The sequence below is a fragment of the Paenibacillus arenilitoris genome (assembly GCF_014705655.1).
Classification (GTDB): Bacteria; Bacillota; Bacilli; order Paenibacillales; family Paenibacillaceae; genus Pristimantibacillus; species Pristimantibacillus arenilitoris.
In genome coordinates, this window is the sequence record NZ_JACXIY010000010.1 from 115,343 (window position 1) to 173,013 (window position 57,671).

Genomic DNA, 57,671 nt, shown 5'->3' on the forward strand with positions numbered 1-57,671 from the left:
GCGGGCTATAATCCGACGCTGGATCGACTGCTGCGCGCGCTGCTTCAGCGTCCTGCCGCGCAACCGGACGACAGCGCGGCCGCAGCATTGGTCAATGGCGGCAGCGAGGAGTTGAACCGGATTGTTTAGCAAATGGGAAAACCAGCCGATTTCGGGTTTTGACGCGAAAAGCATGCTGCCGCGCTGGACGTACGAAAGGGCCATGCAAGCCTCTATCGAAGGGGAGCGGGAACGAGACGCCATCAAGAGCATCGCCGATCTGGAACGGCGTCAAAGGGCGATCCGCGAAGGAATCGAGCGATGCATCGGCGGCATGCCGGGCAGCGATACGCCGCTTAACCCGCGCACGGCCGGAACGGTCCGCGGCAACGGCTTCCGCGTCGAGAAGGTGATCTTCGAATCGAGGCCGTCCGTCTACGTGACGGCAAATGTCTACATCCCGGACGGAATCCGGGAGCCTCGGGGCGCGGTGCTGCTGCTCTGCGGCCACCGCGAGAAGGCGAAGCATTGCGACGAATACCAGACCGCCTGTCATTACCTCGTCCATTCGGGACTTGTCGTCCTGTCGGTCGATCCGACGGGACAAGGGGAGCGGTTCAACCGCTATGACCCCGCATCGAAGCAGGCCGGCATGACAAGCGTGCGGGATCATGAGAACGCCGGCCGCCAATGTCTCCCGCTCGGGGACAGCCTGGCGCGTTATATGCTTCATGACGCCGTAAGGGCGATCGATTATTTATGCACCCGGCCGGAGGTCGATCCGAACCGGATCGGGGTAACCGGACATTCCGGGGGAGGCATGCAGACGTCGCTTGTGATGATGTACGACCGCCGCATTGCCGCGGCCGCCCCCGGCGGCTTCATCATGAACCGGCCCTGGTTTCTGCTTACCGGCAAAACGCAGGACGCCGAGCAGAAGTGGCCCGGCTTCTCGGCGCTCGGCTTCGACCATGAGGATATTTTGCTCGCCATGGCGCCCAGACCGGTGCTCGTCCTTGCCACGACGTACGATTCCGTTCCGATCGAGGGACCCCGGCATACGGTTGCCGTTAACCGGAGGTTCTGGGAATTGTCCGGACACGGCGAGAGGATCGGGCTCGCCGAGGATGCGAACGCGCACCGGTTCACCGTGCCTCTGATCCGGGCGGCCGCGAGCTTTTTCTCCGCCCATCTGCTGGGCGCTTCCGCCGTTCCGCCGGATGACCGGATCGAGCTGCTCCCGGCCGAGCGGCTGCTCTGTACCCGCAGCGGTCAAGTCATCGGGGAGCTGGAGCAGGCGAAGTCGATCTACGATGAGAATGCGCAGCGGCTGTCGCAGCTTGAGGCGGCGAGACATGCTATGCCGGAAGGTGAACGAAGAAGCCGGTCGATCGACTGGCTGAGAGCCGCCGTACAGGCGGGCCGGCAGCCGGCCGATCCGAATCCGCGGTATGCGGGAGGCGGCGAGGCGGAAGGCTTGCAGGTCAGCCGCATCGTCTGGTGGAGTCAGCGGGGGCTGCTTAATCATGCCCTGCTGTTCGCCGGCGGACGGCAGGCAGACTGCAAACGGCCCGTCACGATCGCGATTTGGGACCGGGGGACGAACAGCCTCGAGCCGCATGCCTCTTGGATTAGAGAGGTATGCGAATCGGGCAGAACGGCGATGGTTCTCAATCCGACCGGCGTCGGGCCGCTGCTGCCGCATCTGGACGCGCCGGACGACGACCCGTACAAGATGTTCGGGGCGCTCGACAAGCATACGGATGAATTAATGTGGCTTGGCGACAGCATGGCGGCGGTGCGCGTCCATGATATGCTTCGCGCGGCGGAAGTCGCGCGCGGCTCGGCTCTCCTGGACGGAGAGAACATCGAGCTGTACGGCTTCGGGCGATATGCCGTATACGCCGGATTGGCCGCGCTGCTCGATCCCCGGATCCGGGGCGTCCGGATGGAACGCCCTTTCCGCAGCCTGGCGGAGTGGGTTCGTAATCCGGATTATGATCCGGAGGACTCGCTCAGCTTTATCGTACCCGGCATGCTGCGGTTGTTCGATCTTCCGGACATGGACAGGTGGCTTGCCGAAGAGGGGCGTTTGATCGGCGGGCCGGCGATTAGAGGTCGAAACCCGCATAGCTGACGGCTCAACGAAATGAAACGAAAGGAGAGGATGACGTGACACTGCTTCAAGGCGTTATCCCCGTACTCATGACCCCGTTTACGGAACGGGAGGAATTGAACGAACGGGTGCTTCGCCAATATATCCGCCGCTATTTGAGCGCCGGCGTTCACGGTCTCTTTTGCCTCGGGACGAACGGGGAGTTTTTCTCGCTTACGGAGGAGGAAAAGATCCGGATCGTGGAAATCGCCGTGGAGGAGGCGAAGGGCAAGGTTCCGATTTATGCGGGCACGGGCGGCATCAGCACGAAAGAAGTCGTACGGCTGTCGGAGAAAATGGAGGAGCTCGGCGCGGACGCGCTGTCGGTCATTACGCCGTACTTTCTCCCGCTCACCCAAGACGAGCTGCTCGGCCATTACCGGAGCGTCGCCGCCTCGGTGTCGCTGCCGATCGTGCTGTACAATTTTCCCGCCCGTACGGGCCTCGCCATCGAGTCGGAGACGGTCGCGGAGCTGGCGAAAATACCGAATATCGTCGCGATCAAGGACAGCAGCGGCAGCTTTGAATTAATCGAGCAATATATAGCGGCGGCGGGACCGGATTTTGCCGTGCTGGCGGGCTCGGACGCCCTGCTTCTGAAGACGCTGCAGGCAGGCGGCAAAGGCGGCGTCAGCGGCTCCGCCAACGTGCTGCCGGAGCTGATGGTATCGATTTACGAGCACTGGCGGAGCGGCAATATCGAAGCGGCCGGGGCGGCGCAGGCGCTGCTTCAGCCATTGTCGCAGGCCTACCGGATGTCGACGCTGCCTTCCGTATTCAAGGAGGCGATGAATCGGATGGGACTGGAAGCGGGGCCGTGCCGGTCGCCGATCGGCCCGCTGCCCGCGGAAGCCTCGGAGGAGCTTGACCGCGTGCTCCGCCATTACCGGGAGCTTGGCCATATTCACGGGGAGCCGAACGATCGGTTCGCCGGAAGGAGGCGTTCATGATGAAGGAGCCGGGAGAGTCCGCAACGATGACGGCGCCGGGCAGCGATTCGGATATGCTGCGGACGACGGGCGACAGCGGCTGGTTTACGCAGGACCGGTTCGGTTTGTTTATTCACTGGGGGCTCTATTCCATGGGCGCAAGACATGAATGGATGCAGGCCCGCGAACGGCTGAGCCCGGAGAAATACGGCAAATATTTCAATCGATTCGATCCCGATCTGTACGACCCGAACCTGTGGGCGGAGCTCGCCTCGGAAGCCGGCATGAAATATATGGTCGCGACGACCAAGCATCACGAGGGCTTCTGCCTGTGGGACAGCGCCCATACCGCATATAAGGCGACGAATACGCCAGTCGGGCGCGATCTGCTCTCGCCGATGATCGAAGCGTTCCGCGAGCGGGGCATGCGCATCGGATTGTACCATTCGCTGATCGATTGGCATCATCCGCACTATACCGTCGATCCGAAGCATCCGCTGCGCTTTGATCCGTTGTTTATCGAAGCGAGCAAGCGGCGGGATTTCGCGCAGTACCGGGCCTATCTGCATGCGCAGACGAAGGAGCTGCTGACCGGGTTCGGCAAGATCGACCTGCTGTTTTACGATTTCTCGTTTCCCGAGGAAGGCGGACTGCCCGGCAAGGGCAAGGAGGATTGGGGCAGCGAGGAGCTCGTTCGGATGATCCGGACGCTGCAGCCGCAAATTTTGCTCAACGACCGGCTCCAGACCGGCGGGGACATCACGACGCCCGAGCAATATATGCCGAGGGAATGGGTGAAGGTGGACGGCAAGCGGGTCGTATGGGAGACGTGCCATACGTTCAGCGGCTCGTGGGGCTATTACCGCGACGAGGAATCGTGGAAAAGCGTGGACACGCTCGTCAAGATGCTGATCGACGCCGTCAGCAAGGGCGGCAACTTGCTGCTGAACATCGGACCGAACGCGCGCGGGGAAATCGACGAGCGCGCGGTCGACCGCCTGAAGGGCATCGGGAAATGGATGAAGCGCCACGGCCGTTCCATTTACGGCTGCACCGCGGCCCCCGAAACTTTCGAGTGCCCGCAGGACTGCCGTCTGACCTACAATCCTTCGACGAACCGGATGTACGTGCACGTCTACAGCTGGCCGTACAAAAGCATCCACTTGAAGGGATTTGCCGGCAAGGTGGAATACGCTCAGCTGCTTAATGACGCTTCGGAAATCAGGTTCAAGGAAGGCGTCGTAGCAAGCAGCATGGTCAACGGGGCGTACCGCGAGGGCAGAGACGAATCGACGCTCTCGCTGTCGATTCCGGTCAAGAAGCCGAATGTGACCGTACCGGTCATTGAATTGTTCTTGAAGCCATAGCCATCAGACTGTCTAGGGAAGGAGATGAACGAATGGCGAGGATTGTCGTGGATTGGCGCGGGAGCGGGGATTTCCGAACCGTGCAGGAGGCGGTCATGGCGGCTCCGGAGCATTCGGAGGAGCGAACCGTCATTGAAATCCGCAAAGGGCTCTACGAAGAGAAAATCATCGTTCCGGACAGCCGGAAGTCGATCAGCTTCATCGGCGAAAGCCGGGAGGGCACCGTGCTCGTTTCTTCCGATTATGCCAATATGCCGGGACCGGACGGTCAGAAGCTGGGCAACGAGAGGTCCGCAAGCACGTTCGTATACGCCGACGATTTCTATGCGGAGCGGCTGACGTTCTCCAACCAGGCGGGCTTGTACAAAGGGCAAGCGGTCGCGCTTGCCGTCTCCGGCGACAGAGCCGTCTTCCGCGACGTGTGCATTCGCGGAAATCAGGACACGTTGTATACGCCGGGGCAAGGACGGCAGTATTACGAGAACTGCTTCATCGAGGGAACCGTCGATTTCATCTTCGGTTCGGCGACGGCCGTGTTCGAGGGTTGCGAGCTGCACAGTATCCGAAGACATAACGGCTACGTAACGGCGGCTGCCACAACGGAGGAGCAGCCTTACGGCTACGTGTTTATTAACTGCAAGCTGACCGGCGCCGCGCCCGAGCATACCGTTTCGCTCGGAAGGCCGTGGAAGCCTTATGCCAAGGTGGTGTTCATCGATTCGTGGATGGATCGCCATATCCGGCCCGAGGGATGGGACAATTGGCGGGACACGGAACGGGAGAGAACGGCCACGTTCGCGGAGTATGGCAGCAAAGGGCCCGGCGCGCGGCCGGCGGAGCGGGCTTCGTGGGCCAAAAAGCTCGGAAGGCCGGAAGCCGGGGGCATAAAGGCTGCCGCGCTGCGGGGAAGCGACGGCTGGGATCCGGCGATGACGGTTACTTCAAACGCATAACGAATACGATGCGGGGCGAAGGAGGAGGAGCGCATGTCGATAGCAAGCGGGCGCGCGGGAGAACTGCTGAAGGCGGCGGTCAATCATGCGGATTATGTGCTGGAGCGCGCGGCAGACCGTACCGGCAAGACGCCGTTGTTCGTCAATGCGTTGGATGCGGATAACGGGGAGCCTGCGTGCCACGATTATGACCATGTGGACCGGACAGCGATGCTGTCCAGTCCGGCCAGCCAGCAAAATTGGCTTCGGACGCTTGCCGCTTTGTCCGCCTTAACCGGACAATCCGCGTACAGGGAGGCGGCCGAAGACGTCTTCCGGTATATGCTGAAGGAGCAGACGGATCGGAACGGTCTTATTTACTGGGGCGGCCATACCTCGTACGATTTGGAAGAGCGGCGTGTGGCGTTCGCCTCCGATAAAGCCCGTGTGCACGAGCTCAAATGCCATTACCCGGATTACAACCTGATGTGGAACGCCGACCGTTCCGGCACGAAACGCTACATCGAAGCGGTATGGAACGCCCATATTATCGACTGGAGCAATCTGGACTTCAACCGCCACGGTCCCTACGACGCGCCGCCCGGAGCGCTGTGGGCGAACGGTTACGAGGATGGGGACGTTTTTTTCTGGGGCGGCGGCCTTACGTTCGTCAATGCGGGCAGCGACCTGTATTACGGCGCGGCGATGCTGGCGAAATTGACGGGCGAAGACGCTCCGCTCGAGTGGGCGATGCGGCTGGCGGAACGATATGCGCAGACTCGCCGGAGCGGCGTCGGAATCAGCGGCTACCAATTCAGCCAGTCGGCTTCGGCATGGTGCGACGGCCCGGCGATACGCGGCGATCGGGCGCAGTATCAGCTGGCGCCGTTGATTCCGGAAGGCCGCCCGGTATACGAGAGCACCTTGTTTAAGCCGCGTCCCGCCGTTCAGCGGTGCCAGCTAGCGATCGGGGAAGCGCTGGGCGATCGGGGAAGACCGTTTCTGGATTGGTCTTGCGGGGAGATGGCCGCCTGGGGACGGACGGCTTACCGCGGCGAAGACAACAGCTTCGTTCCGATGCTGACCGACGGATGGAGCCTGGAGGGACTGACGCTGGACAGGAACGGCTATTTCGGCCGGAAAGGAACGGTGTTCAAGGCCATTCCGGCAGGTCCGGAGTTTTTCTGGATGTACGCGATGGGGTACCGGCTGTCGGGAGATCCGTTTCTTTGGACAATGGTCCGGAATATCGCGGCCGGACTCGGCTTCGGAGATATCGGCGAGCCGGACGGGGGAAGGCGCGGAGCGAAGCTGCCGGGTCCGGCGACCGGCGATCACCGCATCCTGTTCGGCATGCTTGAGCTGCACAAAGCAACGGGCCGGGATTGCTTTCTCAGCATGGCGAACCAGACGGCGAACCAATTGCTGGGCGCCCGTTATCGCAAGGGACGGTTCGTAACGGGGGGCAAAGTGCTGATCAACGATCCGGCGCCGCTCGCCCTCCTTCATCTGGTGTCCGCCGAAACGAATGCCGGCGACGGCCTTCCCAGCGTATTCCAAACCTAGGTCGATGGAAGGCGACCGTCCCCAAAGGCCGTGAATCGACATGAGAGACAGCCCTGTTTGGCTTCGACGGCCATGAGACGGCCATGAGACGACCATGAGACGGCCATGCTAATTTCAAAAAATGAAACTAAATTGCTCTTACCTTCACGTACTCCTAATTTAGTTTCAGTATTTGAAATTAAACGGTTCATTACGCGTTACACCTTTCGATATAAGCCGATTTAGTTGCAAAATTTGAAACTAAACGACCGCGAGGCCTCCTTCTTTCGTATTTTCTTTCAATTTTTGAAATTAAAAAGTAAACCTGGAGAGGTTGGATGCCTTTCGCTCGCCCACAATTTTGCGAAGGGAAAAGGCGGCAATCGGCCAATCACCAGTAATGGCGGTGCAGGAATGACTTCCCTGGCACCGCCATTTCTTTAATTCCGCCGATTTTTTCGTCAAGCGAGCTGTCTCATCTAGCCGCTTGTGCGCCAGCCGTGCAGAATATCCCTATAGATACGGCGGATTCCGCCTAAAAACCGCTTTTTTCCCCACGTTATAATGAATAGCAAGCAGGAGAAGCATGTTAATCTCCTGCAAGGAAGCGAAGTCAGAGGGTGGAATCCGGCCGGCGACCCAAAAAGCCGGTTAAAGGAGCGGACGCTATGATCGCGTATGGCGAAGTAACGAAGGAATACCTTTTTGAAGAAGATCGGCCTTTCCGCAGCTGTCACGCCTCCACGCTCGTCGCGCTGCCGGACGGGACGGTCGTTGCGGCCTGGTTCGGCGGCTCCCGCGAAGGCGCGGGAGACGTCGCGATCTGGGCATCCCGGCGGGCGGACGGCGTCTGGACGGAGCCGCGGAAGCTGGCGGACAAGGAAGGAATGCCGCATTGGAATCCCGTCCTGTTCCGCAGAGACGACGGAACAATTCTGTTATTTTATAAAATCGGCGAACGCATTTCCTCATGGACGACGATGGTCATGACGTCCCCGGACGGCGGATTAACGTGGACGGAACCGAAGCCGCTTGTCGAGGGGGATACCGGGGGAAGAGGCCCGGTGAAGAACAAGCCGATCGTCCTGGCGGACGGCACGATCGCGGCGCCGGCGTCCTTGGAGCCCGACTGGGACGCCTTCGTCGATCTGTCCATAGACGGGGGAGATACGTGGACCCGCAGCGCAACGGTCCCGCTTGACCACGGCGCGCTGCTCGGGAAAGGGATCATTCAGCCCGCCCTGTGGGAATCGGCTCCGGGCACCGTCCATATGCTGACCCGAAGCACGGAAGGTGCCGTCTACCGGAGCGACTCCGAAGACGGAGGGAAAACGTGGCGTCCGGCTTACGCGACGGACCTTCCGAACAATAACAGCGGGCTCGATCTCGTCAAGACCGACGGCGGCTTGCTGGCACTCGTATACAATCCCGTACGTCCGGAGGCGGGCAGCACCAAGGGGCCGCGTACGCCGCTCGTCTTGCGGCTGTCCGGCGACAACGGACAGACCTGGCAGCACGAGCTGCTGCTCGATCAGGGCGAGAAACAATATTCCTATCCGGCCGTCGTAGCGATGGGGAATGTTCTGTATGTGACTTATACATGGAAAAGGGAGCGGATTGCTTTCTACCGGATCGAGCTGCTTCTTGGGAAGGGGGAACCGCATTGAACCGAGCGAGTGCAACCGGGACCGGCCCGCAGACGCATCGGCAGCCGGAGATGCCGACATTTCCGGAGAAGCGGTATTCGATTCTAGAATTCGGCGCAGTCGGCGACGGCGCAACGATGAATACCGAAGCGGTTAACCGGGCGATCGAAACCTGCTCCTCCGAGGGCGGAGGAACGGTCGTTATTCCTCCGGGCATTTGGCTTACCGGACCGATTCGGCTGCAAAGCGGCGTCAACCTGCATGCGCAGCAGGGAGCGCTTGTGCTGTTCAGCCGCAATTTCGACGATTATCCGCTTATTCCCACCAGCTACGAAGGCATTCGAACGGTACGCTGCATGTCGAACCTCTATGGGGAGAACCTGACCGATGTCGCCATTACGGGCGAAGGGATCTTCGACGGCTCCGGCGATGCTTGGCGGCCGGTCAAACGAATGAAGATGACGGAGCACCAGTGGAAGGCGTTAACGTCCTCCGGCGGCGTAACCGATCCGACGGGCCGGATGTGGTGGCCGACGGAGAAGGCTATGCAAGGGGCCTCGACCGCCAAGCGCTTGCTTGCCGAAGGAGAGCGGCGGACGGAAGCCTTCGAGGAGGCGCGCGACTTTTTGCGGCCGGCGCTGCTGCAGCTGGACCGGTGCACGCGCGTGCTGCTGGACGGACCGACCTTTCAAAACTCGCCAAGCTGGTGCCTGCATCCATGGCTTTGCGAGCATGTGACCGTTCGGAACGTGCATGTGAAAAATCCATGGTACTCGCAAAACGGAGACGGGCTCGATCTGGATTCCTGCCGCTATGTCGACGTATCGGATTCGCGGTTCGACGTGGGCGACGACGCCATCTGCATCAAATCGGGCAAGGATGCGGACGGGCGGGAGCTTGGCGTGCCGTGCCAGGATATCGTCATCCGCGGCTGCGTCGTTTATCACGGTCACGGCGGCTTCGTCATCGGCAGCGAAATGTCCGGCGGCGTACGGAATGTCAGCATCTCGGACTGCTTGTTCATTGGAACCGATTCGGGCCTCCGCTTCAAAAGCGCAAGAGGACGAGGGGGCGTCGTGGAGAAAATCCGGATCCGCAACATCCGGATGACCGGCATTCCGAAGGCCGCGATCACGTTCAGCATGTTCTACGGCCACGGAGGCGCAGATCGGCCGGCCGCGGAGGAGGTATCTGCCAAGACGCCCGCCTTCCGCGATTTTCAGATCGAGCATATAAGGTGTATCGGCGCCCATCGAGCGATCGAGCTGAAAGGGCTTCCGGAGATGCCCGTCGAGAACATCCGTTTCGAGCATATCGACATCAAGGCCACGAAAGGCATCTCGCTGGAAAATGCGCGGGACGTTCGCTTCGCGGACGTATCCGTCACCCCGATGGAGGGGCCGCTGTTCTCCTTGCAGGCATGCTCGGACATCCGGATCGAGCGGACGAAACGCCCCGCTGCCGGCCAATTGTATATGGAGGCCGGCGGAGCGGAGACGTCCGGCATCGAGATTCGCGGTATCGCGGGGGAGGCGTACGAAGTAAATGGCGCGCGGGAAACGGACGCCTCGCAAATTCGAATATACCCGGAAGAGGCTCGGGAAAGCCATGACGATTAAGATCGGCAGCTTGTTGACGGAATATGCGGATGCTCCGCTCGGGATCGATACGCGCCGTCCCCGGCTGAGCTGGAAGCTCGAGTATGAGGAACGCGGACAGCTTCAAACCGCCTACAGGGTGCTTGTCGCCGCAAACCCGCGCGAGCTGGAACAGGATAAGGGAGACATGTGGGACAGCGGGCGAATCGAGTCCGGCCAATCCGTACATGTTCATTATGAAGGAAGCCCGCTTGCATCCGGTGCGCACTATTATTGGAAAGTACGCGTGTGGGATAAGCAGAATGTTCCCTCCGAATGGAGCCGGGCGTCCTCGTGGTCCATGGGGCCGCTCGATCAAGCCGATTGGTTGGCGAAGTGGATCGGCTTGGAGGTGCCGCATTCCGACGAATACCGTCCCGTCGCCTATTTGCGTAAACCATTGGATATCGGCAAGCCCGTCAAGCGGGCCATCGTACATGCCACGGCCCTGGGCTTATACAGGCTGTTTATCGGCGGCCGCTGCAGGTCCGCATTCCGGTCAATACGACCGCTTCCGTTCGTCTCCCGGGGGCTGAGGGCCCGGTGGAAATCGGCGCCGGGGCTTACGAATTCAAGACCATGTTATAGAGGAATGATTCGCCGAATATCGGCGTTGATGACATAAAGGAGAGTGGGATTTGGTGGAACGTTTTAACGGAACAATTGCCGCATCGGAGAATGATCCGGAAGTAACGGAAGGTTTTATTCCGATTAAATACGAGCAGGACAGCCATTCGGCCAATTTGGTTGCGCTGGACAACGGGGATTTGCTATGCGTCTGGTTCAACGGGAGCGGCGAAGGAAATCCGGATACGAACGTCGTGATGTCGAGACTGCCGGCAGGATCGGAGCAATGGTCCGAACCGGTCCTGCTTGCCGACGATCCGGAGCGCTCCGAGCAAAATCCCGTCCTGTTTCAGGAGCCGGGCGGCGGGAAGCTATGGCTGCTTCACACGTCCAACGAGCCGCATAATCAACAAACGTCCCGGGTGGTGCGCCGCATTTCGGAGGATCGGGGACATACGTGGGGGGCTCCGGAGGTTCTATTCGATGGCCCCGGCATTTTTCTCCGTCATCCGATTGTCGTGGCGCAGAACGGGGATTGGCTGCTTCCGGTATACTACTGCAAGCCGGGCGGGCATTACAGCGCCGTCCAGATCAGCACGGATAACGGACGCACATGGGAAGAGCATGAAGTGCCGGAAAGCTTGCACCGCGTTCAAATGAATATCGTCAAGCGGAGCGACGGAACGCTCCTGGCCATGTACCGCAGCCGCCAGGCCGACCGAATCTATACGAGCGAATCCTCGGATAACGGCCGGAGCTGGACGGTTCCCGAGAAGAGCGCATTGCCGAACAACAATTCGTCCACGCAGGCGACGGAGCTCGGGAACGGCCGTCTGGCGCTTATTTTCAATAACGCTACCATTGAAAGGGACCAGTTCCGTTGGGTGAAGAAGGGAGACGGCTTCCGCCGCAAAACGCTTCGAACGCCGCTTACGCTCGCGATTTCGGAGGATGAAGGGAAGACGTGGCCGATTATTCGCAACGTCCAAACCGCGGATTTGGAGTATAAGGAACGCGAGGTCGGCTACTCTTATCCGTCGATCATTGCAACCGGCGACGGGAAGCTTCATATCGCGTTCTCCTATTTGCGCAAGGCGATCAAATACGTCCGCGTCGACGCGGAATGGGCGGAGAAGCACAGCTTCGTCGGCCTGTAATTCGTCGCAAGTTGCAAAAAGGCTGCCGGACCTCGAAGTCCGGCAGCCTTTTTGCTCCGCGGGTCTCGGTGCTTAAGGTGTAACGGAGCGTCTCTCGTGTCCGTTACACAATCGCGTCATCGGCCGTTTACGCTTGATGCCGCTGCGATTTTACACCGGATAAGCGGTAAATTCGTCCGACTGATGCGATTTGCGGTATTGCTGCGGCGTCATGCCGGTTTTTTTCAGAAACAGCGTGTAGAAGAACTTCATATCTTTGTAGCCGATCCGGTTGGCGATGTGATTGACGCATTGGTCGGATGTTTTCAAGAGCGCGCAGCATCGATCGATCCGCATATTTTGCAAATATTGGGTAAACGTGAGGCCGGTCTGCCTTTTGAAGGAGCGGTGAAAATGGCTTTCGCTCATAAACGCATGGGCCGCAAGCTGCTTCACCGTAATGTTCTCCGCATAATGCTCCTGAATGAAGCGCAAAGCTTCGCCGAGCCTATCGGACGGCTTGCCTCTCCCGCCGTTCGCGCCGGCCGATTCCGGCTCGTTCCGGAGGCGGTTGACGATCAAGAGCACCTGGATGAGGATCGCCGACAGAACCGTTTCGTAGCCTTCGTATTTTTGGCGGAATTCCCGATGCATCGTCGTGATCAAGGGCTGCAGCCTCTCATGCCTGTCGAAGACGTGGAGGTACGGAACGTCCGGATTCAGCTGGTTGAAAACGACGAGATCGATGTCGGTACCGGCCATGAACAGATGCTTCCAATTCTCGAACGACGCGTGTCGGAACAGACAGTTGTAGACGATAAGCTTGGCGCTTTGGTTCGGCGACGACGGCCTGAAGACATGGGAGGTTCCGACGGGAATAATGAACAGATCGCCGGTTTTAACCGGGATGGTCCGATCGGCGATATAATGGTAACCGTTTCCTTCCGCCACGTAGTTCACTTCGATAAAATCATGGCTGTGCTCGCAAATTGTAAACGCTTCCGTAACGCGGTTTACATAAATGCCCGCCCCTCCTTTGAAGAACCGATCCCCCTTATAATGACGGGTCCGCGCAATCATATCCCTCACCCTCTTCCGATCGATGGCCGAGTAGAGCTGGCGTTTTTTCATTGTAGGTCGCATTTATAGGTAATTCAAGTCCTGAAATTGGAAAAAAGGACCGAAACATGCGGTTTGAGGCGCATTTCACCTATAGAATCAACCTAGAACGCCTATAGAAGGCAACTATCCGCAACGTATAATGAGTGTAATCATGGCTTAGATCCATCGAACAAAGTTGCCGTAAGACAAGGAGGACGCCAATGACGCTCCACACGATCCAAAGCCCGAATGGGAGTAAAATGGCCGATTGCACCGAAACGCCGGAAGGCATCCGGCTTATGCTGCGGGAGAGGGGGAATGCTTCGCCGTACTTTTCCGGATCGCTCGACCGGATGCTGATCGCCTCGCTCGGAAAGCCGTGGAACGACGAGCCGGTGCGGCTGCTGAAGCCCCGGGTCGACTCCGATGCCTCGGCGATTCGCCTTAGCGGCATTATTTCGCAGTTCGCCGTCGCGATCGAGCTCGCTTTCGATCAGCATCATCTGCTGCATCTCAAAGCGGACTGGACCAATTCCAGCGGGGAGCCGCTGGCCGACGCTTCCGTCGGTCTCGTATTCGAGCTGGGGGCCAGGAGCGGGGAGAAGCTGACGATCCCCCATATGCTCTATAACAACAATCCGTCCTCCGATCCCGAGAGGGTCGTCCCGAAGCTCGGCGCTAACGAAGGCTTCGTCTGCGAAGAGCACCGGCTGCCGATCCCGTGCGTCAACGCGGAGTGGACGGACGGGGAAGGGGCCGGCTTCCTATCGTTATTTTCCGTTCCGGCCTTCACGGAGACGGAGGACGGGTCCGTCCATTACGGGGCGCTCGGCGTGCTTCGGAGGAACGGCGGCTCAACGCTCGCCGCCACCAGCGGCACCGTGGTCTTCAACGGACAGAAGGATATTTATTACGTAGGCAAGAGCAAAACCGCGCCTTATTCCGGCGGATATTTGAACTTCGATGCGGGCCGCACGCTCTCCAAACGTTACGCGCTCGATTGGGGGAGGCTCGCAAGACCCGGTTGGGGGTTTCGCGAGATCGTCCGCAAGGGCTGGCGGCTGTTCGAGCCGGCGGGAGCGAAGCCTTGGACGATGGACGATATCGTCCGGTTGAAAACGAACGCGATGGACGACCGTTGGCGCGGCTCGGACGGCGCGGCCGGGTATGTCAAATTTAACGATTCGAACGCGTTCGGCAAATTAAACCGTTTGCCGTTCCATTTTCTGTACGGCTGGACGGGGCAGTGCTTGAAGCTGGCCTGGTGCGATGCGCGGATCGGGTTCGATTCGCGGGACGAGGAACGCATTTCCCGGTGCGAGCGGGCCGTCGGCTTTTATTTGAATGGAAGCGCTACCGGCGTTCCCGGACTGCGCAGCTGTTCCTATGAGCTGGAAAGCCGCACTTGGGGATATTTTACGATGAATGGAGAGCCGGCGGTTTCCAGCCGCGCCTACGGGGAGACGGTTTCGGATTTGGCCGATATTATCGGGCTGTTTCGGGAGGAGGGCCGGGCGGTTCCGGAGGAATGGCCGAATGCGCTTCGCGAAGCCGCCGATTTCTTTATGGACGCGACGCTTCCCTCCGGCATTTATCCGATGGGCTGGCGGAAGGACGGTTCGCCGAGCGACGAGATGGCGACCGCCGCCGGCATCCCGTGCGTCATCGCGGCAGCCAAAGCCTATAAGGCGACCGGCGAGAGGAAGTATCTGGCGCACGCCGAGGCGGTGCTGGAGCGTTATTACGAGCTGCACGCCCGCAATTTCGAACGGCCCTTCGCCCGTTCGACGCTGGATGCCCGGTGCGAGGACAAAGAGGCCGGCATGTATTACTTTCTGGCCGCCTACGAGCTGTTCGTCCAGACCGGCGACGGCAAATACGGAGAATGGGCGGAGGTTGCGGCGGATTGGCTGCTCACGTACGTGTTCGTATGGAATCCCGAGTACGACAGGGACGCTCCGCTCCGCCGCCGCCATTTCAACGCCGTCGGCTGGCCGGGCGTCAGCGTCCAGAACCATCATTTGGACGTGTTCTTCCCCTGCTACGAATTTTGGCGGTTCGGTCAATTGACCGGAAAAACGGAGTATGCGGCGATCGGCAGGCTCATGGCCGAAGCGATGGGGCAAGGCATATGCGGGGGTCCCGGGGAATGGGGATTTACCGTCGTCGGGGAACAAGGGGAAGGATTTTACCAGACGCACTATCACGAACGGGGGAACAGCAACGTATGGAATCCTTCCTGGGTTATCGCGCTCGTCCTGTCGAACGCGCTGCGTTTGAGGGGCGGGAATGAAACGAACGAACGGGGAGGAGATTGAACCTGTGAAGGCCGTATCGGTAAAACCGGCATACGAGATCCCATGGACGCTTGAAACGGGCTATTGTCACGACGGCATGCCGCTGTCGAACGGCGTGTTCGGCGCTCTGGTCTGGTTTCAGGCGCAGACGGTCATGCTCACGATCAACAGAGCGGATTACTGGGATCACCGGGGAGGCACGCAGTGGCGCGAAGACTGCACCTACGATCATCTGAAGTCTCTGCTGCAAAGCGGCGATTTCGAAGGCGCCCGCCGTCTGTATCCGACGATGATCATGAACGGCAAAGAAAAACGGCCGACCCGGCTGGCGATGGGCCGCTTCGATATCAAGCTGAAGCCGGGCGCGACGATCGAAGCCGCTTCGCTCCGTCTCGACGAAGGGGAAGCCGTCATCCGCTGCCGAATGGACGGGGAAGAGAGGACGATCCGCGTCAGCGTGGCGATGGATGGCCCGGTGCTGCTCGTTTCCGCGGACCGGGAGCTGATGGAAGGGATAGAGGCGAAGCCTGCCTACTCCTTCGAGAAGGCGAAAGCCTACTTTGACGATTTCGGCATAGCCGCTCCTAGGTCGGTTAGGCTGCCGGGCGGGGAGGGCTGGGTCCAGGAGCTTCCGGAGGATCCGGCGTGCGCCGTGCTGTATGCGGTGCCGGAAAGCGGAGTCGCCATTGCGGCGGAATACGGCGAAACGGCGGAGCGCGCGGTTCGGGCGGCGCTTGAACTTCTGGGCGAGGCGGAGACGCTCGGATACGACGGAGCGCTGCATGAAACGAAGAAGCGCTGGCGCGCCTTATGGGAGCAGGCGGCGGACATTTCGCTTCCGGACCGCGAGATCGAGACCATGTACTATTTGGGAATCTACCGGATGCTGGGCAGCTCGATGCCGGGTCGAATCGCACCGACGCTCCAGGGGCCATGGGCCGAAGAATACCGCAATCCTCCCTGGAGCGGCGATTACCATTTTAACATTAACGTCCAGGAATGCTTGTGGCCCGCGTACGGCGCCAATTTGCTGGACTGCCTGAAGCCGCTCTTCGCGATGATCGACGGCTGGAAGCCGACGCTTGCGCGCAATGCGAAGCGGTTCGTCGGCATCGACGACGGTTATATGCTCGGACATTCCGTCGATGAACGCGGACGCCCCGTAGGGGGCATGTGGACGGGGACGATCGACCAGGCGAACACCTCGTGGGTCGCCCAGATGATGTGGCAGTACGCCCGTTACGCGGGCGATTCGGACTACCTCGTGAGCGAAGTGTATCCGTTCATGAGGAAAGCGCTAAACGTCTTCTATGCGATGATGGATAAAGAAGGGGACGAATACGCGCTTCCGGTGTCGGTCTCTCCGGAATACGGCGGCTCTTCCCCGGACGGACTCGGCCGCAATTCAACCTTTTTCCTCGTCAACGTTCATTTTCTGTGCGAGAAGCTGCTCGAGGTGGAAGCGGAATACGGCCTGGACGCGGACTACGCGGCGTTCGTCGCCGATGTTCGGACGAAGCTGCCTCCCTATACGGCCGGACCGAGGCAATACCAGGAGTTCGGCGCAAAGCCGGGCCTCGAGCTGTATTTGTGGGAAGGCCAGCCGTTGTCCGAATCGCACCGCCATCATTCGCACCTCGCCGGCATTTACCCGTTCGATACGATGGACTTGTCGGATCCCGGGCAGCGCGAGATCGTATCCAATACGTACAAGTCCTGGGTCGACAAAGGGATGGGACGATGGGCCGGCTGGTCGATGCCTTGGGCCTCCATCCTGCATAACCGGCTGGGCCGGGGGGATATGGCGCTGCTGTCGCTCCGCCTGCTGAAGGATGTCTTCATGATGCCGAGCTATGCGACGCGGCATAACGCGGGCTACGGCGGCTTCTGCCAATTTAACGGCGGCGACACGATGCAGGCGGAAGCTTCGATCGCTGCGGCCGCAGCCGTGCTGGAAATGTACGTGCAGTGCGTCCGGGGCTCGATTCGCGTATTCGCGGGACTCGCGGCGCGCTTCAAGGATGCTTCGTTCTCGGGCATCCGCGCGGAAGGCGCGTTTCTCCTGTCGGGGCTGAAGCGGGACGGCAAAGTCCGATCGGTCACCGTATTCAGCGAACGGGACGAGACGCTGCGCATGGGGAATCCGTTCGGAGGGAAGACGCGCATCTCCCGGGGCAACGGGATGATCGAGACGTCGGACAGGTTGATCGTGCTTGAGCTTCGCGCCGGCGAAACGGTCGTCTTCGAGCATGCCGGCGAATAGGAAGGAGGATGACGAATATGGAACACACGATACGAATAACCGCATGCAAAACCGAATACGCCGTTAACCCGGTCGGCATCGATTCGCTGCGCCCCCGCCTGTTCTGGCGGCTCGAGTCGGATGAGCGCGGCGTACGGCAGACGGCCTACCAAGTTGTCGTCGCTTCCTCCCGCGAGAAGCTGGATCGGGGCGATGCCGATATGTGGGACAGCGGCAAGACCGTATCCGGCGAGTCGATCCAGATCGTCTATGCGGGATCGGCGCTTCGATCGGAAGGCGAATATTTCTGGAAGGTCCGCGTCTGGGATAGCCGGGACGAAGTATCGCCGTGGAGCGAGACCGCCTATTGGACGATGGGCATTTTATCGCGCGGGGAGTGGCAGGCGAAATGGATCGGCAGAAGGCCGAATCCGGGACTGGCCATGCAGCCTTCTCCCTACATGCGCAAATCGTTTGCCGTCAAGCCGAACGTTCGCCGCGCCGTCGTCTACGCGACCGCGCTTGGGCTGTTCAAGCTGCGCGTAAACGGCTCAGCGGTCGGCCATCTGTTCGCTCCGGGGTGGACCGACTATGACAAGCGCGTTCAAGTGCACGCATACGACGTGACGGACCAAATAAAGCAGGGCGAGAACGCCATCGCCGTTATTCTCGGCGACGGCTGGTATGCGGGGACGGTCGGATTTCTCGGCAAGCGCGTATACGGAGAGCGTCCGTTCTTCCTCATGCAGGCAAGCATCGAATACGAGGACGGCAGCCGGGAGCTCGTTGTTTCGGACGGTTCGTGGCGCGCCGCCGAAGGGCCGATCCGTTATTCCGACATGATCGAAGGCGAAACGTACGATGCGCGGCTAGAGCTGACGGGCTGGGACCAACCGGGCTACGACGATTCCGGCTGGGAATCGCCGGATGTCCGGTCAGGCTACAACGGCCTGCTCGTTGCGGCGGCGGAGCCGCCGATTCGCATCACCGAGACGGTGAAGCCGGTTGCCGTCCGAAAGACCGAGGCCGGGACGTACATTTTCGATATGGGACAGAACATGGTCGGCTGGACGGAGGTGACGGTGCGGGGTGAAGCCGGAACGCGGATCACCTTGAGCCATGCCGAGATGCTGAATCCGGACGGCTCGCTCTATCTGGACAATTTGAGGGCAGCGGTGCAGCAGGATCATTACGTGCTGAAGGGGGGCGGCGAGGAGCGGTACGAGCCCCACTTTACGTTCCACGGCTTTCGCTACGTCGAACTGATCGGGTACCCGGGGGAGGCCGATCTGACGACGATTGCCGGAAAAGTGATTCATTCCGATACGCCGGCGGCGGGCCGTCTGGAGACGAACGATCCGATGGTCAACCAGCTGTATTCGAATATCGTATGGGGGCAGCGCGGCAACTTCCTGTCCGTTCCTACCGATTGCCCGCAGCGCGACGAGAGGCTCGGCTGGACCGGGGACGCGCAAATCTTCGCCCGAACGGCCTCTTACAATAGGGACGTATCGCGATTTTTCACCAAATATATGAGGGATATCGCAGATGCGCAGCAGCCGTCCGGCGCTTTCACGGACGTCGCGCCCGATGCCGGATGGATCCGCCATAAGATGTGGAATACGAGGCTGAACTGGTTCGCGCCCGATAACGCGGGCTGGGGCGACGCCGGCGTCATTATTCCTTGGACGCTTTATCTGATGTACGGCGATAAGCGTATCTTGGAGGAGCATTACGATGCCATGAGTCGCTGGGTCGATTACTTGAAGGATAACGGCAGCGATCTGATCCGGCCCGATTACGCCAACTACGGCGATTGGCTGTCGATCGGCGCCGATACTCCGAACGAAGTGCTGGCCACCGCGTATTTTGCCTATAGCACGAAGCTGCTGGCGGCGATCGCCGGCGTGCTGGGCAAGACGGAGGACCACAGCCGCTATGCAGCGCTGTTCGGACAAATCGCGGAGGCGTTCCGCCGCGAATTCGTCTCGGGCGACGGGTTCGTCCGCGGCGATACGCAGACGGTGTACGTGCTGGCTCTGCAGTTCGGCTTGCTGACGGAGGAATTGAAGCCGAAGGCGACACGCCGCCTGACCGAAAATATCCGGGCGCGCGGCAATCGCCTGTCGACCGGGTTTCTCGGCGTGGGCTATCTGCTTCCGGCTCTGACGGACAGCGGCGAGCAGGACATCGCTTACGAGCTGCTTACGCAGGAAGCGTTCCCGTCCTGGATGTATTCCATCAAGCACGGCGCTACGACGATCTGGGAGAGGTGGGACGGCTGGACGGAGGAGAATGGCTTCCAGACGCCTTCGATGAATTCCTTCAACCACTATTCGCTCGGATCGGTAGGAGAATGGATGTTCCGCTATATGGCCGGAATCGAGGCCGATCCGGCGGAGCCCGGCTTCCGCCACGCGATTATCCGTCCGAGACCCGGCGGTCGTCTGAACCGGGTGAAGGCCGGATACGAATCGCTTTACGGTACGATTTCCGTCGAATGGAGTCTGGAAGCCGGCAGCCGTCTGACGCTTGAAGTCGAGGTGCCCGCGAACGCGGGCGCGACGGTGCACGTTCCGGGAGCAAATGTAGAGCCGGACGGCGAGGATGCGGGACTCTCCGCTGCAGGCTGTACGTTGTTAACGCAGGAGAAGCAAGCTTCCGTCTACCGTATCGGCTCGGGCAAATACCGGTTTACAAGCTCGCTCGCATATATGAAGAAGGAAGCGGAGGTACAACAATGAGTAAAATCTGTCTGGCAATTCAGAATAACGCGTCGCCGCGGATGCTCCATGGCCTGAAGCTTCTGACGGAAGCCTTGGAGGCATGCGGCTGCAGGACGGAGGTTGCGGAAGGGGAGTGGAGCGCTCTGACTTACCGGAAGCGGCCGGAGCCGAAAATATATATCGGCAGCCGCGAGGAGTCGGATTTCATCCGTTCGCTTGAGCGCCAGGAGGTTCTTATCTATCATTCGAAGGAGCCGGGCAAGGAAGGGTTCTACATCGCCTCGCTGCCGGGCAATCTGATCGTCGTATCGGGCGGCAACGATACCGGCGTATTGTACGGCGCTCAGGAGCTTGCGGAACGAGTGCGCCGCGCGGGGCGGGTTCCGGATTTGCTCGCGCACGGCGAGACGCCGGAATTCGTGCTTCGCGGTCCGGTGCTCGGCCTGCAAAAGACGGAAATCGAGCCGCCCCGCCGCACGTACGAGTACCCGATAACGCCGGATCGCTTCCCTTGGTTTTACGATAAAGCGATGTGGCTCGAGTATTTGGATATGCTCTGCGCGCAGCGGAGCAATGTCGTGTACATTTGGTCGGGCCATCCCTTCTCCTCCTTGGTGAGGCTGAAGGATTATCCGGAAGCGCTGGAAATTACGGAAGAGGAATACAAGCTGAATGTCGAGACGTTCGGCTGGCTGACGGAAGAAGCGGATAAGCGGGGAATCTGGGTCGTGCTGAATTTCTACAATATTCATATCCCGCTGCCGTTCGCGGAAAAGCACGGCCTCGAGCTTCATCAGCCGAAGCCGCTTCCGATCACCGCCGATTACACGCGCAAGGCGATAGCGGAGTTCGTGAGGTCCTACCCGAGCGTCGGCCTCATGCTATGTCTGGGAGAAGCGCTGCAGGGCGGCGTCTATGGCGCCGAATGGTTTACGGATACGATTCTGGCGGGCGTTAACGACGGGCTCCGGGACCTGGACGCGAAGGAAAGTCCGCCGATCATCCTCCGCGCCCACGCGGTCAAGGCCGAGCCGATTATCGAGAAGGCGATTCCGCTTTACCCGAATTTGTTTACCGAGGCCAAGTACAACGGCGAGTCGCTCACGACCTGGACGCCGAGAGGCGGCTGGAAGCAAACCCATAACAACCTGAGCGGGATGCAGTCGGTTCATATCGTCAACGTCCACGTTCTCGCGAATTTGGAGCCGTTCCGCTACGGCTCGCCCGCCTTCATTCAAAAAAGCATGCAGGCGGCGAAGCACCGGCAGAAGGCGAACGGCCTGCACCTCTACCCGCTGTTTTTCTGGGATTGGCCTTACAGCGGGGACAAAACGACGCCAAGGCTGAAGCAGGCGGAGCGCGACTGGATCTGGTATGCCGCATGGGCGCGTTATGCCTGGAACCCCGACCGCGATCCGGAGACGGAACGCCACTATTGGATCGAAGAGCTTGCTTCGCGCTTCGGGTCCCGGGAAGCGGGAGAGGCGCTGCTTGAGGCGTACGACGCCTTCGGCGAGTGCGCGCCGCGGCTTCTTCGCCGCTTCGGCATTACGGAGGGCAACCGGCAGACGCTGTCGCTCGGCATGAAGATGAGCCAGCTGACCAATCCGGACCGCTATTCGCCCTATAGGGCGCTATGGGAGGATCACGCGCCGCAGGGCGAGCGGCTGGAGCCGTATGTCCAGAGAGAGCTGGCGGGCGAGCCCCATATCGGGGAGACGCCGGTCGACGTCGTTGAATCGGCCGAGCTGTTCGCGGATCGGGCATGGACGGCGATCCGGCGCGCAAGCGCTCATATTGCCTGCAATCGTGAAGAGTTCGAACGTATCGCGAGCGATGTGGAAGCGATTCTGTACATGGTGCGCTTCTACGGAGCCAAGGTACGGGCCGCCATCCAAGTGCTCAAGTACAAGCATACGGCGGGCGGCAGCTACCTGGAATGCACGGATCTGCTGGAAGAAGCCGTACCTTACCTGCAGGAAAGCGTGGAATGGTACCGCAAGCTGACCGGGCTGACCGAGAAAACCTATCTATACGCCAACAGCATGCTGACGGCGCATCGTAAAATTCCGGTTCCCGACGGCCGGAAGTACAAGCATTGGACGGATTGTCTTCCGGTATACGAAGAGGAGCTCGCGAGCTTTCAAGCGAGCGTGAACGACCTAAAGGCGGGCAAGCTGCCCTCGCGCGTAAGCGGTGAAGCGAAGATCGAGCCGTACCGCGAGGCCGCCTTCCGGCTGACGTCCCCCGGCATGGAGACGTATACGCTTTCGAAGGACAGCCTGCTCTTCGCCGACGGCGAAGTATACGTGCAGAGCTGCGCGGAAGAGCTCGAAGGCTTGACCGGCATCCGGTTCAGCCGCGCCGAAGCGGCGAAGGGCGGAATGACCGTCGAGTTCGAGACGGATACGCCGGTACGCCTGCTGGTCGGGTACTTTAATTCCGCCGACGACCAGTGGCTCCAAGTGCCGACGCTGGACGAGAATACGCATGCGGATGACCGGGGCGGCTTGTCGCCGATTTTGCGCAAAGGGATCAAGACCTCCTTTTACCCTAGCGTCAACGTTCATGCGTTTCTGTACGAGGCCGGAAGCCACGCGCTGAACCTGGGCAAAGGCGCCTTCGCGGTGCTCGGCGTCATCGCGGCCGATCAGGAATTGAAGGAGCGCGACGTATCGCCGTTCAGCGAAAGCTCCCGCTCGCTCGATTGGCTATATGACAGCGAAAGAAGCAAGGGAGCGATAACGCTCTGACGGAACCGGCTATGGCCATTGCATAGGCAGTTTCCAAGGGCTGTCTCAGAAGGACGTGATACGACCTGAGAGACAGCCCTTCGACGGCGATGAGACGGCCATGGGACGGCGATGCTAGTTTCAAAAAATGAAACTAAATTGCTCTTTTGCTTCACTCACACCTTATTTCGTTTCAATATTTGAATTTAAACGACTCCACTCGCGCTGCATCTTTCGAAATTAACCGGCTTAGTTTCAAAATTTGAAACTAAACCCCTGCGGATCCCCCTTCTTTCGCATTTTGTTTCAGTTTTTGAGATTAAAAAGGTGAGCCTAGAGGTCTGTTGGCTTTCGCTCGAAGCGAACCGTCTATTAGGGCTAGCAAACCTACTTTAGGGACAGCCTCTTTTTGCGCGCTGCCGACTTCACGTTATGGAGCGCTTGATTCGGGTGCCGGTTACCGATTATGCTGAAACCATCGAAGCGAGACCGTGCTGCGGGAGGGGTTCCGTCTATGAATTATAATATAATCGATTCCCGAAATTGCGGGAAAGCCAAATGCGAGATTGGCTGGAACTGGCATCCCGGCCCTATGCCCGATTACGATCTATGGTGCGCCTTGCAAGGTTCCGGGGTGATGAACATTAACGGTAGGTCCTACCCGATCCGCAGAGGGGCTTGCTTCCTTGTGCATCCCGGCGATGTTCCGCTGGCGGAGCAGCATCCGGAGGACCGGCTGACCGTCATTTACATCCACTTCAAGCTGCAGCCCCGTCCCGGAAACGCGGGAGAAACGACGGACAACCGCATAGCCGAGCTTTTTCCCGAGCGCGTCGTCTATTTCAACGAAATCTATGAGCTTGAGCGTCTATTAAATCAGCTTCTCGGCGCAACCGTCCATCCCGATGACTGGAAGGACATGGAGTTTGATTCCCTCATCAAGCTGCTTCTCATCATGATGCACAGAGAGCGGAAGCAGCAGCTCGCAGCCTCCGGCCTTTCCCTGTCCATGAAGCAGCGGCAAGCGGTCAAGCTGGTGATGCAGCGCATCCGGGAGGACGGTTGGCAAGGACGTCCTTACGAGGAACTGGCTGACATGGTCGGTTTAACGCCGGGTTATTTGGCGAAGCTTTTCAAGCAATATGCGGGTCTGTCCATGAAGGAGTACATGACGAAAGTGCGTCTGGAACGCGCAAAGCATCTGCTCGTTGAAACCTCCATGAACGTATCGCAGGTGTCCGAAGCGCTCGGTTATTCTTCCGTCTTCCTATTCAGCAAGCAATTCAAGAAATACTTCGGACTTCCTCCCTCGTCCCTCCAGCATAGCCGTATGGAAGCGAAACCGCACTAGCGCGGGCGGCTATTGCAATCAAACTTGCCGGCTCGAGCCGGCAAGTTCGCCGGTTATGTACAAAGGATTGCGACTTCCCGCCATGTACGGCCCCGCGCTTCGGCGTTAGGATAGAGTCAGAAGCAACGGATTTCGATCTATTGACGAGGAGGACTGCATGGTGGACGCGAACGACGATAAGACGTTATACGCTTACCGCAACGAGGAAGAGCTCGAGCTTGCGGGCTCGATTGCAAAAACGCTGTATCGGTACGATCAAGTGGAACAGGACCGCATCCCGACTATGCAACACTTGACGGAAGAGCATGTCAAACAGTTTTGGTCCAGAGGCTATCTTGTCGTGGAGCAAGCGCTGTCGGCAGAGGAGGTAAACCGCTCGATCGAGGCGATCATGGATATACTGTCCGGTTCCTCCATCGGATCCAGGATTCAGTTCGTCAGACCGCAGAGCGAATTAAAAACGTTCGAGGAGGTCGAACTCGCCGCCCGCAAAATCCATGGGTTTGTCGATCACGAGCCTCGCCTTCGCGCAATTGCGCATCAGCCGGCCGTTTTGGAAGCGCTGCGCAAGCTGTTCGGAGAAGAACCGGAGGTCGCCCAAGACCAGGCGATACTCAAACCGCCGGCAGGCGGCGCAGAGAAACCGTGGCACCAGGATATGGCCTATGGGGCGCTTGCTTACGACAAAGCCGTCATCGGCATGTGGTTTGCGCTTGACCCGGCCGAACTTGACAACGGCTGCATGCATGTCATTCCGTACTCGCACCGGGAAGGCGGCTCGCCGCACTTTGCCGTTCGGGACTGGCAGCTATGCGACAGAGCCATTCAAGTCGAGCGCGATATCGCGATACCGCTCAAGCCGGGCGGCGTACTAATTTTCCATGGACTGCTGCATCATGGAACGCCGCCGAATTTCTCGGCCAAGCGCCGCAGATCGATTCAAGTGCATTACGCGCCCGAATCCGCCCAAAAACTGTCGCCGAAAGAATACAAGCGCATGTTCACGAACGAAATGACCAATGCGGAGTGTTGACGAAATGCGCATTCGCAGGCATTTGCTTTGCTGCACGCATGGAGCGACCTAATGCCTGCACGTTTGCAGAGTTCGGTACAAGACGCACTGCCTGGTGGCAGATCACCCGGGAAATTAGGCTCGAGACGCAACATTTGCACAAGAAGGCGGTAACAGGACGAAAATCAGAAATGGCGGTGCAGGGATATTCCCTGGCACCGCCATTGTCCTATAAGCGAACCGTCCGCCACGCAAGCCATTTGGACGAAAGGGTCAAAGGTGCTCCTTTTTCTGCCCGCAACCGTTCGATTGTGACCGATTTTTAAGCTATCGCACAATTAATGCGTCATAATTACTTTTTTATTGCCATATAGTGTGTAATAAATTATAATAATGCTACAGTATATAGAGGGGCTGATCCAAAACAAAACTATTTTCGGGAGGCGGAGTACGGATGAAATATCAAAGCGAATTGGTCGAGGTTAGCGACAAGAAGGCGCAATTGGAACTTGGTTACGTCATTTGCAAAAGCTGCGGATCACTAATCGCCACTCTACCGACAAACCGCGTAAAACGTTACTACGGCGAATGTTCCGAATGCGCTGAAGGCTGCGACAAAGATACCGAAGGAGCGAAGGAGTTTGATTAGTGCAGATGAAAAAGGCATGATTCCATAACGTTGCGTTATGATGCAATCATGCCTTTATTTTTTTGCTTGGATGAGCTTGCAGGCTACACCAAACCGCGATCCATCGCCTTGACGATGAGGGCGGCGAACAGGCTGTTGGACCAGGCGAACCATGGACGCGAGAAGTCTGCCGGGTCGTCGGGGTGGAATCCCTCGTGCATGTAGCCGGTATCGGCGTCGGTGTTCACGAGCATGTCGATCAGCTCGCGGATCTCGTCGTCGCTATCGGAGGTGAGCGCCTGCATGGAGAGCGCCATATGCCATACATAGCCTCCCGGCGTATGCGGGCTGCCGATGCCGCGGGCATGCTTGCCTTCGAAGTAGAACGGATTGTCGAAGCTCAGCGCGAACCGGCGCGTATTCCGGTACACCGGATCGTCGGCGCCGACGTAGCCGATATACGGGATCGAAATAAGCCCCGGCGTGCCGGCGTCGTCCATTAGGCAGTAGTTGCCGAAGCCGTCCGTCTCGTACGCGTAGATGGGGCCGTACTTCGGATGATTCACGATGCCGTAGGCGCGGATGCCGAAGTCGATCTCCTTGCGCAGCTTCTCCGCCCGCTCGGCCAGCCGCTCGTCCTTGTAAATCTCGCCGGCGATGCGGCGGATATGCCCGAGCGCCACGACGGCGAACATATTGTTCGGAATGTTGTAGCCGAACAGGCAAGCGTCGTCGCTCGGGCGGAAGCCGGACCAGGTCATGCCGGTGTAGTTCACGGGCATGCCGCGGCCGTCGTTCTGCAGCGTCTCGGTCTCCTTGTCGGTATCGCGGGTAAAATGATACGGCGACCGCTCCATATGCCGCTGCTCGGTGATCATGAGATTGACGACGGACGTGAGCGCCCGGTAGCAGGTGTCGGTGAAGACATCGGTGGAACCGGTCTCTTGCCAATAGTCGTACAGCAGCTGTACCGGGAAGCAGATGGAATCGAGCTCATACTTGCGCTCCCACATCCACGGGTTCAGGCCGCAGTCGTCGCTTGCGCGGTAGTGCGCGTCGCTGGGCGTTTCATTGAAGGCGTTCGTATACGGGTCGATGGTCAAATAGAACATTTGACGGGCGATCAGTCCGCTCAGGATGCGCCGGAGCTCTTCGTCCTCTCTGGCAAGCGGCAAATAGTGGCGCACCTGCTCGGTGGAGTCGCGCAGCCACATCGCCGGGATGTCGCCGGTGAAGACGAACGTCGTGCCGTCGTCAAGCAGCTTGGTCGTCGTCTCGAGCGTATTCGGGTAGCAGTTGCGGAACAGCCGCTGCAGCTTGGGCCGGTGGGCCAGCCGCTCGTCGGCCCGGTCAAGGAAACGGGATACGGAAGCAGGTAGTTGCATGGGATGGACAAACCTCCAGTAGAGATGTAATCGGACTCAAGAAAGAATGTCACACCTCGCGGTTATGCGCAATATGTATCATTTGTAGCCGGAATAGGGGTAAAATCCAACACATTTCGCAACTGACAACGACAATACGGGAATCGCGTCCCGAAAGCTGAAAGCCTTGTCATGCCTGGCATGACGGGCTTTTTGGCATGACAATGCACATTCGACATATTTACCGGGGCCCGCCGCGTTGCCTACAATTTGATGTATGAGTCGGGCAAGACGGAAATGAACGCGCTTGCTTTATAGGGAAATCGGCCGCCGTCATGCGTTGGCGGTTCAGAGGCCGAGCCAAGGGAAAGGAGAAGGTACGATTTGAAAGCAAGTCAAGAGCTGGCGCTGCAGACAAAGCCGGGAATCAAGAAGACCTCCTGGCGAAGACGAATCATCCACAATTGGGAGCTGTACCTGTTCGTCGCACCGTGTATATTGTATTTCATTATTTTTCATTACGTACCGATGTACGGCGTTCAGATCGCCTTCAAAAACTTCTTGCCGGCCAAAGGCATAGCCGGCAGCGCTTGGGTCGGGTTCGACCACTTTGAACGGTTCTTCAACTCTTATTATTTCTGGGATCTGCTGTGGAACACGTTCAGCCTCAGCTTGTATGAGCTCGCGGTCGGCTTCCCGCTGCCGATCATTCTGGCGCTGGCGTTCAACGAGATCAAGAACGGCTTTTTCAAAAAGAGCGTGCAAACGGTTACTTACGCGCCGCATTTTATTTCCATCGTCGTTATGGCGGGGATGATCATTACGTTCCTGAGCCCTTCCTCGGGGATCCTGATCCGCATGATCGAGTGGATCGGCATAGAGCCCGCAGCGTTCCTGGAGGATCCGCGGTGGTTCAAGACGGTCTACGTCATCTCGGGCGTATGGCAAAGCGCGGGATGGGGCACGATCATCTATCTGGCCGCCTTGTCGGGCGTCGATCCGCAGCTGCACGAAGCGGCCATCGTCGACGGCGCGAGCCGCATCAAGCGGGTCATTCATATTAATATCCCGACGATTATCCCGACGATCGCGATCCTGCTCATCCTGAACGTGGGCAACATTCTCGGCGTCGGCTACGAAAAAATACTGCTGCTGCAAAACTCGCTGAACATCGAATCCTCCGATGTCATCTCGACCTTCGTGTACAGGTCAGGCTTGCTGAACAATCAGCTCAGCTTCTCTACGGCAGTCGGTCTGTTCAATTCGGCGGTCAATGCCATTCTGCTCATAACGGTCAACCGAATCGCCAAAAAGACCAGCGACAACAGTTTGTGGTAATAGGAGGTCACATCGATGGTATCGGCAATTAAAGAATCCAAAGGGGACAAGGCTTTTCTTGTCCTGGTCTATCTCTTCTTGACGGCGGCGCTCATCGTCGTGCTCTACCCGCTGATCTACATGCTCAGCGCATCGATCAGTACGCCCAAATTCGTAAATTCCGGCGAGATGTGGCTTCTTCCCAAAGGCTTGACGCTGGAAGGCTACAAGCTCGTGTTCGAGAACGCCCGGATCTGGCTAGGCTACCGCAATACGATATTCTACACCGTCATCGGAACCTTGATCAATTTGGCGGTGACGCTGCCCGCCGCTTACGCGCTCAGCCGAAGCGACTTCTTCGGCCGGCGGTTCTTTATGATCCTGATCCTGATTACGATGTTTTTCAGCGGCGGCTTGGTGCCGACTTACCTGGTCGTGAAGGATCTCGGCATGATCAACTCGATGTGGGCGCTGATCCTGCCGGTCTCCGCCTCCGTGTGGAACATTATCGTGGCCCGGACGTTCTTCCAGTCCACGATTCCGAAGGAGCTGCAGGAGGCGGCGCATATCGACGGCTGTACCAATATGCGCCTGTTCATTCGGATCGTGCTGCCGCTGTCGGCGCCGATCATCGCCGTCATGGCGCTGTTCTACGGCGTCGGGCACTGGAACAGCTATTTCTCCGCCCTGATTTATTTGAACGACGATACGAAGTTCCCGCTGCAGATGGTGCTTCGGCAAATTCTCGTGCTTCAGCAGATGGGCGCGGAGACGAACGGAGCGGCGCTGAGCGGCGAAATGGCGCAGCTGGCCGCCTCCAAGGCGGAGGTCGCTTCGCTTGTGAAATACGCCGTCATCATCGTCTCCACGCTGCCGATCATCGTTATCTATCCGTTCCTGCAGCGCTATTTCGTGCAGGGCGTCATGATCGGTTCGGTGAAGGGCTAAGCGTGACCGGCAATGCCGGGCGTTTGGCGAGCATTAATAATCGAAGAGCGGTTCGCCGTCGACTTCGTTTATTATAAGAAGTAACAGTATGTGATCAAAAGGAGGAGCACGTAAATGAAAACTGCAAAAAAAGGGCTCGGTCTGGCGCTTTCGGGCGTCATGCTGGCAGGTCTGCTTGCCGGCTGCGGCTCGGCGGAAGAGAAAGAGAGCGGCGGCAACAAGCCGAGCGAGACCGCGGACAAAGTGAACAAGGAAGGATTCCCGGTCGTCAACGAGCCGTTGACGCTCACGATGATGGGGCCGGACGTCGGCATCCAAAGCTGGGACAAAATGCCGCTGTTCGAAGAGATGGAGAAGCTGACGGGCATTCGCATGGAGTTCCAGAATGCGCCGAAGGACGCCTTCGAAACGAAGAAAAGCCTCGTATTCGTAAGCGGCACTTATCCCGATATTTTCTATGCGGCGGGATTGACGCCGGCGGAGCAAATGAATTACGGCGAGCAGGGCATTCTCGTTCCGCTTGAAGACCTGATCGAAGGCTACGCGCCTAACGTGAAGAAGATTCTCGACGAGAATCCGGACATCCGCAAATCGATCACCGCGCCGGACGGCCATATCTACGCGCTGCCGGTCATTGAATTCAACCAGCCGTGGTACCGCAATCCGCTCTGGTACAACGGCGATTACCTGGCAGCGCTCGGCATGGACAAGCTGCCGGAAACGACCGAAGAGCTGTATACGTACTTTAAGCGCGTCAAGGAAGAAGATCCGAACGGCAACGGCAAGGCCGACGAAATTCCGTTGTCTTCCGCTTCCCCGGGCAACAGCCTGCGCGATATCCGCACCTGGCTGCTCGGTTCCTTCGGCATTCACGAAGAAGAAATTTACGTCGACGACAACGACAAAGTTCATTACACCCCGATGGAAGAGGGCTACAAGCAATATTTGACGTACCTGAACCGTCTGTGGAACGAAGATCTGCTGGATCACGAGAGCTTCTCGCAAACGGCGGAGCAGCGCGAGGCCAAGGCGCGCAACAACCAGCTCGGCATGTTCTCGGCTTGGACCGCCTTCCAGATGATGGGCGAAGAGCCGAATACGTCCGACCCGATGTACAGCCCGGTATCGAGCGAATTCGCGGCTACGCCGGCCATCGCCAAGAACAAAGGCATCAACACCGGCGCCTTCGCGATCTCCGAGACGAATCCGTCTCCGGAGGCTTCCATCCGCTGGATCGACTACTCGTATTCGATCGAAGGCGCGACCATGTTCAACAAAGGACCGGAAGGCATTCTGTGGAAATACACGGACAAAGAAAATTACAAGAAGGAATACTTGCCCGTACCGGACGGCGGCGACCGCGAGGAATACCGCTCCAAAATTACGCCGAACTACGGCATTCCGGCACCGACGATCAACCTTCCGGAGATCGACAACGGCCTGCTCGGCGACGTGGACGCCTGGATCGCCAACGAGACCAAGACCAAGCTTCTCGACCGCGGCGCCCGCATCCCGTTCCCGGTGCTGTTCCTGACGCCGGAAGAGCAAGCTGAAGTTACGACCATGACCTCCGATCTCAACACGTACGTGCGTCAGATGGAAGCCAAGTTCGTCACCGGCGCCGAGCCGCTCGCGAACTGGGACAGCTACGTCGGCACAATCAAAAAGATGGGCGGCGAACGTATGGCCGAGATTTACCAAACCGCCTACGACCGCTGGAAGGCCAACTAAGCACCGGACCTTATGATCGACCGAAAACTCTCCGAGGCTTCCGCTGCCCGGAGAGTTTTTGTTTCGAATCGGGGAAGTCAAATTACAGACCGTGCGCCCGCACAGGAGGAATAATGCCATGAAAATTACGAGACATCCCGAAAATCCGATCGTCGTTCCCGGCGAATACGAATGGCGGAAGGCGACGGTTTTCAATCCGGCCGTCATTATCGAAGAGGGTAAATTTTATATGATCGAGCGGACCGCCGGTTCGCTTACCCCTTGCAAAAACTTTCTCGGCCTGCTGGAGAGCGAGGACGGCGTCCGCTTCACCCACGTGAAGGACGAGCCGGTGCTGACGCCCGACGAGCTCGGCTTCCCGTACGGAAGCGTGCAGGATCCGCGCGTCGTCAAGATCGACGGCACGTTCTACATGAACTATGCGCTGCGGCCTTGCGCGATGAATTATTATCCGACGAACACGGGCGTGCCGGAACGCTCGTTCCCGAAGTACCCGGACGGCTGGGGCGAGCAGGAGGGACACTGGCTGACCCGCTCGTCCATCGTCAAGTCGGACAACCTCATCGACTGGGAGTTCGTTGCGGATACGACCGAGCTGGACATTAACGACCGCGACAACATCCTGTTCCCGGAGAAAATTAACGGCAAGTACGTCCTGCTGCGCCGTCCGGAGGAATACGTCGGCGAACAATACGGCACGGAGAAGGCGGCCATGTGGATTTCGTACTCCGACGATCTGATCCATTGGGAAGCGCCTAAGCTGCTCGCCAAAGCCGAGAACATGGCCTGGGAATCCCGCAAGATCGGAGGCTCGACGCCGCCGGTCAAGACGGACAAGGGCTGGCTCGTCCTCTACCACGGCGTCGACGACCAGGTCGTCTACCGGGTCGGAGCGCTGCTGCTCGATCTGGACAATCCGGAGAAGATCATCGCCCGGACGCATAACTTCATCATGGAGCCGGAGACGTATTACGAGAAGTTCGGCTACCAGATTCCGAACGTCATCTTCCCGACCGGCAACGTCGTGAAGGACGGTCTGCTCTACATCTATTACGGCGTGACGGATACGGCGATCGCGCTTGCGACCGTTCCGCTGGACGAGCTGGTGGAGTACATTCTGAACGAGCCGAAGGCTTAAACAAATAGGAGCTGTCCCGAACGTCGAACAACGGTGGACAGCTCCTTTTGCCGAAATACGCGAAGTCACTCTTCGCCATGGACGAATCCGCTTGCGCCGTGCAGCTTGCGGTACTGGCCGGGCGTGTAGCCGGTTTCCTTCTTGAACTTGCGGATAAAGTTCGGCGCATCCAGATAGCCGACGCGCTCGATTATTTCTTTGAGCGGCGCGCTGGTGTGGAGCAGCTGCCGGATCACTTCCCTCAGCCGGCACTGCCAGATGTACTGGGTAAAGTTGAAGCCCGTCTTCTCCTTGAAGCTGCGGCTCAGGTACGAGGTGGACGTATCGTATTTGAGGGCGATATGCTCCAGGCTGAGCGTATAGTCCGCGTAGTTCTGCTCGACGTAAGCGACGATCTCGTCCATGAGCGCCGGCTGCACCGTCTCGGTCCGGTGCGTCGCTTCGCCGCAGATTCGGACCGCGAGCGAGCTGAGCCTGTTCTCCAGCCCCTCCAGCGTCTCGAAGGCGTGCAGCGACGAAATCTCGCCGTGCACCTCGTCCATGCCGAGCTCGGCGGCGGTCCGCAGCAGGGAGTTGAGCACGTCGAAGCATAGACAGCGAAGCAGGCCGACCGGCAGCTTCTCCCGCTTCAGCTTCTCCATCATGCCGGCGATCAGCTGGAGCGCCGTCGCTTCGTTTCCTTGCCTCAGGCTCTGCTCCAGCTTGAGCAGCGACTTCTTCGGAATCCAGTAGCTCTCGCCGGAGAAGGCCGCAGCCGAAGGCTCCGTCAACTCCTCGAAGTAAGCGATCCGGCCGCTGAACGTCAGCTTCCGCTGCTCGAGCGCCGAGGCGGCTTCGAGGAAGGATTGGTTCAGCCCGGATAAGTCGTCGTACACGGTGCCTACGCCCAGATTGGGCCGCCTAGGCAGCCGCTGCGCCAGCCGCTCGTCGAGCTCGTCGACGACCTGGCCGATGCGGCTCGCCTCGTCGTCCTCCTCCGACGGCAGCAGCGTTACCATGAGAGCAAGCTGGTGGGTAACGGAAAATTCGACGCCGTAGATCCGGGCTTGCAGCTCGGGCAGCTCCAGCTGATGAAGCCAGGCGCGAAGCGTCTGCTGACCCTCCCACGACTGCTCGCCCAGGCTCTGCTCGTCCAAGCTCAGGATGATCGTGAAGCAGGTGGCCCCTTCCGGCAGTTCCAGTCCGGACCGGACGATCATCCGCTCGATTTCGGGATCGTCCGGCTTGCCGTGCTTGAACAGCAGCATGAGGCATTGGTTGCGCACGAACGGCTCCTGCATGTCGATGCGGGCGTGGTAATCATGGATCGTCTGTTTGATCCAGTCCCATTCGTTGCGGGTCCTGGGCGTCTCCCTGGCGCCGCCTTGCAGAGATGCGAACTCCAGCAAGTCGCGGATCGGGTGGTACTGCCGCCTTGCAAGCAGCATCGCCGCGGCGATGCCGGCCAGCGCCGTGATCACGAAGACGAGCAGGATGATCGTGCGGATCTGGCCGACTTGCTCGAAAAACTGGTAGCTGGGAATGGCCGTGGCGTACGTCCAGCCGTTGACTCTGGACTTGACCGTGACGACCGAATAGCGCTCGCCGCCCAGCTCCATATTGTGGATGCCGGGATCGAGCTCGGCCAGCGACGTCAAATCGTGGCCGCGCAGAGCGTCGCCGCGGTAGTTGGCCGTCAGCACCTCGCCCGTGCCCGAGAAAATATAGCTGCTCCCGGAGAAGTCGTTCAAGATCGAATCCATGACGCCCGTCAGCTGCTCTTCCTTCATAAGAAACAGGATGGTGCCGTACGGATACGGATCGTTGGTCTTGATCGGGACGAGCATCGCCAGCTTGGGTTCCTTCCGCGAGTGCACGGTGACGTTTTCGGCCGGACGCACGGTGGTGATATTCGTTTCGTTGAGCGCCTGCTTGATCTCCTCGGGCTGCCAGCGCTCGAAGCGGAACATGTCGTCGAACATGAGGTCGAGACCGGTCATCCCCAGACTGGAGTAGATCCGATCGTCGCCGCGATAGTAGAGAAACAGCTCCTCGAGCATCGTGTTGCTGGTCTTGTAACGCGCCAGCGAAGCAATGGCGTCCCGGCCGTAGAACGGATGCGAGACCATGAACCTGGTGAGATGCTCGTCGAATGAAATGGTATTGGCGGTCTCCAGCAGGTTGGTCATCTGATTGTCGATGGAGAGCCTCACCTGGCTCAGCTGGTTGACGTTGGACTGCTCGATCTCGGAGCGCAGATTGGCCGTCGCGTTATGATAGATGATGAAGGTGACGCCTGAAAGCGGAACCAAAAAGATGAGAATATAAGATAACGTGTAAGTCACGAGCAGCTTGGACTTGAAGCGGTTCCAATTGAAGCGGATGCCCGATTTCATGCTGGATGGCTTAACGGATAATTTCACGGTGACCTCCCGGAGATAAGTGCTTCCTGGCGTATCCGAACAGTATACCATTTCGGCCGATTCGATGTTGCTATTGCAGACAACAGGGACGCGGTAAGACGCCTGCCGTATAGGGCTTGCGTCGGATAAAACGATCGTTTGGACGGATTCGGCTAGTTCAATTTTATTGTTTCTTTAAACATTATAACGTTATATTTATTTCAATGCTAGGATGTGTTAAGCTATGGACGAAGAAATTTTTGGGCAACGTACAGGCGCTGTCGCAGAAGGGAAGGACGCTTCAAGAACATGGGTACTGTACTGCGAAATACGAAACGGCTGGACGGGCAGGCAGCCGACATTGTCATAGAAGACGGCAAGATCGCCGCGATCGTCCCTCCGGGGACGGGCGAAGGCGAGGTCGTCGCCGAAGGCGGCTGCGTATCCGGCGGCTGGATCGACATGCACGTGCACGCCTTCCGCGAGCTTAACCCGTACGGCGATGCGGTCGACGAGATCGGCGTGAAGCAAGGCGTGACGACGATCGTTGACGCCGGCAGCTGCGGCGCCGACCGCATCGGGGAGCTGCGTGCGGCGGGCAGCCGGGCAGCCACCCGGCTGCTGGCCTTTCTGAACATTTCCCGGATCGGTCTGGGGCGCATCGACGAGCTGTCGGATCCGGCATGGATCGACGAGACGGCCGTGAAGGAGGCTCTGCATGCCTACCCGGACTTCATTGTCGGGCTCAAGGCGCGGATCAGCCGCAGCGTGGTGAAGGAGCAGGGCATCGAGCCGCTAAGGCGCGCCCGTCGGCTTTCTGAGGCGACGGGGCGGTCCTTGATGGTCCATATCGGCTCGGGGCCGCCGGCAATCGACGAGGTGATGGCGCTGCTCGCGCGGGGCGATATCGTCACCCACTATTTGAACGGCAAGGCCAACAACCTCTTCGACGGGCAAGGACGGCCGCTTCCCGCGCTGCTGGACGCGATAGCGCGCGGCGTGCATCTGGACGTCGGCCACGGGTCTGCGAGCTTCTCTTTCCGCGTGGCGGAACAAGCCCGGGCGGCCGGAGTTCCGCTGCACACGATCAGCACGGACATCTACGAGAGCAACCGGCTCCGCGGGCCCGTCTACAGCCTGGCCGATGTGATGAGCAAGTTTCTCTATCTTGGCTACAGTCTGCAAGAGGTTGTAGACGCCGTGACGGTCAAAGCGGCGCGATGGCTGGGAAGGCCGGAGCTCGGCGAGCTGAAGGTCGGCGGAGCGGCCGATCTGACGCTGTTCGACGTCGTGCGGGGGAGCAAGACGCTGATCGATTCCGAAGGGGAGACGCGTACGGCGGATACTTATATTCAAGCCAAAGGAGCAGTTATCGATGGATCATACTTTGCATGCTAAATACGGATTGAAGCGCGTCGTCAACGCCAGCGGCCGGATGAGCATCCTCGGCGTCTCGGCTCCGGCCGACGGCGTCATGGACGCGGTGAAGACGGGCGGCCAGAGCTATGTGGAGATGGCCGATCTGCTCGACAAGTCCGGCGCGTACGTTGCGAGGCTGCTGAATGCCGAGGATGCGGTCGTCGTCAATTCCGCCTCCAGCGGAATCGCCATGACCGTGGCGGCCGTCGTCACGCGCGGCGACAATCGGGCCAGCCTGAAGCTGCATCAGGAGCTGCCCGCGAATAACGAGATCATTCTGTTCAAGGGACATAATGTCCAGTACGGCGCTCCGGTCGAGACGATGGTCGCGCTCGGCGGAGGCAAGCTCGTCGAGGTCGGCTACGCCAACGAAGGCCGCAAGGAGCATCTGGAGATGGCGATTAACGAGCGTACGGCGGCGATCCTGTTCGTGCAATCGCATCACTGCGTCCAGAAGAACATGATCAAGGTCGAGGACGCGTGGGAAGTGGCGCGGCGCCGCGGCGTGCCGCTGATCGTCGACGCCGCCGCCGAGGAGGATCTGCGCAAGTACCCGGCATGCTCGGACCTCGTCATCTACAGCGGCTCCAAGGCGATCGAAGGCCCGACCTCCGGCATCGTGGCGGGCAAAGCCGGCTATGTCGGCTGGGTGAAGACGCAGCTGCATGGCATCGGCCGAAGCATGAAGGTGGGCAAGGAGTCGATCTTCGGGCTGCTGCAGGCGCTGGACGAGTATTTCGTTAAGGAAGACAAGAGCGGGGAGGAGCGCGCGGCGCTGGCGGCGCTGGACGTCCTGAACGAGCTGCCGGGCGTGAGCGTCGGCATCGTCCAGGACGAGGCCGGCCGGGCGATCTTCCGCGGGCGGATCAAGATCGACGAAGCGGCGGCAGGCCTGTCCGCTCGCGCGGTCAACGATGGGCTGCGAGGCGGCGACATTGCGGTCTATACACGGGATTACGGACTCGCGCAAGGGTATTTCGACCTCGATCCGCGTTCGCTCCAGGGCGACGATCTGCAGGTGATCATTACGCGCATTCAAGACATTATTGGAGGAGATCGGTAATGGCAAGCATCTATAACCGGTTGTACAAGAACAAAGCGGCGCTCAACGTGCTGGCAGGCAGCATCGGCAATGCCCGCGACGTATACGAAGCGGCGGAAGGCCACATCGTCGTCGGGGTGCTCTCCAAGGCGTATCCCGATGCTTCGGCGGCGGCGGAAGCGATGAAGCAGTACGGCGCGGCTATCGAGGACGCGGTATCGATCGGTCTCGGCGCGGGCGACAACCGCCAGGGAGCAGTCGTGGCGGAGATCGTCAAGTCGTATGCGGGCAATCACGTCAACCAGATCCTCCCGGCCGTCGGCGCCACCAGCGCCAACCTGGGCGGCCGCGAGAGCTGGATCAACGCGCTCGTGTCGCCTTGCGGCCAGCCGGGTTACGTGAACATCTCAACGGGCGTGTTCAGCGCGGCCGCTCCCGACAAGGCGATCGTTCCGGTCAAAGCGGCGATCGAGCTGGTGCGGGATATGGGCGGCCATGCGCTGAAGTACTTCCCGATGCAGGGACTGAAGCTGGAGGACGAATACCGCGCCGTCGCCAAAGCTTGCGGCGAGGAAGGCTTCGCGCTGGAGCCGACCGGCGGCATCGACCTGGACAACTTCGGCAACATTCTCGAGATCGCGCTGGAGGCGGGCGTCCCGCAGGTGATCCCGCATGTCTACTCGTCGATCATCGATCCGGCGAGCGGCGATACGCGAGTGGACGATGTACGCACGCTGCTCGGCGAGCTGAAAGCGCTGGTCGATCGCTATGTCTAGGATAGCCGCGTTCGGCGAAGTGATGATGCGCCTGGAGACGCCGGGCTTCCAGACACTGTCCCAAAGCGGCAATCTCGCCTATTCCTTCTCGGGGAGCGGGGTCAACGTCGTCTCGGCGCTGGCCCGTTTCGGCCATGAGGCGTATCTGGCCAGCACGCTGCCGGACAATCCGCTCGGCGACGCCGCGCTGGCGCATCTGCGCAAGCTGGGCATTCAGACGCCGTTCGTGAACCGGGGCGGCCGGTATATCGGGATGTACTTCCTGGAGCATGGCTTCGGGATTCGTCCAAGCAAGGTGACCTACACGGACCGGCTCGGCAGCAGCTTCAATACCGTGCCGAACGCCCCGGGCGACTGGGAGCGGATCGCCGCCGCGGTCGATGCGGTTCACTTCTGCGGCATCACGCTCGCGATGAACGAGCTGGCCCGCACGCAGATCAAGCAGCTGGCCCGCGAGGTCAAGAGCCGCGGCGGCACGGTGATCTTCGACTGCAACTACCGTCCGTCGCTGTGGGGCGAGGACGGCTATGCGGCGGCGGCGCCGCATTACCGCGACATGCTGGAGCTGGCGGACATCGTCTTCATGAACGAGAAGGACGCGATGCTGACGCTCGGCATGCCGAGCGGCGCGACCGACCGGTTGGCGCAGCTGCAGGAGCTCATCCCGCAAGTGGCGAAACAGTACGGAATCGCCATGATCGCCGGCACGCATCGCAAGGTTAACGGGGACAACACCCATACGTTGGCCGGCTACCTGTATGCGGAAGGAGCCTTCCGCTTCGCGCAGCCGTCCACCTTCTCGGTGTACGACCGGGTCGGCGCGGGCGACGCGTATGCGAGCGGCATGATCCACGCCTGGCTGAGGGGCTGCGATCCGCAATTCGCGGTCGATTACGCGACGGCCGCGGCGGTGCTCGCGCATACGGTGCACGGCGATACGCCGATGGCGACGGAGGCCGATGTCGTGAAGGCGATGTCCCGCGCGGCCGGCGACGTCGAACGATAAGACGGAGATAGGAGAGGAGGGAGCAGGGATGACGATCACCCGCAAGAAAGGCCCGCTGTATTTGCAGGTCAAAAAAATCGTCAAAGATCGCATCCTTCACGGCGTCTATCCGCTGGGCGGCCATATCCCGCCGGAGCCGCAGCTGGAGAAGGAGTTCAACGTCAGCAAGATGACGGTGCGCAACGCGATCCGGGAGCTGGCCGAGGAAGGCTATGTCGAGAAAAAAAGCGGCATCGGCACCATCGTCCTCACCAACATGTCGGTCTCCCGCCTCTCCAAGGGCAAGCGGTTCACCGAGCTGCTTGTCGAGGAGGGGCATCGCCTCGAGAAGAGGCTGATCTCGACGGCCCGCGAGAATCTGGAGCCGGGGACGGAGCTGCACGGCCAGCTCGGACCGGAAGCGATCCGGATCGAGCGGCTGTATGTGCTGAACGACCGGCCGTACATCCACATCCTGCACTATCTGGCCGCCGACGTATGGTCAAAGGCGGAGCAGGAGGCGGGCGGGCTGCCATTCGAATCGTTGTACGATTTGCTGGAGGAGCAGGATATCGTGCTGGACAACTTCCGGGACGCTTTCTCGGTAGGCGCAGCTTCGGCCGAGACGGCGAAGCTGCTCGGCGTGCCGGCAGGGACGCCGCTGCTCGTGCGACTTCGCCGCACGCATGATGTCGCGGGCCGGCTCGTTGAGTACAGCATCGGCTATTACCAGACGGGGCTGCAGCCGTATTTGGTCAGTTACGACACGTAAGGAAGGCGCATCGAAGGGGGATTATGGGGAGTTCATCCCATGTCGCTCATCTCGAAAAGGCCATCCCGTAAAGGATGGCCCTAAAACAGTCAGCGAGGAGTACCGTACCATTGGTGACGGCAAACTCGCGACGTGACGAATGAATCGTTAAGACTTCAATTCTTTACTGATCGTTCTCAATATGCTATATTGATGACGGGAGGGAAATGGAATGGCGAGAAGCAAGGAGTTTGAAGAGAACGAGGTTTTGGATAAAGCGATGAGGCTCTTCTGGGAACAAGGTTACGAGAAGACGTCGATGACCGATCTGGTCGAGCGCATGGGCATCCATCGCAGAAGCTTGTATGACACATTTGGCGACAAACATATGCTGTTCCTGAAAGCGATGGATCGTTTTGGCGAGAAATTCAACGCTGAGCTTGCAGCTGGAGTGAAGCGGTCCAAGACGGCCAAAGAAGCTCTTCAGTTTATTTTTGGCTTCATGATTGATGGACATGCAGATTCGCCTCCAGGCTGTCTCATGGTGAATTCCGCAGTGGAATTGGCAGTGCGCGATGACGTTGTCGACGCCAAGCTCACGAAGGTGTTCACAGCAGCAGAACGGCAGCTCAAGGAAATTATCATATGGGGGCAGCGGGACGGTGAATTTTCCACGGAACATGATGCCGAAGAATTGGCCGAATATCTGCATAATGTATGGGTTGGTTTAAGGGCAATGGCAAGAATGTCGGTTGCCAAAGAAAAGCTTCACCGCATCGCCCGCACATCGATGAAGCATTTAGAGGCGTAACATTTTTTTCTTTAAATTAGAACGATCGTTCCCGTAAAGCTTTTGCCCCAAGCTATTTCTCCCTTTCGCAATCAAGGCTTGCGCATTAACTAGAATGATCGTTCTCAAATGTGAACCGAAAATAACGAACGAGGAGGAACAAGTCAATGCCTAACCAACAAAAGACGAAAGTTTACCAAGCTGGAGAAAAAATATAAGGTCAAGTACGGTTTCCTGTTTATGAAACCAAGCGGCAAACAATTGGAGATCCTTACCGAGTGGATTGAATCCGATAAAATAAAGCCCGTTATTGATCGGATATATTCTTTTGAAAACTCCCAACAAGCAATAGCGTACTCCGAATCGGGCAGAGCAAAAGGGAAGATTATTATATCAATGAAGGAATCGCTTGCCTAAAACAAATCATAAAGGAGCAAATGAAAAATGAACATTTCCGAACAAGTTGCTTTGGTCACCGGCGCGAACCGAGGTTTTGGCCGCCATCTGGCTCTTGAACTTCTATCCAGGGGATCTAAGGTGTATGCCGCAGCAAGAAATCCGGAGTCCATTGACATTCCCGGAGCAATACCTGTCAAATTGGATATTACCGACCCTCAAGCGGTTGCCGCTGCTGCAATGGCTGTGAAGGATGTTACGCTGCTGATCAACAATGCAGGCTCGTCTACGGGCGCATCTTTGCTTGACGGCGATCTCGATAAAATCCATTTGGAATTAAATACGCACTTCTTCGGCACCTTATTCATGGTTCGTGCTTTCGCGCCTGTCCTTGCGAATAATGGGGGAGGGGCCATTCTGAATATTTTATCCGCATTATCTTGGTTAAGTATGGGAAGCAGTGGAGCGTATTCGGCTGCGAAGGCGGCAGAGTGGGCACTGACGAACGATTTGCGCATCAATCTGTACCCACAAAATATTCGAGTTGCCGGCTTGCATGTAGGCTATATGGAGACAGACATGACTTCAAGCGTTAATGCGCCTAAGGCCAATCCTGCAGAGATCGCCAAAATCGCAATTGATGGAATAGAATCCGGAAGCTTTGAGATTGTTGCCGATGATACCAGCCGCGGCGTCCAAAGCGCATTGGCCGGCGGTGTAGCCGCGATCTACCCGCAGTTTGCTTAAGCTAAATCAGCTTAGTAAGTCAATCTCCAACTTTAAAAAGGCCTTGGCAGCAAAGATCAAGCGAATAAAGTCAAAACCCCGAAAATACTCGGGGTTTTTGTCCAAAGCGCATTTGCGAAGTCAGATTCTAATAAAGTAAAGGGCCATCCGGCGAATTATTTGGGTGAATCGGGGCTTCAGATCTTTATTCACGCCCGGTCAATCCTTTCATGATCAGCCATATAGCCAGAACCAATTGTTGAACGGCTATCGGAATATTCAACATCATGTAGGCTGCATCCAGACCGATGAAGCGCATCATAAATAATAAGCTTGCCAATAGGGACAAGGCAGACCCGATAAGACCCGAAACGGACAACCAGCGCGGAACTGATTTGGCTTGGTAAAATAGGCAGTTCATCATGAACATTGCCAGAACAAAGGCCAGCGTCGTTGCCACATGGTTCACCAAATCGCGTCCTTCCCGCAACAATGCGCCAACGGTATGAAAATACGAACCATTCAGCGTTCCGGCTATTGCGAATTCGTCGCTTAATGCCAACAGCAGCAGAAGAAGGATTACGCCAATTATAATGAACACGCCCGCAATGATGCCGAAAGCAACGGATCCAAGAGCCAAACCTTTATTGTGCTTGCTCAAAACCGGATACATCGTAATCGGAATGCCAACATAGGAAATAACCATCAATAACTGGAAAAACGCTCCCAGCAGTACCTGGCTTTCATCGGTAGTAGCCTTGACTAGGTAGTCTGCTCCGTCAATAACGGGAACAACGCTGAATAGACCTGTAACCAACCCGGCTATGAATAAGACCCCGGTAATGACTGCAGACCTTCTACCTGAATTTGCACGCTTCCTCAATCCATCCATTGCAAGCTTCACTCCCCTGTTTTATCCACGTGTTATTGCTTATCCTCATATTGAAAGACCTCTTCGATGGACTTTCCGAAAACGCGCGCGATGCGAAAAGCCAGCTCCAACGAAGGCGAATAATTCCCCTTCTCGATCGCAACGATCGTTTGTCTGGTGACCCCGGCCTTATCCGCCAGCTGCTGCTGGGTCATCTCGTTATGTTGAAAGCGAAGATTCCGAATATGATTGCTGATCGCATCCTTACCCATGTCAAACTCCTTTCCGATAAAAATAAAATTGAGCGATACGACCCAGCAGATCGGATAAAAAACCGAAGAAGATCAACAAAAGAAACGTTAAATAAGTTGGAAGATCCGTAACGAGCGGAACCATGGATAGTATAAACCCGAAGAAAAACACATAAAGCGAAATCCGGTCCGCCTTCAGCTCGATGATTTTATCGAACTCGTCTTCAAATGAAGGCCCATCTTCATTCGTGGCCATTTTATTGATGATGACAAACACGATATGAATGATAACCTTAGCGACAATCGACACAGGGAGCAGCACCAGAAGGAAGGAGCCCCAAAAACGGAAGTCGGTGTCCGAAGTGATGCTGCCTTCTTCGGCATTTTGAATCGCGTAGAACGTGTAGAGGGTGAAGATGAGTAGGCTGCTGATGATGGAAACAAAAATTTTTTTCTCTTGATAGGACATATTGACCTCCTAATTGAGCAATGTAAACTAAACTATACATAATGTAATAAAAACTAGACCAACTGTCAAATTTATTTTACATATGGTTGTTCACTAGGAAGGCGCAGTCGGAATTCGTTTGAGAACAGAGTTCTCAATATCGACGACGGGTGTCGGCATCTCTACTTACAAAAAGCTGTTAAGCAGCAGGGTCATGCGGGCGGGACGGAACGAGGACAAGAACGATGCTGGCGTGCGGGGCATCGCTAGCATCATTATTCGCACCGAATGCGAAGCATTGGCCGCGCGATCTGCCAAGAGGCAGCGCGTCATATGGTTAAGCCTGCGATTGTGCAGGCTTTTGGTCGCCCCATGCGTGATGCGAAGCGAATGCCTGCGAATGCGCATCCTTTTTCGATCAGTACGTACAAAAGGGGGGATTTTGTGCCAAAATTGCTGTACATACGCAGGCATGCCGTCGGTCCTCCTCAATGATGGCACAAAGGCTGCACAATCGCAGGCTTTGCGCCCGAGCTCCGGTGGAGATGATTACTTGGAAAGACCGACTCCACGGCATCGGGCAATCGCTGGAGCTTACCGGCGCTGCGGAGCGCGGGTTCGCCCTCAATTTTATTATATGATTTCGCCTAATTATTATATTGTCCCGCTAAGGCGGCTCGCTGTAAGATCATGGTAAACGTAACGAGGCAGATGGCGTATCAAATTGCCTAAATTAATGAAAGCGTTTTCTAACACTTGCCTGGCCTAGAAATTTTTTGGGGGGACCATATGAAACGGATACCTATGATGCTGCAGCTCATCGTCATCTTGTTTTGCGTCATGGCCGTTCCGACGGTGATCTTGACCTGGTACAGCGGCGAGCAGATTTTGCGGAATTCCGAGCAGGCCATTGCGGAATCTTCGCTTGCCGGGTTGAACGCGAGCCGCAAGCTGAGCGAGAATGCGCTGAACAACTTGGCCCAGAATACGGTGCGGTTAACCGCCACCCATATTTTCGACCGGATTCGCCCGTACGAAACGTTCGCCGAACTGAATTCGAATTTCAATACGGTCAGCAACGCGAGGGCCGTCCTGCAGGAATTGGCGAACTTGAACCGCATCGGCGAAGGGGTGTATTCCTCGTTCTTCCACCTCACCGATTCGGACTACGTCGTGTCGACCGACAAAGGCATCAAGAAGCTGGAGCGGTATGAATCGCTCGATTGGATGAAGGAAGCGCTTGCCGGGCAGAGAGGAATCAGCGGCGTATGGTACCCGCGCAAGCTCGATTCGGGGGTTAACGTCGTATCGTACGTGCTGCCGCTCAATCGGCTGTCCACCACGACGCGCGGGACGATCGTCGTCAATTTGAGGGAAAGCCAGATTGAAACCTATTTCCTCTCGTCCGGCACGGGCCAGCAGGAGTATATGCTCCTGAATGCGAACGGCATCGTGATCTCCCACAAGGACAAAAGCCTGCTGCTTAAGAACGGCGGCGAGAAGCCGGTCGTTCAGGACGTTTTGAAGCAAAACGCGGCGGAAGGCTATCTGTTCCGCGAGCTTGAGGGCGAGCGATCGCTGTACACGTGGTCGCGGTCGAAGCGATTCGGCTGGATCAACGTGAACGTCCACTCCGTCAACGAATTGATGGCCGCTTCCCATGCGATGCAGCGGAATATTATGCTGCTCACCGCCGTTATTATTTTGGCAGGGGCCGTGCTGACCGTCTTTCTCGCGACCTGGGTTTCGAAGCCGGCGAGAGAGCTGGTCCGGGCGATGCGCAACCGCAACAATTTAGGAATCAAAGGCAAGAACGAGCTCGCTTTTCTCGACGCGTCGTTCAAGCGCATGCAGGAAGAGGAGGAAGCGCTCAACCGGCTGCTCCATGTTCGCGAGCAGGATGCCCGCAGCCTTGCGGTGCATCAGCTGATCCGCGGCGAATTTACGCCGCAGGCCGCCGAGCTGTTCCCGGCGCCGTACTTCGTCGTCGCCATCGTCTCCATCGACCGCTACCGAAATTATGTAAGCAAGAACAACCCGGAGACGCGCAGCTATCATCGTTATCTGCTTATCGCGCATTGCGAAAGCCTGTTCCAGGAAGAGGTGCACGCGCGGTGCGTCTATCAGGGCGACGGCTGCTTTGCCATCGTGATCAACTACTGGCAATCGGAAATGGGCAGCGCCGGCGCAGGCATCCACGCCCTGCTTGCCGCAACCCGGGACAAAGCGGCAGAGCTGCTGGACCATTCCGTTACGATCGGCGTGAGCAGCCCGGCGGAGGAGAACGACAGCGTGCCTGACCGCGTCGTCGAAGCGATGGAGGCCATTAAGCAGCGGATGATCGCGGGAAGCGGCGGGATTCTGTACGGGAAAGAGGAGGCCGGACGCGACAAAAAATATATTTATCCGGCCAACGGCGAACGGCGCATCCTCAACTTCCTGGATAACGGCGATCTCGAAAGCGTCAAGAAAGAATTGCAAATGATCGGCGGCGAGATTCGTTCCGCCGATTACGTATCCTACGATAATATTTTATTCGTTTACCACCAATTGGCGGGCGTCACGATCAAGCATCTTCGAGAGAAAAACGTCAACACGGCGCGCATTTTCGCAGGGAGAGGCAACATTTACGCCGCGCTCGCCTCGATCGATACGCTGGATGAGCTCGAACAATACGTTTACGAATTTTGCCGCGAAATCGTCCAATACCTTGCGCGCGCCACGGGCGAGGCCAACCATCGCGGGGAGCGGATCATCAAGTACCTGAACGAGCATTATCGCGAAGAGATCGTGTTCCAGGAGATGGCGAAGGAAATCGGCATCAGTTACTCGTACATGCGCAAGATCGTGTATGAGATGACGGGCAAAAGCTTGATCGATTATCTCAATCTGCTTCGCATCGAGAAGGCGAAGGAGCTGCTCGTGGACTCGGGCCTTACGATCGCGCAGATCGCGTCCGATGTCGGCTACTACAACGTACAGAGCTTCAACCGGTTTTTCCGCAAATTCGAGGGCATGCCGCCGAGCGGATACAAGTCCGCAAAGTCTAGGACGTCGTAAGCGCAGGCTCCGTCTCATCCATTGCTGCCACTTCTGCCTTCACGGCCTGCGGTGGCAGCTTAACTTTTGCTACCGCCTATCAAAATTGATCATTGCACCGCCGCAGAAGCGCGGAAATAGCGGGCGAAGATCAAAAATGAAGGGCGAAGATCAAACATCAACATTTACCGGCCCAAAATGAAAGCGCTATGATGAGAACAACCCGGAGACATCCGCTGGCGGAATGCGCCGGGAACGTCAAGTCAACAGGAGGTGAGACTTTGAAAGCTGCAGGAGCTGCGAAGGCCGGAAATAAAATCGTTTCCCTGCCATACAAAGGCGAAAAACGGGGGATCTTCTACTATGTTCGCCGGGACTGGCAGCTCTACGCGCTGCTGCTCGTTCCGTTATCGTTCGTCCTCATCTTCAAGTACGCGCCGATGTCCGGACTGTTGCTTGCGTTTAAAGAGTACAAGATCGCAAGAGGGTTCTGGGGCAGCGAATGGGTCGGCTTCGAAGTGTTCCAGGAGCTGTTCGCCAAGCCCGACTTCGGCCGCGCGGTTCGCAATACGCTGCTGCTCAACGTCCTGGATCTGCTGTTCAGCTTTACGATGCCGATCGTGCTCGCGTTATTGCTGAACGAGATCAAGGGCGCCGTGTTCAAGCGCGTGAACCAGACGCTGCTCTACCTGCCGCATTTCCTGTCGTGGGTCATCATCGGCGCCATCGCCTATCAACTGCTGGGCGAAGGCAGCGGCATGGTCAACAATCTCGTCGAGCAGCTGGGCGGAACCCGTATCCCCTACCTGCAGGAGGATACCCATTGGCTGTTCAGTTACCTCGCCATCGGCGTATGGCAGAGCATGGGCTGGGGAACGATTATTTACTTGGCCGCCATAACCGGGGTCAACCCCGAGCTGTATGAAGCGGCGACCGTGGATGGGGCGGGACGGCTGCGCAAAATGTGGAACGTGACGCTGCCCTCGATCCGGATGACAATCGTCACCTTGCTGATTTTAAGCTTGGGCAACGTGATGGGCGGATCGTTCGAGCGGATACTGGCGTTGTCGAACAAGGCGACGACCGAGTTCACCACGACCATCCCGGTATTGGTATTCCGCTGGGGGATCGAAGGCGGGGATTTCAGCCGCGCGACGGCGCTCGGGTTGTTCCAGGCGGTCATCGGGCTTATTCTCGTGCTGCTCGCCGACCGGATCGCCAAGAAGCTTGGCGAAGACGGATTGATTTAAAATATAGGAAAGTATAAGTTTCACTTTTATACTGACGCCTATATTTCACCGCGAAACGTAAGCTTTTGCCGCCAGAGGACGGCGATAGCCGTTTACGCTTGGAAAGGAGGCGAACGATGAAATCATCCAACCATACCTTCCCGGCATCGCACAGGCGGCGACTGGACGTTTGGGATGTGCTGATCCGTCTTATCTTGCTTGCGGCATCGGTGGCTTGTCTGCTGCCGTTCGTCCATGTCGTCGCCAAATCGTTAAGCGACGACGCCTATGTCATCGCGCAGAAGGTGTTTCTTGTTCCGAAAGGGTTTACATTGGAGGCCTACAGCAAAATTTTCGCCGACGATAGCATCCTGCGCTCGCTCTATGTAAGCGTTATCGTCACCGTATTGTTCACGATCGCGGGGATGATCGTCACGATTTGCGCGGCGTATCCGCTATCCCGGCCTCAGCTGAAAGGGCGCGCGGCGCTTACCTTTATTTGCGTGTTCACCTTGTACTTCGGCGGGGGCATCATTCCCGACTACTTGCTGGTCAACAGCCTCGGCATGCTCGATACGATCTGGTCGCTCGTGCTGCCGCTTTCGTTCAGCGCCTTCAATCTGCTGATCCTGAAGAGCTCGATCGCAAGCAGCATTCCGGTAAGCCTGGAGGAATCGGCGAGGATGGACGGCGCGGGGCATTTCCGCATCCTGACTAGTATCGTCCTGCCGCTCTCCAAGCCGATCCTTGCGACGCTGTCCCTCTTCTACGCGGTCGGACGATGGAATGCCTATCAAGACGCATTGTTCTACATCAAGCACAATGTCGACCTGCGGCCGCTGCAGCTGAAGCTGTATTATTTGGTCGTCCAGGCAAGCGAGAGCTTCCAGCTTGAGGCGACGACCGTGGAGCTCAGCAATCCGGAGGTGCTTAAGGCGTCGGTCGTCGTCTTCGCGACGCTGCCGATCATCTGCGTTTATCCGTTTATCCAGAAATATTTCGTTCAAGGCGTCATGCTCGGATCGGTCAAGGGATAGCCTTGCGGCCCGAATAATCGCCACTATGACAATATGGGGGAATAACGATGAGCAAACAGAGAATCGTCGCCATGTTCATGGCATTGATCATGATCGCGGGCCTTCTGGCGGCCTGCACGAGCAACAATAACGGCGGCGGCGCGGGCAACGGCTCGAACGGGCCGTCTCCGTCCGCTAACAATTCCGGCGCCGAAGGGACGGGCGAGCCGCCTGGCGACGGATATCCCGATTACTCGCAGGGCTTCCCGGAGCCGGTCAATCTCGATATTCCGGTCTATGAACGTGCGTTCGAGGGCTGGAACGTGACCGACAACTTCTATACGCGCTGGATTCAGAAGGAATTCGGCGACAAATACAACATCAAAGTCAATTTCGTGCCGATTACGCGCAACAACGAAGTGACGGATTACGAGCAGCTGCTGGCGGCGCACAAAGCGCCGGAAATCATTTTCCACTACGACATGCCTCAAGCGCTTGCCTATTACGGCGAAGACGTCATGCAGCCGCTGGAATGGGATGAGATTGCCAACTATGCCCCTACGTATTGGAAGAATATGGGTGAAACGATTGAGCAATACGGCGTCGTGGACGGGAAGAACATGTTCGTCTTCGCCGCGCGCCCGGACACGGATAACTATGTCGGCCTGATCCGCAAAGACTGGGTAGAGAAGGTCGGCATGAAGGTGGAAGACCTGACCTCGCTGGAGAAGTATAACGAGATGCTCGCGAAGTGGAAGGAAGCGGGGCTCGGCGTCCTCGGCGGTTCTCTGACCCGGAACAACTACAATTACAGCTACGCCTTCCGCGATTGGCCGATCGATCCGAAGTACCGCGCGCTTTATTCCGATCTTGCCGTCGCGGACTTTACGACCAAGGATACCGAGGGCTGGCTGCGCAACCTGAACTACCAATTCAATAACGGCCTCATCGACAAGGAGTTTTATTTGCGCGACGACGACAACAAGGTCAAATCCGAGTTCGTAGCGGGCAGAACGGGAACGTACGGGTTCTATCTGGCCAGCAACACCGACGTCTTCGAAGCGACGCTGAAGAACAATCCGGAAGCCGAATTCGCCGTCGTGCCGCCCGGCGCCGGCGTACCGGAGGGCCTCGTGCCGCAGGGCCGGGCCTATTGGCCGTTCGGCTTCATCATGGGCATCAACTACGAATCGACGGCCGAGGAACGCGCCGCCGTCTGGATGTATCTCGAATGGATGAGCCAGCCGGAGAACCTGTTCGTCCTGCAGAACGGCATCGAAGGCGAGAACTATACGCTCGATAGCGAAGGACTCCCGGTGAAGGCTCCGGATTTCAAAGGCGAATCCGTCCTCTCCCAGAACAACAACAAGGATTATTGGGGACTTGTAACCGAATCGGCGGTGTTCGCGACTCCGGAATTGACGCTTAAAGCCAATATGCGGAACTGGGCGCCCGCAGGCTACGAATACATTGCCGAAGACTTGATCAAATACCGGAACGAGACGGCGGAATATCGCACGCCGGATGCGCTGTTCACCGTCGTGCTCGAGAAGGTGAACGAGTACAAGGCGGACCTGAACGCCCTCTTCCAGGAGCTGTACCTGGACATTGTCCTTGCGCCGGAAGCCGAGTTCGACGCGAAATACGAGGAAGCGAAGAAGGAGTTCCTCGAGGCCGGCTATCAGGAGATTCTGGACGAGAAGCAGAAGGCGATCGACGCAGGCCAGTTCCGGTAATTCGATTGAAAAGAAAGAACAGGGGGAAGGGGATCGATGCTCCTTCCTTCTATGGATCTCCTTCGTTTCTGGGCTCAGCCTCGCCGTCATCTGGAGCCGCAATAAACGAAGAGGAAAGTTCATCGCTAGGGGGTGTTCACGTAAAGCGTTTCAAATAAAATGGAACCGCTTTCTTTTTTGGGAGATTAGCAGATTACGAGGAGGGTTGAATTGACATCGGGTCCAGTCACGGGATGTTCTGGATTGGAATTTAATAGAGGAGTGAGTTTATGGATATCAGAGCCTTATCCGTTAAAAAACCGTTTATCGCATTCCTTTTGTCGTTTCTCATCGTTTTTTCGCTCGTCGTTTCGCCGACTCCGGGTCATGCGGACTCATCCGGCAGTCTGCCGGCCCGCCAGGGGGAGTATCTGAACCGCGGCTTGGTTGCGGTTCTGGTCGATAACGGCGTGTTCTTAAGCTGGCGCTATTTGAATACGGATCCGGACGAAATCGCTTTCAACGTGTACAAAAACGGCTATAAAGTGAACGCGGCGCCCATTAGCGGCGTGACGAACTACGTGGACGCAACCGGTGCCGACAGTTCCCAATATCAGATTTCCGCCGTGATCAACGGCAAGGAAGTTATGCAGCAGGAGACGGCTTCGGTCTGGCATAACGATTATTTGCCGATTCCGCTGAATAAGCCGGCCGACGGCAGAACGAAGGACGGCGGTCACTATTCGTACATCGCGAGCGACGCTTCCGTGGCGGATGTGGACGGCGACGGGGAGTACGAAATCGTCTTTCTGTGGAACCCGAGCAACGCGAAGGACAATTCTCACGCCGGCTTTACCGGCAATGTCTATATCGATGCGATCGAGCTGGACGGAACGAAGCTCTGGCGTATTGACCTTGGCGTCAATATCCGGGCAGGCGCGCACTATACGCAGTTAATGGTGTACGACATGGACGGCGATGGCAAAGCCGAAGTCGTGGTCAAGACGGCGGACGGGACGAAGGACGGCAAAGGCAACGTGATCGGCGACGGCACCAAGGATTACCGCAACGGCGGCGGCTATATCCTGTCGGGACCGGAATATCTTACGCTGTTCGACGGCGAGACCGGAGAAGCGTTATCCACCGTCAATTACGAAGTTCCAAGGGGCGACGTGGGCGCGTGGGGCGACGGCTACGGCAACCGCGTGGACCGCTTCTTAGCTGCCATCGCTTATTTGGACGGCGTCAAACCCAGCGTCGTTATGACCCGCGGCTATTATACGCGCAGCGTGCTGGCCGCTTACGACTATGTGGGCGGCGAGCTGGTGAAGCGTTGGCTATTCGATACGGATGCCGCCGGCGAGCAATACGAAGGACAAGGCAATCACGGGTTAAGCGTGCTCGATGTCGACGCCGACGGCAAGGACGAGATCATGTTTGGCGCACTCGCGATCGACGACGACGGAACCGTGATGTACAGCACCGGACTCGGCCACGGCGATGCGATGCACGCCGGCAAGCTGAATCCGAATCGGGACGGCTATCAGGTACTGAGTGTGCATGAGAACAGGAATGCCGAGTACGGGATCGAGATGCGCGATGCCGCAACGGGCGATATCATCTGGGGCGAGTTTACGGGCATAGACACCGGACGCGGCATGTCGGCGGATATCGACCCGACCTATCCGGGCTACGAATCATGGGCCTCCACCATTATCGAAGGGCAAATGGAGCCCGTAACCCGCGTATATTCGGCGGCCGGAGATGTGATCTACGAAGGGACCGAAGCGCCGAAGAGCGCCAACTTCGCGATCTGGTGGGACGGAGACCTGCAGCGGGAGCTGTTCGATCACGTATGGGATAACGCCGCGGCCACAGGAATTCCGGTCATATACAAGTGGGATTACGAGAACAAGAGGCTGAATGAAATCATGAGGGCGGCCGGCGCCTTGACCAACAATCACACCAAAGGAAATCCGGCGATCCAAGCGGATCTGCTCGGAGATTGGCGCGAGGAGCTCTTGCTTCGGAACGAAGACAGCACCGAATACAGACTGTATACGACGACGATTCCTACGGCATACCGGATTCCGGCATTGATGCAGGACCCCGTATACCGCCTCGGCGTTGCCTGGCAGAACGTGGGCTATAATCAGCCGCCGCACACGGGGTTTTATATCGGCGCGGAAGCGACCGGCTTCCCGAAAGCGGATATCGATCTCGCAGGCGGCGGAGAAGCGCCGGAGCCGGTCTATCGTTTTGACTTCGGCACGGACACCGCAGCCGGGATGACCGGCGTGCAGGACACGCTCTATTCGGCGGAGACGGGCTACGGTTTCGATAATACAACCGGCATGACCGTGGGCGCAGGCAACGTTGCCTTGCCGGACAACGCCAAATTCGCCGTTGACTTGCCGAATGCGAATTACAAAGTAACGGTCAAGCTTGGCGATGACGCGCGCGACTCGAGCGCCGGCGTCAAATCCGAATTCGTTCAGAAGCTGGCCGTGACGGGCGTTAATGCGGGAGAGCCGCTGGTCTACTCCTATGACATCGCACTGGTGGACGGCCAGCTGGAATTCATCTTCTCCGGCACGGCTATCGACGTGCAGGAAATCATGATCGAGAAGTATCGGGAGAAAACGGCCGGGGCCGCAACGACGATCTATATGGCCGGCGATTCGACGATGCAGTCGTACAGCGAGCTGCAGGCTCCGCAGCAAGGCTGGGGCCAGCAATTCGGCCATTATTTCTCGAACGGCGTAGTCGCCCGGAACCATTCGATCGGCGGCAGAAGCAGCAAATCCTTTATGGTCGACGGTCGTCTGGATGCGATATTGCGCGAGATCAAGCCGGGTGATTTCTTCTTCGTCTCCTTCGGCCACAACGACGCCAGCGCCGGTATTCCGGAACGTTACGCATCTCCGGAGGATTATAAAACGTATCTGGCGCGCTATGTGAACGGAGCCAGACAGCGCGGCGCGACGCCGGTGCTGCTTACGCCGGTAGGACGCAGGGATTTCAATCTCATTACACAGGAATTTAACGTGAGCTTCCCTGAATACGTAGAGGCTGCCAAAGAAGTCGCGGAAGAACTCGATGCGGCGCTGATCGATCTGAGCCGGCTGAGCATCGCGCATTACAACAAAGTAGGCCTCGCGGCTACCGAGGAGATCTTCCTCTATGCCTATCCGGGACAATATCCGAAATATCCGAACGGCGTTAACGATAATACGCATTTCAGCGCCAAGGGTGCACAGGTGATTGCCGGATTGGTTGCGGGTGCGGTCAAAGAAATGGAGCTCGGCATTGCGCCGTTCGTCATCGACCCGGACATCGGCGAACCGGAGCCGGAACCGGAAAGTCAAATCTATGTAGAGGACTTCGAAGGAGATCCAGCCGCCGTCCAATATGCGATGGTGAACGCCACCGGCATTGCGGGGCAGATGTCGGGAACGGTCGTTGAGCAGAACGGCAACAAGCTGCTGAACGTTGCGGGTTCCGGGTCAGGAAACCGCTCGAAGGTGTTCCGCATCTTCGATGCGATCGGCGGCGATATCGTTAACGTGAACTTCGACTGGCATACCGGCAATGTCGGCGCTTTCCCGTCCGAAGGACATTTGTCGCTGCAGGACGCGAACGAGAATTTGATTATAACGTTGTATACGACAAGCGGCTCCAACTCGACGATCGGTTATTTCCCGGGCCATTATGCGCCTGATTACGGTACGGGCAGCACGGCCATTCCGGGCGGACTGAACACGGACATCGCGAAGAACCAGTGGGTCAACGTGGATGCGGCGATTCACTTCGCCGAGAAGACGATCGATTTGACCTTGACCGGCCTGGCGGACTCCAGCGTCACGCAGACGATCGAGGATATTCCGATGAGCGCAGGCACCGCTTATGCCGATAACGTAAGAGCGATGCGCTTCCTCGGGACGAGAAAAGGCGGCGGCGGGACGCTGAACTGGACGACGCAGATCGATAACGTGCGGATCGAAGGCACGACGCTTCCGCCGGCTGCTGCCGACCAGACCGCTTTGGCAGCGCTGCTGGAAGAGGCGAAGGCGCTCGACCTGTCGGCTTATACGGAACAATCGAAAGCCGTGCTGAACAAAGCGCTCGCGGCCGCCGAGGCGATTATCGGCACCGAAGCGACGCAGGCCGAGGTGGATCATGCGTTCAACATGCTGACCGTCGCCATGGCGTCGCTGACGAGCGAGCCTCCTCATGAGGCTGACGAATACCGATTCGACTTTGGCTCCGGCAGCGCAGCCGAAGGGTATGTCAAGGTGGACGCCAAACGGGCCTACGTGGAAGGCAACGGCTATGGGTTTGCCGATACCTCGCTTGTCGAGGACGCGAACCGCGAAACCGGAAACGCGCTTACGGAGGATTTCACCCGGGTGAACGGCACCTCCTTCCTGGCGGAAATAGAGCCGGCCAACTACCGCGTCACGATGACGCTCGGCGATGCGCAGGAAGCCACTAACGTCGGCGTTGCGGCAGAGCAAATGAACAAATGGCCGATCGCGACCATTCCGGGCGGGGAATTCAAGGAGGTCACGTTCGACATCGCTCTGATCGACGGCGTATTCAACTTCGAATTTTCGGGCAACACGCCGAAGATCAATGCGCTGAAGATCGAACGTCTGCCGGACAACGGCGCAGGCGATAAACCGGTTATTTATTTGGCGAGCGATTCCACGGTTGCCAATTACGCGGAAAGCTATCGTCCGCAGGCCGGATGGGGCGAGACGCTGGGCGATTACTTCGATTTGGAGCAGATCGGCATCGATAACCGGGCCATAGGCGGACTCAGCAGCAAAACCTTCCTGGCTGGCGGGCATCTGAACGATATTCTGCTCTCCGTACATGTTGGGGATTATCTGTTCATGCAGTGGTCCCATAACGATTCCACGCCGTCGCGTCCGGAGCGATACCTCACGCCGGAGCAATTCAAAGTTTACTTGAAGACGTATATCGACGGCGCCGTGCAAAGAGGGGCGATTCCGGTGCTGGTCACGCCGGTGAACAGACGCGATTTCAACGGAGAAACGCTTAATAAGAGCTTCCCGGAATACGTGCAGGCGATGAAGGAAACGGCGCAAGAAACCGGAACGCTGCTGGTCGATCTGAACCAGGCCAGCTGGGAACACTTCCAGGAGCTTGGTCCGGAAGGAACCAAAGACATCTTCATGTTGGTAGACGGGAAGGAAGACAACACGCACTTGCAAATGAACGGCGCCATCAAGGTCTCCGAGATGGCGGCAAGGCTTGTGAAAGAGCTCAATATTCCGCTTTCCGCCTTCGTCACTGTGGAAGAACCGGAAGTTCCGCCGGGCGAGCATTGGGCCAAAGCATCCGTATCCGGGCCGGGCAGCGCCTATGCCGGCCAGGCGGTGGAATTGGAGGTTGGCGTATCGCAGGTATGGCAAGGATTTGCCGCCATGGATGTGATCGTCCAATACGACGCGGCGAAATTGGAATTCGATACGACGCCAGGGGAGAACGGCCAGGCGGCGCTTGCGGAGAGCGCTATCGCATCCGGCCGGGACAATCTGCATGTTCTCGCGACCGCCGTACGTCCCGATGGCCAAATTCGCGTTATTCTGATGAGCGCGGGCGAGGACCATGCCGTGACGGCCAGCGGCGAGCTATTCGTCCTTCGCGGGAAAGTGAGGTCGGATGCGCCGAGCGGAAGCGCGAATACGGCATTGATCAAGTTCGAAGTATCCCGCGACGGGACGGCGGGCATCGCCGACATCGCCGAAGCGCATCAAACGATTGCCATCGATCAGACGCCGCCGGTCGAGTCGGATAAATCGGCATTGGTTCAGGCGATTGCGTCCGCGCAGAATCAGCTGGCCCAAGCGGAAGAAGGCGACAAAATCGGCAAGTACGAAGCCGGCGCGAAAGCCGGGCTGCAAGCGGCCATTGACGCCGCGGCGGCTGTCCGCGGCAACGATTCGGCCGCGCAAGCGGAAGTCGACGCGGCAACCGCCGCGCTGAACGCCGCGATTCAGCAGTTCCGCTCCAAGTTCATCAGCCTGGTTGAAGGCCAGACGCAAATTACGATCCGCGACCTGTCCATCATCGCGAATTACTTCGGCGCCAAGTCGGACGATCCGAACTGGAGCGAAATTGCGAAGGCCGATCTGTTCGGGGAGGGCGAAATCAATATCCGCGTACTCGCCGCCGTCGCGCAGATGATTTTGACGGACTGGAGCTCGAGCTCGGAAGCGTAGACGATTCGATCAATAAGAAGGCAGGGGGAAGGAGAGCGAGGCTCCTTCCTCTTCCTGCATGGGAAGGAAGATGCGCGAAATGGCCATTTTTAAGAGAAACGGATTGCTCTTCTTGACGGCGCTATTGTTATTGTCGGTATGGTCTCCCGGCACTCTTCTGGCGGCTGGCGAGCCGGCTTTCAGTCTAAAATCGACGAACAGGGAATCGAAAGTGATCATTGAAGTGAAGGGACGGCATTTAACCGATCTGTATGCCTATCAATTCCATCTGGCCTACGATTCGAATCATATGCGGTTTATCGAAGCGGACAGCCCCATCCCGGGATTTACGGTGGATCCGATCGTCGAGCGGGGGGATATTCTGTTCGCGCATTCGAAGATCGGCAGCGCCGAAGGAACGGAGGGCGACGCGACGCTTGCCGCTTTTACGTTCGAGAGGATCACCGGGAGCAACGCCAAGTTCACGTTAAGCGAGATTAAATTAGTGGATTCGAAGCTGGACATGATCGAGCTGGAGTCGAAGGTGAACGTCTCGTCCGCCTCCATCAGGTTTAAGGATATCGCCGGCCATTGGGCGGAGTCGTCTATTCTGAGAGCGAACGAGCTGGGCTGGGTCGCCGGCTACAGCGACGATACTTTCCGCCCGCAGCAGCAAGTGACGCGCGCGGAGTTCGTCACGATGCTCGTGCGCGCATTGGAGCTGCCGATTCCATCGGAGCCGCAGTTAAACTTCGCGGATAAGGAGAAAATTCCGGCTTGGGCAAGAGGCTATGTAGCCGCAGCTGTGGATGCGAAGATGATCGAAGGGTACGCGGACGGCACGTTCCGGGCAGGCAAGCTCATCTCGCGCGCCGAAATGGCGTCGCTCATCGTCCGATCGGAAGGCGTCGTTCCGGCACCGGGCGATAAACCAAGCTTTGCCGACACCGATGAAATTCCGGCGTGGGCCCAGCCTTACATTGCCGTCGCGGCAGACCGCGGATGGATCAAGGGAGTCGGGAACGACAGGTTCGCTCCGCTGAAGAATGCGACCCGCGCGGAGGCGGTGCATTTGATCGTTACGCTTCAGGAGCAATAGCGTTGTTCTGTAATCGCAGTCGGCAAG

General features: G+C 58.1%; 41 protein-coding genes and 2 pseudogenes (1 of these 43 cut by a window edge). 36 read left to right on the forward strand and 7 right to left on the reverse strand.

All coding sequences use genetic code 11. From position 1 onward, the window contains the following. From IDH41_RS08070 to IDH41_RS08115, 10 genes are all read left to right on the forward strand, one after another. Positions 1-129, forward strand: partial view of a glycoside hydrolase family 2 protein gene (locus IDH41_RS08070; RefSeq protein ID WP_223829548.1) — the 3' portion only. The gene continues 3,075 nt to the left of window position 1, outside the view; only the last 129 of its 3,204 coding nucleotides appear in the window; its start codon lies beyond the left edge, outside the window; its stop codon occupies positions 127-129. Beyond that, the gene (locus IDH41_RS08075) at positions 122-2,116 is read left to right on the forward strand and encodes an alpha/beta hydrolase family protein (RefSeq protein WP_223829549.1); all 1,995 of its coding nucleotides are present in this window, start codon (positions 122-124) and stop codon (positions 2,114-2,116) included. Before IDH41_RS08070 ends, IDH41_RS08075 begins: the two co-directional genes overlap by 8 nt. 35 nt (positions 2,117-2,151) lie before the next feature. Continuing rightward, positions 2,152-3,084 carry a 4-hydroxy-tetrahydrodipicolinate synthase gene (gene dapA, locus IDH41_RS08080; protein WP_190859897.1) on the forward strand — a complete coding sequence of 311 codons (933 nt, stop codon included), beginning with the start codon at positions 2,152-2,154 and terminating at the stop codon, positions 3,082-3,084. Further along, a complete protein-coding gene (locus tag IDH41_RS08085; RefSeq protein ID WP_223829550.1) occupies positions 3,084-4,430 on the forward strand; it encodes an alpha-L-fucosidase in 1,347 nt (448 codons plus the stop codon). Before dapA ends, IDH41_RS08085 begins: the two co-directional genes overlap by 1 nt. Positions 4,431-4,462: 32 nt before the next feature. Beyond that, positions 4,463-5,383 (forward strand): pectinesterase family protein, encoded by a 921-nt coding sequence (locus tag IDH41_RS08090; protein ID WP_190859899.1) that lies wholly within the window; start codon positions 4,463-4,465, stop codon positions 5,381-5,383. 33 nt (positions 5,384-5,416) lie between these two features. Continuing rightward, a complete protein-coding gene (locus IDH41_RS08095) occupies positions 5,417-6,928 on the forward strand; it encodes a pectate lyase (RefSeq protein WP_190859901.1) in 1,512 nt (503 codons plus the stop codon). 647 nt (positions 6,929-7,575) lie between these two features. Continuing rightward, the gene (locus tag IDH41_RS08100; protein ID WP_190859903.1) at positions 7,576-8,574 is read left to right on the forward strand and encodes a sialidase family protein; all 999 of its coding nucleotides are present in this window, start codon (positions 7,576-7,578) and stop codon (positions 8,572-8,574) included. Next, the gene (locus IDH41_RS08105) at positions 8,571-10,172 is read left to right on the forward strand and encodes a glycoside hydrolase family 28 protein (protein WP_223829551.1); all 1,602 of its coding nucleotides are present in this window, start codon (positions 8,571-8,573) and stop codon (positions 10,170-10,172) included. Before IDH41_RS08100 ends, IDH41_RS08105 begins: the two co-directional genes overlap by 4 nt. Further along, entirely contained in the window at positions 10,162-10,815 is a 654-nt protein-coding gene (locus IDH41_RS08110; protein ID WP_190859906.1) for a glycoside hydrolase family 78 protein, read from the forward strand. The genes IDH41_RS08105 and IDH41_RS08110 overlap by 11 nt, the downstream gene beginning before the upstream one ends. Positions 10,816-10,831: 16 nt before the next feature. After that, the gene (locus IDH41_RS08115; protein WP_190860158.1) at positions 10,832-11,914 is read left to right on the forward strand and encodes a sialidase family protein; all 1,083 of its coding nucleotides are present in this window, start codon (positions 10,832-10,834) and stop codon (positions 11,912-11,914) included. A 150-nt stretch (positions 11,915-12,064) separates the two neighbouring features. On the opposite strand, the gene IDH41_RS08120 is transcribed toward IDH41_RS08115, so the two are convergent. Continuing rightward, positions 12,065-12,973, reverse strand: a complete 909-nt coding sequence (locus tag IDH41_RS08120) for an AraC family transcriptional regulator (protein WP_190859907.1) — start codon at positions 12,971-12,973, stop codon at positions 12,065-12,067. A 242-nt stretch (positions 12,974-13,215) separates the two neighbouring features. Between IDH41_RS08120 and IDH41_RS08125 the strand changes: the two genes are divergently transcribed. From IDH41_RS08125 to IDH41_RS08155, 7 genes are all read left to right on the forward strand, one after another. Continuing rightward, positions 13,216-15,312, forward strand: a complete 2,097-nt coding sequence (locus IDH41_RS08125; protein ID WP_190859908.1) for a hypothetical protein — start codon at positions 13,216-13,218, stop codon at positions 15,310-15,312. Then, positions 15,284-17,554 carry a glycosyl hydrolase family 95 catalytic domain-containing protein gene (locus tag IDH41_RS08130; RefSeq protein ID WP_190859909.1) on the forward strand — a complete coding sequence of 757 codons (2,271 nt, stop codon included), beginning with the start codon at positions 15,284-15,286 and terminating at the stop codon, positions 17,552-17,554. The genes IDH41_RS08125 and IDH41_RS08130 overlap by 29 nt, the downstream gene beginning before the upstream one ends. 17 nt (positions 17,555-17,571) lie before the next feature. Then, positions 17,572-20,277, forward strand: a complete 2,706-nt coding sequence (locus tag IDH41_RS08135; protein ID WP_190859910.1) for an alpha-L-rhamnosidase — start codon at positions 17,572-17,574, stop codon at positions 20,275-20,277. Then, positions 20,274-23,012, forward strand: coding sequence for a beta-N-acetylhexosaminidase family protein (locus IDH41_RS08140; RefSeq protein WP_190859911.1), 2,739 nt, complete (start codon positions 20,274-20,276; stop codon positions 23,010-23,012). The genes IDH41_RS08135 and IDH41_RS08140 overlap by 4 nt, the downstream gene beginning before the upstream one ends. 493 nt (positions 23,013-23,505) lie before the next feature. Continuing rightward, complete coding sequence (locus tag IDH41_RS08145; protein ID WP_190859913.1) at positions 23,506-24,342, forward strand: helix-turn-helix transcriptional regulator; 837 nt, start codon at positions 23,506-23,508, stop codon at positions 24,340-24,342. A gap of 157 nt (positions 24,343-24,499) precedes the next feature. Next, a complete protein-coding gene (locus IDH41_RS08150; protein ID WP_190859916.1) occupies positions 24,500-25,375 on the forward strand; it encodes a phytanoyl-CoA dioxygenase family protein in 876 nt (291 codons plus the stop codon). A 433-nt stretch (positions 25,376-25,808) separates the two neighbouring features. After that, positions 25,809-26,003 carry a GapA-binding peptide SR1P gene (locus IDH41_RS08155; protein ID WP_190859917.1) on the forward strand — a complete coding sequence of 65 codons (195 nt, stop codon included), beginning with the start codon at positions 25,809-25,811 and terminating at the stop codon, positions 26,001-26,003. An 83-nt stretch (positions 26,004-26,086) separates the two neighbouring features. Here the strand turns inward: IDH41_RS08155 and IDH41_RS08160 are convergent, their stop codons facing one another. After that, on the reverse strand, positions 26,087-27,367 hold the full coding sequence (locus IDH41_RS08160) for a glycoside hydrolase family 125 protein (RefSeq protein ID WP_190859919.1): 1,281 nt from the start codon (positions 27,365-27,367) through the stop codon (positions 26,087-26,089). A gap of 381 nt (positions 27,368-27,748) precedes the next feature. Between IDH41_RS08160 and IDH41_RS08165 the strand changes: the two genes are divergently transcribed. The 4 genes from IDH41_RS08165 (at position 27,749) to IDH41_RS08180 (ending at position 32,480) form a co-directional block, all read left to right on the forward strand. Then, a complete protein-coding gene (locus tag IDH41_RS08165) occupies positions 27,749-28,684 on the forward strand; it encodes an ABC transporter permease (protein WP_397327663.1) in 936 nt (311 codons plus the stop codon). A 15-nt stretch (positions 28,685-28,699) separates the two neighbouring features. Continuing rightward, on the forward strand, positions 28,700-29,611 hold the full coding sequence (locus IDH41_RS08170) for a carbohydrate ABC transporter permease (protein ID WP_190859923.1): 912 nt from the start codon (positions 28,700-28,702) through the stop codon (positions 29,609-29,611). Positions 29,612-29,725: 114 nt separating this feature from the next. Beyond that, on the forward strand, positions 29,726-31,342 hold the full coding sequence (locus IDH41_RS08175; RefSeq protein ID WP_190859925.1) for an extracellular solute-binding protein: 1,617 nt from the start codon (positions 29,726-29,728) through the stop codon (positions 31,340-31,342). Between the two features lie 118 nt (positions 31,343-31,460). After that, positions 31,461-32,480: a glycoside hydrolase family 130 protein gene (locus tag IDH41_RS08180; RefSeq protein WP_190859927.1), complete on the forward strand. Its 1,020-nt coding sequence runs from the start codon at positions 31,461-31,463 to the stop codon at positions 32,478-32,480. A 65-nt stretch (positions 32,481-32,545) separates the two neighbouring features. Here the strand turns inward: IDH41_RS08180 and IDH41_RS08185 are convergent, their stop codons facing one another. Beyond that, the gene (locus IDH41_RS08185; protein WP_190859928.1) at positions 32,546-34,882 is read right to left on the reverse strand and encodes a helix-turn-helix domain-containing protein; all 2,337 of its coding nucleotides are present in this window, start codon (positions 34,880-34,882) and stop codon (positions 32,546-32,548) included. Between the two features lie 288 nt (positions 34,883-35,170). Between IDH41_RS08185 and IDH41_RS08190 the strand changes: the two genes are divergently transcribed. From IDH41_RS08190 to IDH41_RS08225, 8 genes and pseudogenes are all read left to right on the forward strand, one after another. After that, positions 35,171-36,259, forward strand: a complete 1,089-nt coding sequence (locus tag IDH41_RS08190) for an amidohydrolase/deacetylase family metallohydrolase (protein ID WP_190859930.1) — start codon at positions 35,171-35,173, stop codon at positions 36,257-36,259. After that, a complete protein-coding gene (locus tag IDH41_RS08195; protein ID WP_190859931.1) occupies positions 36,237-37,343 on the forward strand; it encodes a DgaE family pyridoxal phosphate-dependent ammonia lyase in 1,107 nt (368 codons plus the stop codon). The genes IDH41_RS08190 and IDH41_RS08195 overlap by 23 nt, the downstream gene beginning before the upstream one ends. Next, positions 37,343-38,098 (forward strand): 2-dehydro-3-deoxy-phosphogluconate aldolase, encoded by a 756-nt coding sequence (dagF, locus tag IDH41_RS08200; protein WP_190859934.1) that lies wholly within the window; start codon positions 37,343-37,345, stop codon positions 38,096-38,098. The genes IDH41_RS08195 and dagF overlap by 1 nt, the downstream gene beginning before the upstream one ends. Continuing rightward, the gene (locus tag IDH41_RS08205; RefSeq protein ID WP_190859936.1) at positions 38,091-39,104 is read left to right on the forward strand and encodes a sugar kinase; all 1,014 of its coding nucleotides are present in this window, start codon (positions 38,091-38,093) and stop codon (positions 39,102-39,104) included. The genes dagF and IDH41_RS08205 overlap by 8 nt, the downstream gene beginning before the upstream one ends. A gap of 28 nt (positions 39,105-39,132) precedes the next feature. After that, positions 39,133-39,855, forward strand: a complete 723-nt coding sequence (locus tag IDH41_RS08210) for a GntR family transcriptional regulator (protein ID WP_190859938.1) — start codon at positions 39,133-39,135, stop codon at positions 39,853-39,855. A 211-nt stretch (positions 39,856-40,066) separates the two neighbouring features. Continuing rightward, positions 40,067-40,645: a TetR/AcrR family transcriptional regulator gene (locus IDH41_RS08215; RefSeq protein ID WP_190859940.1), complete on the forward strand. Its 579-nt coding sequence runs from the start codon at positions 40,067-40,069 to the stop codon at positions 40,643-40,645. A gap of 165 nt (positions 40,646-40,810) precedes the next feature. After that, positions 40,811-41,041 (forward strand): annotated as a pseudogene (locus IDH41_RS08220) (zinc-binding dehydrogenase); the annotation flags it as partial. Between the two features lie 27 nt (positions 41,042-41,068). Then, complete coding sequence (locus IDH41_RS08225) at positions 41,069-41,767, forward strand: SDR family oxidoreductase (protein WP_190859941.1); 699 nt, start codon at positions 41,069-41,071, stop codon at positions 41,765-41,767. A 184-nt stretch (positions 41,768-41,951) separates the two neighbouring features. Here the strand turns inward: IDH41_RS08225 and IDH41_RS08230 are convergent, their stop codons facing one another. The 4 genes from IDH41_RS08230 to IDH41_RS08245 form a co-directional block, all read right to left on the reverse strand. After that, complete coding sequence (locus IDH41_RS08230) at positions 41,952-42,638, reverse strand: DUF4386 domain-containing protein (RefSeq protein WP_190859943.1); 687 nt, start codon at positions 42,636-42,638, stop codon at positions 41,952-41,954. A gap of 32 nt (positions 42,639-42,670) precedes the next feature. Further along, the gene (locus tag IDH41_RS08235) at positions 42,671-42,889 is read right to left on the reverse strand and encodes a helix-turn-helix transcriptional regulator (protein ID WP_190859945.1); all 219 of its coding nucleotides are present in this window, start codon (positions 42,887-42,889) and stop codon (positions 42,671-42,673) included. Between the two features lies 1 nt (position 42,890). After that, positions 42,891-43,337 (reverse strand): hypothetical protein, encoded by a 447-nt coding sequence (locus tag IDH41_RS08240; RefSeq protein WP_190859946.1) that lies wholly within the window; start codon positions 43,335-43,337, stop codon positions 42,891-42,893. Positions 43,338-43,502: 165 nt separating this feature from the next. Beyond that, on the reverse strand, positions 43,503-43,790 hold the full coding sequence (locus IDH41_RS08245; RefSeq protein WP_190859948.1) for a hypothetical protein: 288 nt from the start codon (positions 43,788-43,790) through the stop codon (positions 43,503-43,505). Between the two features lie 315 nt (positions 43,791-44,105). On the opposite strand from IDH41_RS08245, the gene IDH41_RS08250 reads away from it, so the two are divergent. From IDH41_RS08250 to IDH41_RS08275, 7 genes and pseudogenes are all read left to right on the forward strand, one after another. After that, complete coding sequence (locus IDH41_RS08250; protein WP_190859951.1) at positions 44,106-46,376, forward strand: AraC family transcriptional regulator; 2,271 nt, start codon at positions 44,106-44,108, stop codon at positions 46,374-46,376. Positions 46,377-46,636: 260 nt separating this feature from the next. Next, entirely contained in the window at positions 46,637-47,605 is a 969-nt protein-coding gene (locus IDH41_RS08255) for an ABC transporter permease (protein WP_223829553.1), read from the forward strand. Positions 47,606-47,721: 116 nt separating this feature from the next. Next, positions 47,722-48,621 carry a carbohydrate ABC transporter permease gene (locus tag IDH41_RS08260; RefSeq protein ID WP_190859955.1) on the forward strand — a complete coding sequence of 300 codons (900 nt, stop codon included), beginning with the start codon at positions 47,722-47,724 and terminating at the stop codon, positions 48,619-48,621. Between the two features lie 47 nt (positions 48,622-48,668). Continuing rightward, the gene (locus tag IDH41_RS08265; protein ID WP_190859957.1) at positions 48,669-50,336 is read left to right on the forward strand and encodes an extracellular solute-binding protein; all 1,668 of its coding nucleotides are present in this window, start codon (positions 48,669-48,671) and stop codon (positions 50,334-50,336) included. A 269-nt stretch (positions 50,337-50,605) separates the two neighbouring features. Continuing rightward, positions 50,606-52,531: pseudogene (locus tag IDH41_RS32270) on the forward strand (rhamnogalacturonan lyase); the annotation flags it as partial. Continuing rightward, positions 52,529-56,566, forward strand: coding sequence for a GDSL-type esterase/lipase family protein (locus tag IDH41_RS31915; RefSeq protein WP_449867047.1), 4,038 nt, complete (start codon positions 52,529-52,531; stop codon positions 56,564-56,566). The pseudogene IDH41_RS32270 and the gene IDH41_RS31915, both read left to right, overlap by 3 nt. Before the next feature lie 79 nt (positions 56,567-56,645). Further along, positions 56,646-57,644 (forward strand): S-layer homology domain-containing protein, encoded by a 999-nt coding sequence (locus IDH41_RS08275; RefSeq protein ID WP_190859960.1) that lies wholly within the window; start codon positions 56,646-56,648, stop codon positions 57,642-57,644. Positions 57,645-57,671 lie beyond the last annotated feature (27 nt).

Excerpts from the sequence above, each read along its gene's own strand:
- IDH41_RS08085 (WP_223829550.1), top strand. The coding sequence starts at position 3,084 with ATGAAGGAGCCGGGAGAGTCCGCAACGATGACGGCGCCGGGCAGCGAT.
- IDH41_RS08090 (WP_190859899.1), top strand. The coding sequence starts at position 4,463 with ATGGCGAGGATTGTCGTGGATTGGCGCGGGAGCGGGGATTTCCGAACC.
- IDH41_RS08095 (WP_190859901.1), top strand. The coding sequence starts at position 5,417 with ATGTCGATAGCAAGCGGGCGCGCGGGAGAACTGCTGAAGGCGGCGGTC.
- IDH41_RS08100 (WP_190859903.1), top strand. The coding sequence starts at position 7,576 with ATGATCGCGTATGGCGAAGTAACGAAGGAATACCTTTTTGAAGAAGAT.
- IDH41_RS08110 (WP_190859906.1), top strand. The coding sequence starts at position 10,162 with ATGACGATTAAGATCGGCAGCTTGTTGACGGAATATGCGGATGCTCCG.
- IDH41_RS08120 (WP_190859907.1), bottom strand. The coding sequence starts at position 12,973 with ATGATTGCGCGGACCCGTCATTATAAGGGGGATCGGTTCTTCAAAGGA.
- IDH41_RS08125 (WP_190859908.1), top strand. The coding sequence starts at position 13,216 with ATGACGCTCCACACGATCCAAAGCCCGAATGGGAGTAAAATGGCCGAT.
- IDH41_RS08130 (WP_190859909.1), top strand. The coding sequence starts at position 15,284 with ATGAAACGAACGAACGGGGAGGAGATTGAACCTGTGAAGGCCGTATCG.
- IDH41_RS08135 (WP_190859910.1), top strand. The coding sequence starts at position 17,572 with ATGGAACACACGATACGAATAACCGCATGCAAAACCGAATACGCCGTT.
- IDH41_RS08140 (WP_190859911.1), top strand. The coding sequence starts at position 20,274 with ATGAGTAAAATCTGTCTGGCAATTCAGAATAACGCGTCGCCGCGGATG.
- IDH41_RS08145 (WP_190859913.1), top strand. The coding sequence starts at position 23,506 with ATGAATTATAATATAATCGATTCCCGAAATTGCGGGAAAGCCAAATGC.
- IDH41_RS08150 (WP_190859916.1), top strand. The coding sequence starts at position 24,500 with ATGGTGGACGCGAACGACGATAAGACGTTATACGCTTACCGCAACGAG.
- IDH41_RS08155 (WP_190859917.1), top strand. The coding sequence starts at position 25,809 with ATGAAATATCAAAGCGAATTGGTCGAGGTTAGCGACAAGAAGGCGCAA.
- IDH41_RS08160 (WP_190859919.1), bottom strand. The coding sequence starts at position 27,367 with ATGCAACTACCTGCTTCCGTATCCCGTTTCCTTGACCGGGCCGACGAG.
- IDH41_RS08170 (WP_190859923.1), top strand. The coding sequence starts at position 28,700 with ATGGTATCGGCAATTAAAGAATCCAAAGGGGACAAGGCTTTTCTTGTC.
- IDH41_RS08175 (WP_190859925.1), top strand. The coding sequence starts at position 29,726 with ATGAAAACTGCAAAAAAAGGGCTCGGTCTGGCGCTTTCGGGCGTCATG.
- IDH41_RS08180 (WP_190859927.1), top strand. The coding sequence starts at position 31,461 with ATGAAAATTACGAGACATCCCGAAAATCCGATCGTCGTTCCCGGCGAA.
- IDH41_RS08190 (WP_190859930.1), top strand. The coding sequence starts at position 35,171 with ATGGGTACTGTACTGCGAAATACGAAACGGCTGGACGGGCAGGCAGCC.
- IDH41_RS08195 (WP_190859931.1), top strand. The coding sequence starts at position 36,237 with ATGGATCATACTTTGCATGCTAAATACGGATTGAAGCGCGTCGTCAAC.
- dagF (WP_190859934.1), top strand. The coding sequence starts at position 37,343 with ATGGCAAGCATCTATAACCGGTTGTACAAGAACAAAGCGGCGCTCAAC.
- IDH41_RS08205 (WP_190859936.1), top strand. The coding sequence starts at position 38,091 with ATGTCTAGGATAGCCGCGTTCGGCGAAGTGATGATGCGCCTGGAGACG.
- IDH41_RS08210 (WP_190859938.1), top strand. The coding sequence starts at position 39,133 with ATGACGATCACCCGCAAGAAAGGCCCGCTGTATTTGCAGGTCAAAAAA.
- IDH41_RS08215 (WP_190859940.1), top strand. The coding sequence starts at position 40,067 with ATGGCGAGAAGCAAGGAGTTTGAAGAGAACGAGGTTTTGGATAAAGCG.
- IDH41_RS08225 (WP_190859941.1), top strand. The coding sequence starts at position 41,069 with ATGAACATTTCCGAACAAGTTGCTTTGGTCACCGGCGCGAACCGAGGT.
- IDH41_RS08230 (WP_190859943.1), bottom strand. The coding sequence starts at position 42,638 with ATGGATGGATTGAGGAAGCGTGCAAATTCAGGTAGAAGGTCTGCAGTC.
- IDH41_RS08235 (WP_190859945.1), bottom strand. The coding sequence starts at position 42,889 with ATGGGTAAGGATGCGATCAGCAATCATATTCGGAATCTTCGCTTTCAA.
- IDH41_RS08240 (WP_190859946.1), bottom strand. The coding sequence starts at position 43,337 with ATGTCCTATCAAGAGAAAAAAATTTTTGTTTCCATCATCAGCAGCCTA.
- IDH41_RS08245 (WP_190859948.1), bottom strand. The coding sequence starts at position 43,790 with ATGCCTGCGTATGTACAGCAATTTTGGCACAAAATCCCCCCTTTTGTA.
- IDH41_RS08250 (WP_190859951.1), top strand. The coding sequence starts at position 44,106 with ATGAAACGGATACCTATGATGCTGCAGCTCATCGTCATCTTGTTTTGC.
- IDH41_RS08260 (WP_190859955.1), top strand. The coding sequence starts at position 47,722 with ATGAAATCATCCAACCATACCTTCCCGGCATCGCACAGGCGGCGACTG.
- IDH41_RS08265 (WP_190859957.1), top strand. The coding sequence starts at position 48,669 with ATGAGCAAACAGAGAATCGTCGCCATGTTCATGGCATTGATCATGATC.
- IDH41_RS08275 (WP_190859960.1), top strand. The coding sequence starts at position 56,646 with ATGGCCATTTTTAAGAGAAACGGATTGCTCTTCTTGACGGCGCTATTG.